Source organism: Allobosea sp. 05T438 (assembly GCF_056396025.1).
Genome location: NZ_JBFTKQ010000008.1, coordinates 111331 through 166727 on the forward strand (window position 1 = coordinate 111331; position 55397 = coordinate 166727).

The following is a 55397-nucleotide window of genomic DNA, read 5'->3' on the forward strand; positions in this document are numbered from 1 at the left end:
CGGCCGGGCTCTTCGTCACGGAAGAGGGGCCGTTCTGGGCGGAACTCACGCCGGATTCGATCAGCTTCATGGGCGGATACGAGCGTTTGGTCGCGGACGGCGCGGGCGGTTTGCGCAGCCTGCCCGCCTATCTCGACATCCGCCTCCGGCAGGATGGGGTGGACAGCTTGTCCGGCCTGATCGGCGGCGTGCAGCGCTCGCTGCGGCGCGTGCCGGCCGATACGGCGCTCGATGAGCGGCTGGTGGGCCGCTGGCACGATCCGCATTTCGGCACTGAGATCGAGATCCGGGCCGACGGCACGGCGCTGATGCCCTGGCCCTCCGGCGGGATGCTCTCGCGACTGACGCCGCTGCCGAACGGCCGGGCGCTGGCCGATCTGCCCCACGGCCCGTGGCGCTCGCGCCCCTGCCTCTGGCTCGATGGCGACGGCGGCTTGCGGGTCGCCGGCCACCGGGCAAGGGTCTTGCAAATGAAACGCGTCGGCTGACATCGCTCCGCGTGGGCGATGCAGCCGGGCCGATGACGATTGAGGAGGATGTTCCGATGCAACTGCCCCGTTTCGCCGCCGCGCTGGTCCTGACGGCGTCCGCCATGCTGCCTTTGCCGGTGGCCGCCCAGGCTCAGCCCGCCGCAAACCGCGTGCTGCGCGTTGCGCCGCATGCCGATCTCAAGACGCTCGATCCGGTCGCCGCCTCGATCGTCATCACCCGCATGCACGGGCTGATGATCTACGAGACGCTCTTCGCCTGGGATTCGAACCTCCAGCCGAAGCCGCAGATGGTCGAGAGCTTCGAGACCTCGCCGGACAAGCTGAGCTGGAGTTTCACGCTGCGCCCCGGCCTGAAGTTCCATGATGGCCAGCCGGTCACCACGAAGGACGTCATCGCCTCGCTCGCCCGCTGGATGAAGCGCGATACCATCGGCGGCAAGCTCGGCGAATATACCGAGGGCATGGAGGCGGTCGACGACAGGACCTTCCGGCTCAAGCTCAAGCGCCCGCTGGCGCTGGTGCCCTTCGCGCTCGGCTCGGCCGTTGGCCAGATCCCGGTGATCATGCGCGAGGCGGACGCCAAGAGCGATCCGATGAAGCCGATCACCGAGACGGTCGGCTCCGGCCCGTTCAGATTCAACCGCGAGGAATGGCGCAGCGGCTCGAAGATCGTCTACGACCGCAACCTCGACTACGTGCCGCGCTCCGAGCCGGCCGACGGCCTCGCAGGCGGCCGCGTCGTCAAGGTCGACAGCGTCGAATGGCTGATCATGCCCGACGCCGCAACGGCCGCCGCCGCGCTCCAGACCGGCGAGATCGACATCTGGGAGCAGCCCAGCCAGGACCTGATTCCGGTCGTCTCGGCGAACAAGCAGGTGAAGGTCGAACGCTATTCCAATCTTGCCAACCAGGTGATGCTGCGGCCGAACCATCTCTACCCGCCCTTCGACAATCCCAAGGCCCGGCTCGCTTTGGCCTATGCCACTGACCAGGCGGACTTCCTTGCGGCCGGCTTCGGCGACGAGGAATGGTGGAAGCGCTGCAACGCCTATTTCGTCTGCGGCGGGCCGAACGGCATCGAGGCCGGTGCGGAAGGCTATGCCAAGCCCGATCTGGAGAAGGCGCGCCAGCTCCTCAAGGAGAGCGGCTACAAGGGCGAGAAGCTGGTTCTCTCGACCAGCAACGACATCGCCCCGATCGGCCGCATGGCCGAGGTTGCGGCGTCGCAGCTCAAGGCCGTCGGCTTCAATGTCGACGTCCAGTTCGCGGATTGGGGTGCCGTCACCACGCGCCAGCAGAACAAGAACCCGCCGGATCAGGGCGGCTGGAACCTCTTCGTCACCTATGCCTCGGGCGCGACCATGCAGTCGCCGCTCACCAATATCGGCACCAATATGGCCTGCGAGCGCGCCTGGGCCGGCTGGCCTTGCGATGCCGAGGCGGAGAAGCTGCGGGGTGCCTTCGTCGATGCGCCCGACGACGCCAGCCGCAAGGTCGCGCTCGAAGCGCTGCACAGGCGCCTTGCCGAGGTGCAGCCCTATCGCGTGCTCGGCCAGTTCGATCAACCTTATGCCCGCCGCACGAACGTCGCCGGCGTGCTGGCGGCGCCGGTCATGCTGTTCTGGAACATCGAGAAGAAGTGAGGCCGCGGCTGCTCATGCCGGAGAAGCCGTCGGGATGAAATGCGGCGTGGCATGCCAGACGAAATCGCGGCTTTCGCCGGGCGCCAGCGTCAGGATGCCCGGCTTCTCCGCGAACTCGCCCTGCCAGCCGACCGGGCTCGCCATGCTGAACCAGGGTTCGATGCACAGGAAGGGGGCGCCGGTCGGCTTCGACCAGATGCCGAGGTCCTTGTAGCCCTCCCAGCTCACGGTGAGGGCGCGGACCTCGCGTCCGGCCGCGTCGAGGGCCGCAAACCGCACCGAGTGGTTGGCAACGTCCGGGATCACGATCGCGTCGTTGACGAACAGCGCCTCCGCAAGCGCCAGCTCCGTGCCCTCGAAGGGCAGGGGAATGGGCGCGCCGAGCAGGCCGCCTTCGACGCTGAGGCCGGGGCCGGGTTCTGCTTGAAGGAAGCTGAGGCGGTGGTCCTCCTTCGCGACGCCCTCCGCCAACGGCCAGAGGAAGGCCGGGTGAGCGCCGGCGCCGCAGATCAGTGTCGTCTCGGCCGGGTTGACGACCCGCGTCGTCACCGAAAGCGTATCGCCTGCGAACTCGTAGATCATCTGCAGCACGAAGCGGAACGGGTAGCGCGCCAGCGTGTCCGCGCTCTCCCGCAGTTCCAGCACGGCGCGTTGGGGCGCCCGCTCGATCCATCGGAACAGGCTGTCGCGGGCGAAGCCGTGCTGCGTGAGATGGTAGGACCGGCCTTCATGGATCAGCGTGTCGTCGGTGAGGCGCCCGACGATCGGGAAGAGCACGGGCGCGTGGCGCGGCCACTCCGGCCCGCCATGCCAGAGCAGCGGCCCATTCGCATCGGACAGCGCGATCAGCTCGCCGCCTTCAGCCCGGATCGTCGCACGCAGCCGGCCGGAGGCAATCTCATATGTGTCGGTCATCTTCGTCTCCGCCGGCTGGCCCTGATCCCGCAAGCCGGTCTGTCCTGCATATCACGCAAGCGTGATCCCGCATTCCCCGGAATCCATGCAAAAGCGGCATCATTCTCCGCCGGCTTCATCCGGCAGGCAACGCATTGTCGAATCCGGTCTTTTTTAGGTTTTTCCTTTCCTTGACCCCTCGTTCGCCCGTGCCGATCCTGCCGGGAGCCTCCGCAGGCGCTCCCGCCGTGACGCATTCCGCGCCGGGTTTCGTTCATGCCGTCAGGATTTCCGATGACCAACACTGCCAATAACCGCTCCGCCGAGCACGACATTGACCCGCTTTTCCTGGAGCGTTGGTCGCCGCGCGCCTTCACCGACGAAATTATCTCGGAGGCCGAGCTGAAGGCGCTGTTCGAGGCGGCGCGCTGGGCACCGTCCTCCTACAACTCCCAGCCCTGGCGCTTCATCTATGCCCGTCGCGGCACGGCGCATTGGCAGACGCTGCTCGGCCTGCTCAACGAGTTCAACCAGTCCTGGGCCAAGAATGCGGCGGCTCTCGTCGTCATCGTCTCGAAGGAGACCATGGCGCTGCCCGGCAAGACCGAGGAAGTGCCGTCCTACAGCCATTCCTTCGATGCCGGCGCTGCCTGGGCCAATCTCGCCCTCCAGGCCGTGCGGCTCGGCTGGCAGGCCCATGGCATGGTCGGCTTCGATCGTGGGCGTGCGCTGTCGGAGCTGAAGGTTCCGACCGGCTATCGCGTCGAGGCGGCCGTCGCCATCGGCAAGCCCGGCGACAAGGCGCAACTGCCGGAAGCCTTGCAGGCGCGCGAGACGCCGAGCCAGCGCAATCCGATCTCGGCCACCGCCTTCGAGGGCGCCTTCCCGGCCTGAGCGGTGTGCCTCTTGCCGCGGGCCGCGATTCGCGCGATCCCGCGGCATGCGCTGAAGGAGGCACGCTCTTGCTGATCACCCGCCGCCAGTTCGCCGCCGGTTCCCTCGCCGCGCCCGCCATCTTGAAGGGCGGGCGAGCCTTCGCCGCCGGCCGGCCGGTCACCGTCGCCTCTCTGCTTGGCGAGGACAAGCCGGAGACGAAGATCTGGCGGCGCGTCGCCGAGATCCTGGCGCGCACCGCGCCCGGACGCTTCGATCTGCGGATCGTGCCCAATGCCGCGCTCGGCGGCGAGAAGGAGGTCGCCGAGGGCTTGCGTTTGGGCTCGATCCAGGCGGCGCTCTCGACCGTTTCGTCCTTGTCCGGCTGGGTGCCGGAGGGCCAGATCCTCGACCTGCCCTTCCTGTTTCGCGACCGCGACCATCTCGGCCGGGTTCTGGCCGGCCCGCTGGGCGCCGAACTCAAGGCGCGCTACGAGGCGCAGGGCTTCGTCGTGCCGGGCTTCATCAACTATGGCGCCCGCCATCTGCTGGCCAAGGAGCCGCTGACGACGCCGGCGTCGGTCAAGGGCAAGCGCATCCGCGTCATCCAGAGCCCGCTCCATACCGCGCTCTGGTCCGGCTTCGGGGCCTATCCGACGCCGATCCCGATCCCCGAGACCTACAACGCGCTGAAGACCGGCGTGGTCGACTGCATGGACCTGACCAAATCCGCCTATGTCGGCTTCAGGTTGCATGAGGTCGTGCCGGTCCTGATCGAGACCGGCCATATCTGGGCGACCGGGGTCGTGATGTTCGCCGCACCGTTCTGGAAGGCTTTGACGCCGGCAGACCGTGAGGCGCTGGCGGCAGCCATGGCCGAGGGAACCGCCTATTTCGACGAATTGATGCTGGCCGACGAGGCGGCCTCGATGGCGAAGGCCGCTTCCGAAGGCGGCAGGACCGTGCCGGCCCAGGACCGTGCCGGCTGGCAGGACGGCGCCCGCAAGGTCTGGGCGAGCTTTGCGCCCCAGATCGGCGGCATGGCAAAGATCGAAGCCATCGCGCAAAGCGCTTGATCACCGCATCGCAGGACGACAGCCATGCCGCTTTCGATTGACCATATCGTCATCGCCGTCACCGATCTCGATGCTGCCGTACGGGACTATGCCGCGCTCGGCTTCACCGTGCTGCCGGGCGGCGAGCACCCGCGCGGCTCGCGCAACGCGCTCGTCGTGTTCGAGGACGGCGCCTATCTCGAGATCATCGCCTTCCCGCGGCCCGTGCCGGGTTTCCGCTGGTGGCAGGTGCTGGACCGTGCCGGTCCGGGCCTCGTCGACTACGCCGTGCTGCCGGATGATTTCGAGGCCGATCTCGCCCGCGCCCGCGCCGCCGGCATCGTCATGGACGGGCCGATCGAGGGCGGCCGGCTCCAGCCGGATGGCGCACGCATCGCCTGGCGTTCGGCACGCCCGCCCGAGCCGGATATCCCCTTCCTCGTCACCGACGTCACGCCGCGCGATCTGCGCGTCCCGGCCGGTGCGGCACGTCGTCACCGCAACGGCGTCACCGGCGTCGCAGGCGTCACGGTAGCGGTTCAGGATCTCGTGAGCTCGACAGCCCGCTACCGGACCTTGCTCGGCCGCGAGCCGCTGGCGATCGGTGGCGTTCCCGGACTCGGCTTCGGCCTCGTCCAGTTCCGCTTGGAACGTCAGACCCTCTCGCTGGTGGAACCGCGCGCTTCCGCCGCAGCCGCTCCGGCAGCCCATCTCATCGCCCGGGGCCAGGGCGCGTATGCGATCTCCTTCTACGGCCCGGACGACGCCGTGCTCGACGACGGCCTGACCCATGGTGCCCGTCTGGAGATCGTCCGCGATCCCTGAGCCGGCGACGTCATTTTCCGGTCACGCTTGCGGGCGACAGTGGCCCGTTACCTTCGAATCGTTCTATTTATGTAGTAATAACAAAGGCTTGCATCGAATCGCCGGTCTGCCTATCTCTCCCTCGCGATCAGTGAATCAACCGACGGAGGGACCGGAATGGGTGGAGTCACGGAGGTCGATGTCGCGGCCGCGATCGGCCGCATCGACGAGATCATCATTCGCGAAATCGTTCGCACGGGTGCAAGCCGGCCGGAGCTGCGCCGGGCGCTCGCCCTCGCGAAAGGGCCGGGCGATCTCGCTGCCGATGCGGCACTGCCGCCGCATATGCAGCGCCTTGTCGATCTGCTTGTCGTCACATTGCCTGAACAGGGGCCGCCGAACCGCCTCCATGCCGCCATGAAGGGCATCGATCGTGCGGCCTGATCAGGGGAGCGTAGAATCGTTGGAAACCGCCCGGGCCGAAATCCGGCAGGCGGTGCTGACGGCTTTTTGCGCGGCGCTCCACGATACTCGGTTGCCGCCTCTCACCCTGATGGAGTTGGCGGCGCAGGCGGTCGGTTCGGTCTACAGAGAGGTGGCGGATGCTCATTGCGGCGATCAGCCATGCCCTTGCGGCTGGCGGCCGCGCCTCCAGGCGGATCTGGAGGCGCTTCAGGCGGCGCTGGCGCTGAGCGCGGTGCCGGGCTCGCAGCCGGACCTCGCCAGCATGGCCGTTCTCGGCCGGGCCTGACCTCGCATTCCGCTGACATGCCATGCTAAGGCGCCGTGGATCGGCGGAGCGGCATGCGCAACATCCTCATCATCGGCATCGGGGCCGGCAATCCCGACCACATGACCATCGAGGCGATCGCGGCGCTGAACCGCGCCGACGTCCTGTTCATCCCCGACAAGGGCGAGGAGAAGGCGGCGCTGCGGGGCCTGCGCGAAGGCATCTGCGCACGCTTCATCCGCAGCCCGGACTACCGCACCGTTCCCGTCGACATCCCGCGCCGCGGCGAGGCCGGCAACGACTATCACGGAGTGGTCGACGATTGGCATGAGCGCATCGCCAAGCGCTACCGCGCCCTGTTCGAGGCGGAGTTGGCCGCGGGGCAGACAGGCGCATTGCTGGTCTGGGGCGACCCGGCGCTCTACGACAGCACCCTGCGCATCATGGAGCGGGTCGTCGCCTCCGGTCTCCCCATCTACTGGCAGGTCTATCCCGGCATCAGCAGCGTCCAGGTGCTGGCCGCGCGCCACCGCATCCCCCTCAATACGATCGGCGCTCCGATCCTGATCACTACGGGCCGGCGATTGGCGGCGGGCTTCCCGGCCGATCAGGACAGCGTCGTCGTCATGCTCGATGGCGAGCAGGCTTTCGCCAGGCTCGATCCTGATCGTCTCGACATCTACTGGGGCGCCTATCTCGGCACGCCCGACGAGATACTCCTCGCCGGGCCGCTATCCGAACTCTCCGCCGAGATCGTGCGCGTGCGTGCTGCGGCCCGCGCCCGCCACGGCTGGATCATGGATACCTATCTGCTGCGCCGGCGCCCTGCGGCTTGACGCACGAGCCCGCATCCGCCATCGCTCCCGCGACCTTCTAAGCGCTGGAGCTGCCCGATGTCCCTCGCCGATCTCGCCGCCACCATCGACGCCGCCTGGGAGAACCGGGCCGAGATCGGCATCTCCACCAAGGGCGCTGTCCGCGAGGCGGTCGAGCAGGCGATCGAGATGCTCGATGCCGGCGAGACCCGCGTCGCCGAGAAGCAGGGCGCGGATTGGATCGTACATCAGTGGCTGAAGAAAGCCGTGCTGCTCTCCTTCCGCCTGACCGACAACATGATCATCGCCAACGGACCGGGCGAGGGCGTGTTCTGGGACAAGGTGCCGTCGAAGTTCGAGGGCTGGGGCGAGAACCGCTTCCGCGCCGCCGGCTTTCGCGTCGTGCCGCCGGCCGCCGCGCGCAAGGGCTCGTTCATCGCGTCCGGCGTCGTGCTGATGCCGTCCTTCGTCAATATCGGCGCCTATGTCGACAGCGGCACCATGGTCGACACCTGGGCGACCGTCGGCTCCTGCGCCCAGATCGGCAAGAACGTGCATCTCTCGGGCGGCGTCGGCATCGGCGGCGTGCTCGAGCCGCTGCAGGCCAACCCGACCATCATCGAGGACAACTGCTTCATCGGCGCCCGCTCCGAGGTCGTCGAGGGCGTGATCGTCGGCGAGGGCTCGGTGCTCTCGATGGGCGTCTTCATCTCGGCCTCGACCAAGATCGTCGATCGCGCCACCGGCCAGGTCCATGTCGGCAAGGTGCCGCCCTATTCGGTGGTCGTGCCGGGGTCGCTGCCGGGCAAGCCCTTCCCGGACGGCACGCCCGGCCCGGCGCTCTCCTGCGCCGTCATCGTCAAGACGGTCGATGCGCAGACGCGCTCCAAGACAGGCATCAACGAGCTGCTCCGGGATTGAGGCAGCGGTCGCCCTGCGTCATGCTCGGGCTTGACCCGAGCATCTCGGAACCCAGTGTCTTCTTGTGACGAGATTCTCAGGTCGAAGTTTGGCTTCGCCTGAGAATGACGCTGCAAGGACCCCTCAACCCACCGGCGAGGGAGCGCCCGTTCCCTGCGGATAAGGCTCGGGCGGCGTGTCGGTCGCTGGCGCCGCGCCATGTGCGTCGGCGAGCGCGTCGCGCAGCTTCTGCTCCTGCGTGTGGTCGAGCGAGGTCTTGAGCACGGTGCCGCCGGTGCCGCGGATCGCCTCCAGCACCTTGTCGCCGGTCACCTTCTTGACCAGCACGAAGAGCGCGGCGTTGCCGGGCCGCAGGCTGCTCGACAGATCCTTCATGAACTTGTCGTCGACGCCGTAGTCGGTGAGGGCGCCGCCGAGCGCGCCGGAGGCCGCGCCGATCGCCGCCCCGAATATCGGCATCAGGAAGATCGCGCCGATCAGCAGGCCCCAGAACGAACCAGAGACCGCACCCATCGCCGTGGTGTTGAGCAGTTGGTTCAGCTTCACCTTGCCGTCTTCATGCATGACCGCAATGGCGGCATCCCCGATCTCGATCAGATATTCCTTCTGCAGGCCGATGAGCTTCTGGCGCATTTCTTCGGCGCGGGCCTCGGTCGGATACACGATGACGACGAGATCGGACATGGCGGGAACTCCTGCTGCTGATGCTGCATGTTGGCCCGTGCGGATGACAGGCACAAGGCAACGCACAGCTGCGCTGTCAGTTCCCCCGATGCGGCGCTACTCGCCGCCGACGGCCTTGGCCGCTTCGATTGCCCGGCCGCGCAGAGGCCGCTGCTCCATGCGGGCGAGCGAGATCAGGGCGCAGCCGAAACCGAGGCTCGCTGCGCCGAAGACATAGCGAAACAGCGTCACCATCGTCTCGCGATCGACCGTGCCGAGCTTCAGCGCTTCGGGCGAAAGCTGCGCTGCGGGGCCGCCGACGCCGCCGAGCACGATCGCGCCGAAGACCGCGACGATCAGCGCCCCGCCAATCTGGCGGAAGAAATTGGCCACTGCGGTTGCCGTGCCGAGCTGATGCGCGCTCACCGCATTCTGGATCGAGACGGTCGCGACCGGCAGCAGCGTGCCGAAGCCGATGCTGACGACCGCGAGGATCGCGGAGAAGGCCAGCAGCGGGAGCTGGCCCGAGAAGGCGGACAGCACGGCGGTGCCGGCAAGGGCGACGAAGAGACCGGCCAGCGGCACGCGCTTGTAGTTCGTGACATGTGACATTGCCCGGCCGGAGCTCGTCGCGCCGACCACGGTGCCGCAGGTGAGCGGCAGGAGGCCGAGGCCGGAATGGGTCGCGCTCATCCCCATCACCGTCTCGAAATAGAGCGGCAGATAGATCGTCAGGCCGATGAAGGTGCCCATGCCGAAGCCGGCTGCGACGGTGCCGCGCCGCACGACACGGTTGCCGAGCAGATCGAGCGGGATGAGCGGCTCGGACGCGGTCCGCAGCCGCCAGGCGAAGAGTGCCCAGAGCGCCAGGGACATGCCGACCAGCCCGGCGATCGGCAGGGAGCGCCAGGGATAGGCGGTGCCGCCCCAGGAAAGCGCCAGCAGCAGCGACACGGTTCCCAGCGTCATCAGCAAGGCGCCGAGCACGTCCAGCCTGTGGGGGCGCTCATGGCGCGGCAGGCGCTTCAGCGCCGAGCTCGTCATCCAGTAGGCCACGAACCCGAGCGGGACATTGATCCAGAAGATCACCGACCAGTGCAGCTGCTCCGCCAACACGCCGCCGAGGACCGGGCCGAGCAGGGAGGACGACATGAAGACGCTGGCGAAATAGACCTGATAGCGTCCGCGCTCCTTGGGCGGCACCATGTCGGCGACGATGGTCTGGGCGAGCGCGATCAGCCCGCCGCCGCCGAGCCCCTGGATGAAGCGTGCCAGCACCAGCAGCCAGAGCGACGGCGCAAGCGCGCAGGCCACCGACCCGACGACGAAGACAGCGATGCCGGAGAGCAGAACCACCCGCCGCCCATGGATATCGGCGAGCTTGCCGTAGAGCGGCGTCACGGCAGTCGAAGCCAGCAGGTAGATTGTGACGACCCAGGACAGATGCGTGACGTCGTTGAGCTCGCGGCCGATCGTCGGCAGCGCGGTCGCGACGATCGTCTGGTCGAGCGCCGCCAGGAACAGCGCCAGCATGACGCCGATCAGGATCGAGCGGATATCGGCAGGGGTCAGCGATGCGGCCTGGGCCGGTGCGTCGAGCCGCTTGTCCATGGAAACCGTGTTTGAACCTGCATTTTCGGAATGACAGAACTTAGTGCCGGCTTGTGCCATGCGCCAGCCGCGTGTTGTCGGGGCGGCCCTGCGATGAGGGCGGAGCGGTTGCTGCGCGCTTCGTCAGGCCAGCTCGCGCAGGGCGGCGCGCAACGTCTCAGGCGCATCCCCGGGCAACGCCGCCTCGATAGCGGCATGGGTGCTCTGCCAGATCGGTACGGCCGCGGCGAGCAGGGCGCGTCCTTCTGGCGTCAGGGACAGAAGCTTGCTGCGACGGTCGGCGGGGTCGGCGGCGACCCGGATGAGGCTGCGCCGTTCGAGCGGTTTCAGCGCCGCCGTCAGCGTCGTGCGGTCCATGGCGAGAAGGTCGGCGACTGGCCTGAGCGATGGCGGGGCCGGACGATTGAGCGCCATCAGCAGCGAGAACTGGCCGTTCGTCAGCCCGACAGGCCGGAGCGCCTCGTCGAAGCGGCGCGCCAGGGTGCGCGCCGCGCGCTGTACATGCAGGCACAGGCAATGGTCGCGCACATGCAGCGTGGTCGCGAAGGGAACGCCGGCATCCTCGTTCATGCCGATTGCATGTGGGGCGCGCCGGAGCGAGTCAAGCGGCTGCACCCGGCGGCTGCTGGCAGGCCGGGTTGACGCCGACAGTGCCAAGGCGCGCTATGACGGGCAACCAGGAAACAGCGTGAGGAGGTTTGCGATGGCGCTGCTGGCCGCCGAGAATGCGATGCTGGTCGTTATCGACTTCCAGGCGCGGTTGATGCCGGCGATCCATGCCGGCGACAGGGTGCTGCTCAATGCGGGCCGGCTCGTCGAGGCCGCGCGCCTGCTCGGCATTCCCGCAGTCCTGACGGAGCAGAATCCGCGCGGTTTGGGCGCGACAGTGCCCGAGCTGGCGGGGGCTGGGCCGGTCGTCGCGAAGATGAGCTTCGACGCCTGTGCCGAGCCGGATTTCCTCGACGCCTTGGCGGGCGACCGCGAGCTGGTGATCTGCGGCTGCGAGGCGCATGTCTGCGTCGGCCAGACCGTGCTCAGCCTGCTCGATCATCGCCGGCGTGTGGTCGTCGTTGCCGATGCGATCGGCTCGCGCGCCCCGGAGTCGCGCGAGATCGCCCTGAACCGCATGGCGAGCCATGGCGCCGAGATCGTCACCACCGAAATGGTGCTGTTCGAATGGCTGCGGACGGCCGATCACCCGCAGTTCAGGACGATCTCGAAGCTGATCCGCTAGAGGCGGCCTCTTACAGCGGCTTCCTGATCGCCTTGGCGATGACGCCGACAATGCCCTCGCGGAAGAGCAGGACGCAGACCACGAAGACGATACCCTGGACGACGGTGACCCAGGCGCCGAGGGTGGCGAGATAGTTCTGCATGGCGACGATGACGAGCGCGCCGACGATCGGGCCGAAGACGGTGCCGAGGCCGCCGACCAGCGTCATCAGCACGACCTCGCCCGACATCGACCAGTAGACGTCGGTCAGCGACGCCAGCTGGAACACGATGGCCTTGGTCGCGCCGGCGAGGCCGGCAAGCGTGGCCGAGAGCACGAAGACCATCAGCTTGTACTGGTTGGCGCGGTAGCCGAGCGAGATGGCGCGGGGCTCGTTGTCGCGGATCGCCTTGCAGACCTGGCCGAAGGGCGAGTGGATGATGCGGTAGATCAGCAGCAGGCCCATCATGAAGATCGCCGCCACCAGCCAGTAGAGCACGCGGTCGTCGGCGAGGCTGATCAGGCCGAGGAACGTGCCGCGCGGCACGGCCTGGATGCCGTCCTCGCCACCGGTGAAGCGCGGCGTCTGCAGCGAGAAGAAGAACACCATCTGTGCCAGCGCCAGCGTGATCATGGCGAAATAGATGCCCTGGCGGCGGATGGCGAGCGCGCCGAAGACGGTGCCGAGCACGGCCGCGATTGCCGTGCCGAGCAGGATCGCGAGCTCCGGCGTCAGGCCCCAGTTCTTGGCGGTGTAAGCGCTGACATAGCTCGCCATGCCGAAATAGGCGGCATGGCCGAAGGAGAGCAGGCCGCCATATCCAAGCAGGAGGTTGAAGGCGAGCGCGAACAGCGCGAAGCACAAAACCTTCATCACGAAGACGGGATAGACGACGAAGGGCGCGACCACGAGCACCGCGGCGATGGCGATGAAAAGGTTGCGGTGGAGGCGCGCCGTGCTGTCGTCGGTCTCGGTGACGACGGCGGCAGCCGGGGTGTCGGTCGAGGCAAGGTCGGTCATGTGATTGTCCCTCGCTTGCGTCAGTGGGCGCGGCCGAACAGGCCGGCAGGCTTCACCAGCAGCACCAGCACCATGATGATGAAGATCACCGTCGCGGCCGCTTCCGGGTAGAACACCTTGGTCAGGCCCTCGACCAGCCCGAGCGAGAAGCCGGTGACGATGGCGCCCATGATCGAGCCCATGCCGCCGATCACCACCACGGCGAAGACGACGATGATCAGGTCCCCGCCCATGTTCGGGTTGACCGAATAGATCGGCGCGGCCAGAACGCCGGCGAAGGCCGCGAGCGCGACGCCGAAGCCGTAGGTCAGCGTCACCAGCAGCGGCACATTGATGCCGAAGGCCTGGGTCAGGGTCGGATTCTCCGTGGCGGCGCGCAGATAGGCGCCGAGCTTGGTCTTCTCGATCAGGAACCAGGTGCCGAGGCAGACCACGAGCGAGGCGAAGATCACCCAGGCGCGGTAATTCGGCAGGAACATGAAGCCCAGATTCTGGCCGCCGGCGAGTTGCGGGGGGATGGCATAGGGCAGGCCCGAGGAGCCGTAGTAGTTGCGGAACACGCCCTGGATGATCAGCGCCAGCCCGAAGGTGAGCAGCAGCCCGTAGAGATGGTCGAGATGGGCGATGCGCTTGAGCAGCAGTCGCTCGATCGCGATGCCGGTCGCACCGACGATGATCGGCGCCAGCAGCAACGCCGCCCAGTAGTTGATGCCGAGATAGTTCAGGCACATCCAGGCGACGAAGGCGCCCATCATGTACTGGGCGCCATGGGTGAAGTTGATGATGTTCAAGAGCCCGAAGATCACCGCCAGCCCGAGGCTGAGGATCGCGTAGAACGAGCCGTTGATCAGGCCGAGAAGGACCTGGCCGAACAGCGCCTGGGGCGGGACGCCAAGAAGTTCGAACATGCGGGACTCAGATCATCTGGACGTCGGAAGGTCTTCATGGAACCCCGTCGTCATTCCGGGCGGAGCGAAGCGGAGACCCGGAATCCATCGAAAGGCGCAACGGCTCTATGATGGATTCCGGATCGGCACGCTTCGCGGCCGGTCCGGAATGACGCCGGAGGGTTTGAAACCCGGCCGAGCCGGGCTTCAGCAACTCACTTCTTGACGAGCGGGCACTCGCTCTCGGCCAGCGGCTGGAAGGCCTGCTCCGCCGGCAGAACCGCGATCTGCTTGTAGTAGTCCCACGGGCCCTTCGACTCGGACGGCTTCTTGACCTCGTAGAGATACATGTCGTGCATCTTGCGCCCGTTCGGACGGATCGTGCCCTTGCCGAAGAGCGGATCGTCCGTCGGCATCTCCTTCATCTTGGCCATGACGGTGGCGCTGTCCTTGCTCTTCGTCGCCTCGACCGCTTTGAGGTAATGCAGCAGCCCGGAATAGACGCCGGCCTGCACCATGGTCGGCTTCTTGCCGCCGTTGAGCTTGGCGAAGCGTTCCGACCAGGCGCGGGTCTGGTCGTCGCGATCCCAGTAGAAGGATTCGGTCAGGACCAGGCCCTGCGCCGCCTGCAGGCCGAGAGCGTTGACGTCGCTGATGAAGACGAGCAGGCCCGCGAGCTTCTGCCCGCCGGCGACGATGCCGAACTCGCCCGCCTGCTTGATCGCGTTGGTGGTGTCGCTGCCGGCATTCGCCAGGCCGATCACCTTGGCCTTGGAGGCCTGCGCCTGCAGCAGGAAGGACGAGAAATCGGTGCCCGGGAACGGCGTCTTCACCGAGCCCACCACCTTGCCGCCGGCCTTCGTGATGGTCGCGGTCGCGTCGCGCTCCAGCGCATGGCCGAAGGCGTAGTCCGCGGTCAGGAAGAACCAGGTGTCGCCGCCGGCCTTCACCATGGCGCCGCCGGTGCCCTGAGCCAGGGCATAGGTGTCGTAAGTCCAGTGGATCGTGTTGGCGTTGCAGGCCTTGCCGGTCAGGTCGGAACTGCCGGCGCCGGAGTTGATGTTGACCTTGTTCTTTTCCTTGGTGATCTGGCTGACAGCCAGCGCCACCGACGAGGTCGGTACGTCGAGGATGAGGTCGACGCCGTCCTGGTCGTACCATTGCCGGGCGATGGTCGAGCCGACATCCGGCTTGTTCTGGTGGTCGGCCGAGACGATCTCGACCTTGATACCCTTGTCGGCCGCCTTGAAGTCCTCGACCGCCATGCGCGCGGCGACGACCGAGCCTTCGCCGGCGAGGTCGGCATAGAGGCCGGAGCGGTCGTTCAGCACGCCGGCCTTGACGGAGATTTGCTGGGCTAGCGCCGGGCTCGCCATCAGGGCGGCGAGCGCGGTCGTTGCAAGAATCGTCTTCAGCTTCATCATTGTTCTCCCTGCTGTGGTTGTCGGCATTTCGCCGTGTTCTTGGCCGCGCAATGCCGGCATCCGGGCGAAGCCCGTCAAACCCCGAGATAGCGGTGCAGCTTGTCGATATTGGCGTCGAGCTCGGAATTGGGGATCATGTCGATGACCTTGCCCTGCTCGACGACATAATGCCGGTCCGCCACGGTCTGCGCGAAGCGGAAGTTCTGCTCCACCAGAATGATGGTGAAGCCCTCCTGCTTCAGTTTTGCGATGGTGCGGCCGATTTGCTCGATGATCACCGGCGCAAGGCCTTCGGTGGGTTCGTCGAGCAGGAGCAGATGCGCGCCGGTCCGCAGGATGCGCCCGATCGCCAGCATCTGCTGCTCGCCGCCGGAGAGCTTGGTGCCCTGGCTCTTCAGCCGCTCCTTGATGTTGGGGAAGAGCGTGAAGATGGCGTCGAGGGAAAGCCCGCCGGGCCGGACCTGCGGCGGCAGCATCAGGTTCTCCTCGACCGAGAGCGAGGCGTAGATGCCGCGCTCTTCCGGCACGAAGCCGATGCCGAGCCGGGCGATCGCGCGCGATGGCAGCCCGATCGTCTCCTTGCCCTCCAGCACGACCGAGCCCTTGCGCTTGCCGATCACGCCCATGATCGACTTCAGCGTCGTGGTCTTGCCGGCGCCGTTGCGCCCGAGCAGCGTTACGACCTCGCCGGGCGCGACGTCGAGATCGATGCCGTGCAGCACATGTGATTCCCCGTACCAGGCCTCGAGCCCGCGCACCTTCAGCAGCGGCGCGCTGCCGGAAGCGGCCATGGGAGCTTTCACAGCCTCAGTGATGGCCATGGCCGCCTCCCGAACCGATATAGGCCTCGACCACGCGCGGGTCCTTCGAGACGGTGGCGTAATCGCCCTCCGCCAGGACCTGCCCGCGCGCCAGCACGGTGATGCGGTCCGACAGCGAGGCGACAACCGAGAGGTTGTGCTCGACCATCAGGATGGTTCGGTTCTGCGAGATCTTGCGGATCAGCGCAGCGATGCGATCGACATCCTCGCGGCCCATGCCGGCCATAGGCTCGTCGAGCAGCAGCATTTCGGGGTCGAGCGCCAGCGTCGTCGCGATCTCCAGCGCGCGCTTGCGGCCGTAGGAGAGCTCGCCGGCGGTCAGTGACAGAAAGGGCGTCAGGCCCACCGCGTCGACGAGGCTCCTCGCTTCGTCGTCCAGGCTCTTCAGCGTGCGCTCCGAACGCCAGAAATCGAAGGAATCTCCGCGCTTGCGCTGCAGGGCGATGCGGACATTGGTCAGCACCGACAGCTGCGGGAACACGGCGGAGATCTGGAAGGAGCGCACCAGCCCGAGCCGCGCGATCTCGGCCGGCTTCTCGCGCGTGATGTCCCGGCCGTTATACGTGATCGTTCCGCGGGTCGGCGGGAGAAACTTGGTCAGCAGGTTGAAGCAGGTCGTTTTGCCGGCGCCATTGGGGCCGATCAAAGCGTGAATCGAGCCGCGCCGGACATTGAGGTTGACGCCGTTCACAGCTGTAAAGCCGGCAAATTCTTTGGTTAGACCTGAGGTCGAAAGAATATTGTCCTCAGACATGCCGACTGCCAGCCTTCATCAGCTTAGTCTTTCTTGCTTGTGCGGTTCCCCTTGCATGGCATGCTGCACCGCGTCGGGAACATAAGTCAACGTTCGCTGAGCGGCTCGCGGAAGCAGGTTCATATACTTTGGTCTTATTCTGAAGATGTCCTGCAAATGAAGGATGTCGCGCCCGGCCGCGTCGCGCGATGTTGCCTGCTTCGGACGCGAATCCGAAAAATCCATTTGAACCTGGGACAAGGTGGGCGCGACCAAGGGGTATTCTGGTTTACCGTCGGGAAGTGTTGCGGTAAAAATGCCCGTTGGCTTTCACTATTGTTGTCCGTCGACCAATCGTGTGGTGTCCCCTGTCGGGAGCTTCGCGGCCAGAAGGTATGTGCCGCTGAATTCGGAGGAGGTTGTCGTGAGCTTCGCGTCTCTGGTTTCGGTGTTCCAAGCCCGCATGGCTTCGGTCCTTGCGTTGGTGCTCTGGGCCGTTGTGCTGTCTTCGCCCGGCTTCGCCGCCGCGCCGGAGCGGCGCGTTGCGCTGGTGATCGGCAACAGCGCCTATACGGCGGTGCCGCCGCTCGCCAACCCGCAGCGGGACGCCAAGGGCATCTCGGCCGCGTTGAAGCGCCTCGGCTTCGACGTCGTCGAAGGCTACGACCTCAAGATGGACGAGATGACGGGCATCGTGCGCGAATTCGCGCAGAAGCTCGACGGCGCCAAGGCCGGCCTCGTCTACTATGCCGGCCATGGCATCGCCGTCGGCGACGAGAATTATCTCATCCCGGTCGACGCCTCGCTGCGTTCTGAGGCGGATCTCGACTTCAAGGCCGTCAACGTGCAGCTGGTCCTGCGACAGATGCAGCGCGACGAGCGCGTCAACATCGTCATCCTCGATGCCTGCCGCGACAACCCCTTCGCGGCCCAGCTCGCCGCGAAGTCCCGTGCCGTCACGCGCGGCCTCACCGCGATCGAGACCCAGTCGGCCTCCGGCATCCTGATCGCCTTCGCCACCGATCCGCGCGCGACCGCGCTCGATGGCGAGCGTGACGGCAACAGCCCGTTCACCTCCGCCCTGCTCAAGCATATCGAGACGCCCGAGGTCTCCATCACCACGGTGATGGACCGCGTGCGCGCCGATGTCTGGGAAACGACGGGCAAGAAGCAGAAGCCCTGGACGAATTCGTCGATCATCGGCGAGTTCAAGATGAACCCGACGCTGAAGCTCGCCTCGGTCGATGCCTCGGCTGCCGCGACCAAGACCATCGACGCGGCCGTGCCGGTTCCGGCCATGCCGGCTGCGCCCTCGCTGGACCGTGCCCAGCTCGACGTGAAGACATGGGAGGTCGCCGAGCGCGGCAATTCCCTAGCCGACTATCGCGCTTATCTCGAAGCCTTCCCGTCCGGCCAGTTCGCCACCTTCGCGCGCAATCGCCTTGCCAGCCTTGAAGCGGCGAAGCCCGCTGCGAGCGCCACGGAAACGCCTCCCGGCGTCACTGACGAGGCGCTCAAGAAGGAGGTCGGCACTGTGCAGACCGAGACGGCGATGAAGCTCCAGCCCAAGGATCGCCGCGAGTTGCAGGTCCGCCTCGGCGTCGCCGGCTTCCAGTCCGGCAAGCCCGCCACCACCTTCGGGCCGGGCCAGCGCAAGGCGATCCAGGAATGGCAGAAGTCGCGCAGCATCCCGGAGACCGGCTTCCTGACGGCCATGCAGGCGACGGCGCTGCGCGCCCAGAGCGAGGTCGCCTATCGGCAGGTGCTGGCTCAGGAAGAGAAGGCGGCCGCCGAGAAGAAGACCCGCAAGGTCGGCGATGCCCAGCAGGGTAGCCGCAGTGCCCGCAAGACCACCGACGAGGGCGAGGAGATGTACCGGCGCGATCTCGCCCGCGAGCGCGGCACGGCCTATGGAGGCTCGGCTACTCCGGCCCGCGGCACGAGCAGCAGCGGCTATCAGGGCCGCGTCCGGACGCGTGAGAGTGATGCCGGGGACAGCACGGGTGCCGCGATCTTCGGCGGCATCGTCGGCGGCGCTCTGGGCGGGGTGATCGGTGGCGGCTTCCGCCGCTGAGGCACCGTCTCCCGCTTATATCATCCGGAAAGCCGGCCCCTCGGGCCGGCTTTTTTCCTGCTGTAGTATGGCGGCCATGGCCTTGCGCGGCGACATCGTGCGGCTGCTGCAGGGCGGCGTCTGATGGGGGAAGTGCCTGAGCCCTCAGCCCTGTTCCCAGCCGGCCCTGACCAGATCCGGCACGTCGCAATCCTGTTCCGGCCAGCCCACGCAGAGATAGGCGATCAGCTTCCAGTCGGGTGATGCGCCGAGAGCCGCCGTGATCTCGGCGGGCTCGAGGATCGAGACCCAGCCGACGCCGAGACCATGAACGCGCGCCGCCAGCCAGAACTGCGTGATGGCCGCGACGACCGAGTAGTCGAGCATCTCCGGCATGGTCCGTCGGCCGAGGCCATGGCCGCGCTCGGTGCCGTGGTCGCAGAACACGGCGAGCTGCACCGGAGCCTCGCGCAAGCCTTCGAGTTTGAGGCGCGCATAGAGCGCGGCGCGCTCGCCCTCATAGGACGCCAGCGCCTCGACATTGCAGCGGCTGAAGCTGGCCTGCGCGGCTTCGCGCTGAGCCGGCTCCTCGACGGCGAGCCAGCGCCAGGGTTGCGAATGCCCGACGGAGGGCGAGAGCTGCGTCTGGGCGATGAGACGTGCGATGAGATCGGCCGGGACGGGATCGCGCCGGAACCGCCGGACATCGCGCCGCCAGCGCAGCAGCTCCTCGAACTGCCGGGCGAAGGCCTCGTCGAAGACGGGGGGCTCGTTCACGCCAGGCCTGCGGTGGCGATGGCATGGAAGAAGGACCCCGTCACCAGCCCGCGCCGGCTCCCGGCTGGGGCAGGCGCCGAGCCATGCGGATCGGTCACCACCGCGAAGGGCGGGTCCTCTCCCTGCGCGACGATGCTGGCATAGTGGAACTCATGCCCGGTCAGCGCTGAACCCGCCGGCCCGAGCGGTCCGCCCGCCTCCAGGACGGCCCGGCGATAGCCGAGGTTCATCTTGCGCCTGGCGAAGGAGGTCTCGACCGAGAGCAGCCCGGCCATGGCATGAGCGACGCCGTCGGCATCGGTCAGGCTGCGCCCGAGAACCATGTAGCCCCCGCACTCGCCATGCACGGGCCGGGTCCCGGCGAAGCTGCGCAAGCCAGCGAGGAAGCGGCCGGCCGCCGCGATGGTGCCGGCATGGAGCTCGGGATAGCCTCCGGGCAGCCAGCAGGCGTCGCAATCCTGCGGCGGCGCCTCGTCCCTGAGTGGTGAGAACGGCACCAGTTCGGCGCCCGCCGCGCGCCACCCCGCTTCGACATGCGGATAGACGAAGGAGAAGGCGGCATCGCGGGCGATCGCGATCCGCCGTCCCGGTGCGGGCAGCGGTGGGGCATTGCCATCGGCTGCGGCCGTGAGAGTGGCGTCGCCGGCCGCTGCGACAATCGCATCGAGATCGACTGCAGCCGCGACGGCCTCGGCCAATGAATCGAGCCGCGCATGCAGGTCGTCGGTCTCGCCGGCCTGGACCAGCCCGAGATGGCGCTCCGGCAGGATCAGGCTCGCCTCGCGCGGCAGCGCTCCGAGGACGGGCAGGCCGATCCGCTCCATGCCCTGCCGCACCAGCCGCTCATGGCGGGCGCTCGCGACCTTGTTGAGGATCACGCCGGCGACGCGGATGCGCGGATCGTAGACCTTGCAGCCGAGCGCGACCGCCGCCGCCGACTGCGCCTGTCCGGAGACGTCGATGACGAGCACGACCGGCCACCCGGTCAGCGCTGCGATGTCGGCACTGGCGCCGGTATGGCCTGCCGGTCCCGGCACTGCGTCGAACAGCCCCATCGAGCCTTCGGCGATGACGATGTCGGCCGCCCGCATTGCCTCGCCCGCGATCTGCCCGAGCAGGCTGTCCGACATCGCGTAGCTGTCGAGATTGGCACTCGGCGCCCCTGTCGCGGCGGCATGGAAGGCGGGGTCGATATAATCGGGCCCGCATTTCAACCCGCGCACGGTCAGCCCGCGGCGTGTCAGCGCGCGCTGCAGCCCGAGCGTGATCGTGGTCTTGCCCGAGCCGGAGCGCGGCGCGGCGATGAGCAGCCCGCGCGCGCTCACAGGCCGCCCCGCGGCCGGAAGCGGCGGTCGTAGTCGATCGAATAGAGCGCGCTTTCGCCGAAATCATCGGCCGCGAGCGCCGGCCCCACCAGGATCAGCGCGGTGCGTTCGAGTTCGCTGGCGCGGACCTGTCCCGCGATGTCGGCGAGCGCCCCTTGCAGCACCGCCTCGTCCGGCCATGTCGCGCGGAACACCACCGCGGCCGGGCAGCCCGCACCATAGAACGGGGTCAGTTCCGCCACGACCTGTTCGATGACGTGGATCGAGAGATGGATGGCGAGCGTCGCGCCGGAGGCGGCGAATGTCGCGAGCTTTTCCTTCGGTGGCATGGCCGAGGCGCGGCCGGAAGTGCGCGTCAGTACCAGCGATTGGGCTACGCCGGGCAGGGTGAGCTCGCGCTTCAGCACCGCGGCGGCGGCGGCGAAGGCCGGCACGCCCGGCGTCACCGTGTAGGGAATGCCGAGCCGGTCGAGCCGGCGCATCTGCTCGCCGCAGGCGCTCCAGATCGAGAGATCGCCGGAATGCAGCCGCGCCACGTCCTGCCCGGCGAGATGCGCAGCCTCCATCTCGGCGATGATCGCGTCGAGAGCGAGCGGGGCGGTGTCGACGATGCGGGCGCCCGGAGGACACCAGTCGAGCATCACCTTGGGGATCAGCGATCCCGCGTAGAGGCAGACCGGGCAGGCCGCGATGAGGTCGCGCCCGCGCAGCGTGATGAGATCGGGCGCGCCGGGGCCGGCGCCGATGAAATGGATGGTCACGACACGCTCCTGGCCAGCGCGCAGGTGACGCGCGCGGTCGCAATCCGCGGCTGCACCAGCTGGCCGCCCGGGCCCGCCCCGGCCAGCGCCGCAGCCTCCGCCACCGAGCCGACGCCGTAGAGCGAGGCGATCCGGGTCGAACGCGTCGCGCAGGCGGCCTCGAAGCCTTTCAGCGCCTCGTCGGGGATGGCGACGAGCTCGGCCGTGCGGTCGGCCGCGGCCGCGACCATGCCGGCTTCCGCGGCTCGGCTCGCGAGCGTGGCGAAGCGCGGTGTCGCGGTGCCGCTGAGCCCCGCGATCGCCAGCGCCTCGTCGAGGCAGGCGAGGATGTCGGCGGCCTCGGTGCCGGGCCGGATGCCGATGCCGGCGACGAGGCGGCCGGCGCTCAAGGCTTCTCGACCCGCCATTGCGTCACCGGCATCGCCGGGCGCCAGCCATGCTTGCCGCCGACGGGTGCGAGCCGGTCGATCGAGATGCGGCGCAGCGAGCCGCCATGTTCGGCGTGGAGCGCCGCGAGCTTCGCCTCGCCCTCGATGGTGACGACATTGGCGACGAGGCGACCGCCGGGCTTCAGAGCCGCCCAGGCGGCGTCGAACAGCCCCTCCTCGGTCAGCCCTCCGCCGATGAAGACGGCGTCCGGCGCCTCGCGCCCGACGAAGCCCTCGGGCGCTGCACCAGCGACAGTTACGTCGAGCCCGCCGAGTTCGAGCTTGTTGCGCGCGATCCGCTCGGCCCGGTCAGCCCGCGCCTCGAACGCGATCGCCCGGTTGCGGACATGGCGCTGGCACCATTCGACGGCGACCGAGCCGGAGCCGGCGCCGACGTCCCAGAGCAGCTCGCCGGCTCGTGGTGCCAGCGCCGAGAGGGTGATGGCGCGGATCTCCGATTTGGTGATCTGCCCGTCATGGGCGAACCACTCCTCGTCGAGCCCGGGCGTCAGCGGCAGGATGCGCGAGTCGTGTGTCGCGGCAACCTCGACCGCGATCAGGTTGAGCGGCACGACATCGTCGAGGGCGAAGGCGTCGGCGCGGGCCTCGCGGATGCGCTCCTGCGGCCCGCCGAGCGATTCCATCACGACGATGCGGCTCGCGCCGAGGCCGCGTGCGGTCATGAGTTCCGCAACGGCGCGCGGCGTGCTCTCATCCCAGGAGAGGGCAAGGATTCGGGCATCGGGCTGGAGATGCGGGACGATGCGGTAGAGCGTGCGGCCGTGCAGCGAAACCAGCGCGCATTCCTCCTGCGGCCAGCGCATCCGCGTGCAGGCCATCGAGAAGGACGAGAGCTGCGGGATGATCCGCATCTCCTCGGCGGGGATCGCGCGGCTCAGGCTGTTGCCGATGCCGTAATGGAACGGGTCGCTGGTCGCGAGCACGCAGACCTTGCGGCCGCGCTCCTTGAGGATCTGCGGCAGCGCGTTGCGGAAGGGCTGCGGCCAGGGCCTGAGCTCGCCCGGCACCGAGCCGACCAGCGCGATATGCCGCTCGCCGCCGAAGACGATCTCGGCCTCGTTCAGTGCCACCAGCGCGTCGCGGCAGAGGCCGGCGGAACCGTCTTCGCCGAGGCCGATCAGCGAGAGCCAGGGCGCGGGCGCCTCGCCGCTCGACAGAACATCCGATTCACGCAAAACTGTCGACATGACCGTCCTCATCCTTGGCGGAACGAGCGAAGCTGCAGCACTCGATCAGCTTCTTGCTGATCAGGCTCCCGATATCCGTGCCATTATCTCGCTGGCGGGCCGCACCGTCGATCCCCGCCCGACCAACCTGCCGGTGCGCGTCGGCGGATTCGGCGGCATCGAGGGCCTGAGGCGCTATCTGGTCGATGAGGGCATCGTCGCCGTCGTCGACGCCACCCACCCCTTCGCCGCGGTGATGCCCTTCAACGCCGAGCATGCCTGCAAGGCCGAAGGCGTGCCGCTGCTCGCCATTCGCCGCGACTCCTGGAAGCCGCGCGACGGCGATCGCTGGAAATCCGTGCCGGACATCGATGCCGCCGTGCAGGCATTGGGCGATGAGCCGCGGCGCGTCTTCCTCACGGTCGGCCGGCTCGAACTGCCGGCTTTCGCTGATGCCCCGCAGCATCGCTATCTCGTGCGCGCCATCGAGCCGATCGGCGATCGGCTGCCGGTACCGCATGTCGACGTCATCCAGCAGCGCGGCCCCTTTGACACCGACGACGAGGAGGACCTGATGCGCCGCGAGGGCGTCGAGGTCCTGGTCAGCAAGAACTCGGGCGGATCGGCGACGATCGGCAAGCTCGTGGCGGCGCGCCGGCTCTCCCTGCCGGTGATCATGGTGGAGCGGCCGCCTAAGCCCGATGTCGAGACCGTCGATCATATCGATCAGGTCCTGCCCTGGCTGGTGACACAGGGGCTCTTCGTCACCGAACGCGGCGTATAGACGTAAGGTGCCGCGCCCGCCCGTGCGATCAGCCGCGTGCTGGAAGCTCCGATCATCACCAGCGTCGCCATGTCGGCCGTGCCTGCGGCCGCGACGGCCTCGGCCAGCGTCAGCACGCGCAAATTCTCATCCGGGCGCCCGACGGCGCGGGCGAAGAGCACGGGCGTTGCCGCGTCGCGCTGCGTTGCCGCCAGTTCCAGCGCCGCGCCGAGCTGCCAGGGCCGCGCTTTCGAGATCGGGTTGTACAGGCAGATCACGAAATCGGCGGCGAGGGCCGCTTCGAGGCGGGTGGTCACGACATCCCACGGCTTGAGGTTGTCCGAGAGCGAGATCGCGCAGAAATCGCCGCCGAGCGGGGCGCCGGCCCGTGCTGCAGCCGCCAGCATCGCGGTGATGCCGGGTTCGACCGTGATCGGGATGACCAGCCACTCCGAAGGCCCGGCTTCCAGCGCCTCGAATACTGCCGCAGCCATGGCGAACACACCGGGGTCACCGCCCGAGACGACTGCGACCTTGCGCCCCTCGGCCGCCAGCCTCAGCGCGTGCGCCGCTCGCTCGACCTCGACGCGGTTGTCCGACGCGTGCTTGGTCCGTCCTTCCCGATCAACTATGCGGTCGACATAGGGGCCGTAGCCCACGAGGTCGCTCGCGGCATCGAGCGCGGCCTGAGCGGCGGGAGTGATCCACTCCGCCGTGCCGGGACCGAGCCCGACGATGGTGAGCGAGCCCGTCACAGCCGCCGCCCCTCGCCGGGCACCAGCACCATCGCGAAATAGGGCGCCTCGTCGTCGGCCTTGTCGGCGAGGCGCGCCACCACCTGCCGCGCCATCGTCGCCCGCTCGACATAGATCGCGCGGCCCTCAAGCCCGGCGGCCATCAGCGCGCGGCGCACCTTCGGCAGGTTGCGGCCGAGCTTCATGATCACGGCGGCGTCGGTATCGGCCAGCCGCCGTGCCAGCTCCGCCTCCGGCAGCGTGCCGGGCAGCACGGTCATCACATCGTCGCCCCAGGTGATCGGCGCGCCGGCTTCGCCCCAGGCGCCGGTCATGCCGGTCACACCGGGCACGATTTCGGTCGGGAAGCGCTGGGAGAGCCGCCGCCACAGATGCATGAAGGAGCCGTAGAAGAACGGGTCGCCGTCGCAGAGCACGGCGAGCGTCCGCCCGGCCTGCAGCTCCGCCGCCAGACGTTCGGCAGCCTCCTCGTAGAAGGCCGCGATCGGCCCGTCATAGTCGGGCTCGCCGACATTGGCCTCGGTCGTGACGGGGAAGGCGAGCTCGATCTCGCGGGCCGGATCGGGCGCGATGATGGCGTCGGCGGTGCTGCGGGCATTGCCGCGCCGACCGCGCTTGCAGAAATGCACCAGCCGGTCCGCCGACAGGATGATCTCGCGGGCGCGCACCGTCATCAGATCCGGTGCGCCCGGTCCGAGGCCGACGCCGTAGAGCAGGGTCTTGGTTGTCCCGCTCACCCGCTTATTCCTTGTCCTGCGCCAGCGCATTGACGGCGGCTGCCGCCATGGCTGAGCCGCCACGTCGCCCATGTACGACGACGCAGGGGACGCGCCCGTCTCGGGCCAGCGCTTCCTTCGATTCCGCCGCGCCGACGAAGCCGACGGGGATGCCGATCACGGCGGCAGGCTTCGGCGCGCCGGCATCGAGCATTTCGAGCAGCCGGAACAGCGAGGTCGGGGCGTTGCCGATGACGACGACGGAGCCTGCGAGCCTGGGCTTCCAGAGTTCCATCGCGGCGGCGGAACGCGTCGTGCCCATCTCGGTTGCGAGCGCTGGGACCTGCGGGTCGTCGAGCGTGCAGATGACCTCGTTGCCGGCCGGCAGGCGCGCGCGCGTCACGCCGTTGGCGACCATCTTGGCATCGCAGAGGATCGGTGCGCCGCTCTTGAGCGCAGCCTGCGCGGCGTCCGCGAAACCGGCGGACATCTCGACGTCATCAGGCAGGTCGGTCATGCCGCAGGCATGGATCATCCGCACCACGACGCGCTCGGCCGCGCCGCTGAAGCGGGCGAGATCGGCTTCCGCGCGGATGATCGCGAAGGAGCGCTCATAGATCGCCGCCCCGTCCTGAATATAATCGTATGCCTTGTTCAACCGCGCGGTCCTGTTGAACGCACGGCCTTGGCCAGCTGTGCGTGAATCTCCTGTCCGGGCTGCAATCGCGCCAGGAGCGTCGAAAGGTCAAGCGTCGCGACCGGCTTGTCCCGCGTCGTGCCGCCGAACACGGCGTCGTAGCGCCCCTCGCGCCCGACCAGCGTGAGGTCGGATTCCGCAGGGTGAGCGCAGGCTTTGACGCAGCCGGAAACGTGCAGCGTCACGCCCTGCGTGAGCAGATCGGCGGCAGCCCCGGCGAGCCTGGCCGCGTCCGCCATGGTCGGGGCCTCGGCGCGGGAGCAGGCGGGGCTGCCGGCACAGGCTTGCACGGAAAGGCGCGGATCGTCGTCGCGTGTGATCAGGCCGAGGCCGTTCGCCAGCGCCATCAGCTTGTCGGCCTCGGCACGGCGAAGATTGCGGAAGGCGAGCCCTCGCCATGGCGAGAGCCGGATGTCGGCTGCGCTTGCCTCGATACCGGCGCCGAGCTTGTCGAGGATGGCTGTGTCGCACCGGCCGAAGGGAAGGCCGATGAGCACCGCGAGCCGGTCCTCGCCCAGAGCGAACAGCCCGGCGCGCCGAGGAGCAGGGCGTGGCGCGGGGGCGGGTATTTCGGGCAGCAGGCTCAGCTCGGCCAACGCTTCGGGCGGCAGATCGCGCAGGCGGCGGATGCACTCGGGATCAGCGCTGCGTAGGATCGCGAAACCGCGCAGGACGGCTTCGACCGCTGCGGCGGCCTCCGCTTCGGGGATAGGGCCCCGCCAGAGATGATCCGCAAGACTCAAGGCGGCGCGCCCGGCGCCGATACCGACGAGCCGGATGTCGCCGGGGAAGCTGTCGAGTGCCTGCGGCCCGCCATCGTCGACGACGACGCTGAGCTTGGCCGGCAGGCCAGGGATGTTTCGCGCCCGCTCCTCGACGGCCGCGGACAACGCCACGGCGTCGAGCAAGCCCTTCCCGTCATTCTCGGGCGGCGCGCCGCGCCGACCCGAGAATATCGTCGAAGAGATGTTCGGGTCAGGCCCGAGCATGACGGCCTCGTTGAAGCCGGCGAGCGGCGAGATCAATGTCAGCCGTTGCGGCCCGTCGCCGGCATGTTCGTCGACGAGGCGCTCCGCCAGGAGGCGCTCGACCAGAGCTGGATGGCTTTCGGCCGTCACGCCGCGAATCTGCAGATTGCCACGGGCGGAGATTTCGATCAGCCCGTTGCCATGCCCGGCGGCCAGGGCCGCGATCCTCCGCAATTGCGCTGGAGTCAGCTTCGCGCCCGGTGGATGCAGGCGCACCAGCCAGCCATCGCCGGTCTCCATCGGCTTCAGCGTGCTCGGACACCAGCCGCGCCGCAGCGCTTCCTTGGTCGGCGCGCTCATTCCGCCGCCTCCCGCGCCAGGAAGGCGCCGACCGAATTGCGCCGGCTGCTCCAGAGCCCGCGCCGCGCGGCCTCCGCCAGCCGCGAACGGATCGAGGCGGCGGCCGGGGCATTGGCGGCTTCCAGCGCCGCCCAGATCTGCGGGTCGGCGCAATAAGCCTGGAACACGGCATCGAACAGCCCGTCGGCAACCGCATCCGTGCTCGCCGCGAAGACGAAGAGCGTATCGACCGCTTCCGCCAGTTCCGCCGCGCCGCGCCAGCCATGGGCGAGCTGGGAGGCGATCCAGCGCGGATGCGCCAGCCGGCCATGGACGATGCGGGCGATGTCCTCGGCCAGCGTGCGCGCCTTCGGCGCTTCCGGATTCGAGCTGTCGAGGCTGTAGAGGGCGGGATCGGCGCCGAGCGCCTTCGCTGCTGCCGCGAGTCCGCCGATCACATCGGCGGCGCTGGTTGCTTCGAGAATGTCGCGCCCGGCCGTGTCGCTGACATGGATGAAGGCATGGGAAGTGCGGATGCGGTCGGCAAAGCCGGCATCGGCCGTGCCCGTACCTTCCGGCCCGCTGTAGGCGTGGTCGGAAGCGGCGAGATAGGCTGCGCCCAACTCGTCGCGCCGCGTCCAGTCGCCGTCCAGCGCCCGGTCGGCCATAGCGGCGCCATAGCGGCCGGGCGCTGCACCGAAAATGCGCGCGCCATGCTCGCCGCGGCGACGGGCGGCGGCGGGCTCGTTCCACTCGTCCGGCTCGTCCAGCGCCGCGACCGCCCGTGCCGCCTGGTCGATCAACGCGACCTGGCCGGGAAACGTGTCGCGGAAGGTGCCGGAGATGCGCTCGGTAACGTCGAGCCGCGGATAGGTGAGCTTTGGCTGCGGGATGATCGTAAAGCCCGTGACACGGGTGGAGGCATTGTCCCAGAGCGGTTCGACGCCCATCAGCGCGAGTGCATGGGCGATATCCTCGCCGCCCGAGCGCAGGGTGGGGGAGGCCCAGAGGTCCATCACGATCCGTCTGGGATAGTCGCCGTGTTCCTGCAGGTGCCGCGATACCACCGCCTGTGCCGCGAGCTTCCCGAGCCTGGCGGCAGCGCGCGTCGGGATTGCGCGGGGATCGAGCGTCGAGAGGTTGCGCCCGGTCGGCAATACGTCGGGTCGGCCGCGATGCGGCGAGCCTGCGGGGCCGGGCGGGACGAACCGGCCATCGAGAGCGGCGAGCAGGTTCTCGCGTTCGTTGCGGGCGGAAGCGGGGTCGATCGCAGACCGGCCGAAGATATGCAGCCCGTCGCGGAAAGGCAGTTCGGCGATATCGCAGAGATGGGCGTCGAGCCGCGTCAGCGCCTCGTTCATCTCGGTATCGGCAGCGACGCCGCAGGAGGCGGCGAGCCCGCTCGTCTCGGCGCGCGAGCGGATTTCGGCAGCGACGATGTCGGCGCGGCGCGGATCGAGCACCTGCGCCTGCGAGAACTCCTCGACGAGGTCGCGCAGCAAAGCAGTCTCGCCGGCGGCATCCGCTTCGGCCAAGGGAGGCGGCAGATGGCCGAGCGTCACCGCCGAGAGCCGCCGCTTGGCCGGCGCCGCCTCGCCGGGATCGTCGACGACATAGGGGTAGATCACCGGCAGCGCGCCGGCCGCGAGGCGCGGCCAGCAGCCGGCCGAGAGCGCCACCGCCTTGCCCGGCAGCCATTCCATGGTGCCGTGCGTGCCCAGATGGATCAGCGCATCGACGGCTTCGCTCTTCCGCAGCGCCAGATAGAAGGCGAGATAGCCATGGCCGGGTGGGGCGTCGGGGTCGTGGTAGCGTGCCTTGCGGTCGGGCGTGGCATCGCGTGGAGGCTGCAGGGCCACGGTGAGCCGGCCATAGCGCACGGTGCGGAAGCGGAAGGCGCCCTCGCTGCAGGTGCGATCGGCTTCGGGCGCACCGTGGCTGGCAAGAAGGGACTCGCGGGCTGCGGCGGGAATGGTGGCGAGCCAGTCGCGATAGGCTGCGAGCGGCATGGAGAGATTGGTTGGCCCGACAGTCAGTGCGGCCATGAGGCCTGCGCCTTCGTCTCCCCACCAGCCGTCATCCCGGACAAGCCGCGTCAGCGGCACGGATCCGGGATCCATGCCTGAACCTTCATCGGAGACGCTCAGGCATGGATCCCGGGTCTCCCTCCGGTCGCCCGGGATGACCGGGGAGGGGAGATCGACGGGGTATCCCACCCCCGCAAGCAGTTCCCGGATCGCCAGCACGCTCGCCGGCGTGTCGAGCCCGACGGCGAAGCCGGCCCGGCCGCCGCGCGCGGGGTAGTCCGACATCACCAGCGCCAGCTTTCGCTTGGCCGCGGGTTTCCGGGCCAGCGCGATCCAGCCCTCCGTCAAATCGGCAAGCGCAGAGATGCCGTCGCGGTCGGGCACGAGCCGGCGGATGCTGAGCCCGGTCGCCGGGTCGCTCGCTTCCGCCTTGAAGGCCACCGGGATGGCGCCGATGCGTCCGTCGAATTCCGGCAGTGCCACCTGCATGGCGAGATCAGCAGCCGAAAGGCCGCGCGGCGAAGCCTCCCAGGCCTCGCGGGGGCTGCCGACGGGCATGGCCTGCAGGATCGGGCAATCGGCGGCGTCGAGCACGAAATCCGCGCTCTCGCGTGCCGAGAAGGCGGTGGTGGTGAGGATCAGCGCGGGTTTGCGCGTCGCGATCAGCGCCGCGAGTTCCGCCGTGACGGCCGGGTCCTTCAGGCTGGTAAACGCGAGTGGCAGCGCCGCGAGGCCACGTGAGGTGAGGGTGGCCGTCAGTGCCTCGCCCATGGCCGTATCGCCCGCCGCGACGCTGGAGCGATAGAGCAGGATCGGGACCAGCGGGATGTTTGCCGGCAGGGCGGCGAGTGCGTCCCGCCAAGGCAGAGGCATACCGCCTCCGCCCAGTGCGAAGAATGGCGGCAACGGAAGCGGAGCGCGATCGGCAGCGTCGCGAGGCCCCTCCAGATAGTCGTCGATCCGCCGCAGCAGCCGCCGCATGTTCTCCGCGCCGCCGCCGGCCTGGAAATAGGCCAGCAGCTCGGCGGCGAACCCGGGCGGCACGGTCGCATGCTCGCCCAATCTTGGATCGTCGCGCTCGTCACCGGGCAGGATCGCGAGCGGAATGCCGCGCGCGCGGCAGGCGATGCCGAGTTGCTCGATGCCGTAGCGCCAGTAGTCGAGCCCGCCGAGGCAGCGCACCAACAGGAAGCGGCATTGCGCCGCCGTCTTCTCGATCAGGAAATCGACCGAGAGCGGGTGTTTCAGCCGCCGGAGCGGAGCGAGGCGGACAGTGAGGCTCTGCCCGTCATGCTCGCCCTTGTGGCGAGCATCCACGTCTTGGACATGGTCTTCGAGCAGCGAAGACGTGGATGGTCGGGGCAAGCCCGACCATGACGACAACGGCTCCACATAAGTACGTGCCGCCACCGCCAGCGCCGAAAGGTCGCTGTCGGTGAAGGACAGGACGAGCACATCTCCCGGCGACAGGGCGAGATCGACAGCGTCCTCGCCGTCGTCGAGCCTGATCTCGCTGGTCGGGAGCAGGTGCATCGGTTGATGTTACGCCCCCGCGAGGGCCGCTTCCACGGCCTTCAGATCGAAGCCCTTGAGGCCGATCACTGTGAGGCGCCCCTCGCGCGGCTCAGCTGCCGCCCACGGCCGGTCGAAATGATGGCCGACGCGCCGGCCGACGCCTTGTACGACAAGCCGCATCGGCTTGCCCGGCACGGCGGTGAAGCCCTTGAGACGCAGCACGCCCTCGGCCTCGGCAGCCCTGGCGACGCGCGCCGTGAGCTCCTCGGGCGACAAACCGGCCGGTAGCGGCACCGCGACGGAGTCGAAATCGTCATGGTCGTGATCGTGCTCGCCCTCGCCGTGATGCGAGGGGCGGGCGGCGAGGTCGTTCTCAGCGGCGGCGCCGAGGCCGACGATCAGCGCCGGCTCGACCTTGCCATGGGCTGTCTCGACGATCTTGATCGCCTTGGGCAGGTGCGCGGCGATCTCGGCCTTGACCCGCGCCCGGCCGGCCTCGTCGACGAGGTCGCTCTTGTTCAGCAGGATCAGGTCGGCACAGAGGATCTGGTCCTCGAACACCTCTTCCAGCGGGTTGTCGTGATCGACGGACGCGTCGGCCGCCTTCTGCGCGGCGAGCGCCTCGGGATCATCGGCGAACAGGCCCTCGGCCACGGCCGGGCCGTCGACCACGGCGATGACGCCGTCGACGGTGACTCGGGCACGGATCGCTGGCCAGTTGAAGGCCTGCACCAGCGGCTTCGGCAGGGCGAGGCCGGAGGTCTCGATCAGGATGTGCTCGGGCGGGTTCGGCCGGTTCAGGAGCTTCTCCAGCGCCGGCACGAAATCGTCGGCGACGGTGCAGCAGATGCAGCCGTTCGGCAGCTCGACCACGTCCTCGTCGCTGCAGATGGCGATGCCGCAGCCTTTCAGGAATTCGCCGTCGAAGCCGAGGTCGCCGAACTCGTTGACGAGCACGGCGAGCTTCTTGCCCTCAGCGTTCTCGAGGAGGTGGCGCACCAGCGTCGTCTTACCGGCGCCGAGGAAGCCGGTGATGATCGTGCACGGCGTCTTGCCGAGATTTGCGGTCTGCGGAGCGTTCATGATGTCATCCTTGCTGGCGCGCCGGCAAAGGCGGCACGCGCGCGACCACGCCCTTGCGGAAGGACTGCGGCCGCTCTTTCCAGGGAACGATGCCGTTGGCGCTGGCGGCATAGGCCTCCGCCGCGCCGACGATCTCGTCGAGATGGGTTTGCGTGTCGAGGTCGCCGATCAGATAGGTCCATTTGCCGTCGGCGCAGAGCGCGATGGTGCAGGGCCGCTTGCAGACGCAGAGGCACTCGACGGGCAGCACGGGGATCGTGCTGCCCTTGGCTTTAAGCTGCGCGGCGAGGCGTTCCGCGAGCGCCAGTCCCGGCTGGTCGTAACCCTCCGGCAGATCGGCGCGGGCGCGGCGGCAGGCCGTGCAGACATGGATCGTAAGGTCGCCCTCGGACATGGCTCGCCTCAGGCTTCAGCGGCCCGGCGGCTCGCCCAGGGCCAGAGCACGCCGACCATGAAGGCGGTCGCGAGCCAGAGTGCGGCCTGGATGCCGAGGGAGAGGGCCGCGAAATGAGCCGCGACCTCGGCCGGCACCTTGCTCTCCGGCGAGGCCGGATGCGGGGCGCCGATGACATGCGGCAGCAGAATCACGACGGCGGCCAGGAGCTTGAGCCAGGGTTGTTCGAAGCGCAGGAACAGGAAGAGGCCGAGCGCCGTCGCGATAGCGGTCGTGAGCCACCAGAACTGCCTCTGTTCCAGCGCTGCGGACGCCGCGCCCGGCAATTCCGGAGCGAGCCCCATCGCCGGTGCGAGACCGAGCGCGAGGAAGCCGCAGGCTCCCCAGACCAGGGCGCTGCGCTGGTCGATCGTGTCGCCGGCCGCGATCATGCCCGCGAGCAGCAGCGCCGCGAAGCCGATGGCCGTCGCGATCGTCACCGCGCTGGTGAAGAGCGTGCGCTGGAGGCCGTCCTGCGGCTTCCACTCGGCATGCTCGTGGCCGGGCGCATCGCCGGCGGGGCCGTGCGCGAGGATGAGTTTCGCCTCGCCGTCGAAAGCGGCGAGCGTCGGCGCCTTCAGCGCGAGCGCCGCCTCATAGGTCTCGGCCTTGAGGATCAGCGGGGTGGTGGTGACATGCTGGAGGGCGGCGACGATCAGCCCAGCCAGAAGCCCGGCCAGAATGCTGACCGTGAGAACACGCGTAACCATGGTTGCTTTCCCTCAGTGGCAGGGAAAGGCGAGGCCGTGACGGGTGTCGTGCGCGGCGTTGTGGACGTCGGTCGAGGCCGCGAAGCCGGTCGTGTAGATCAGCGCGACGCCGATCACGAGCGCGGCGGCGACCGCCTTGACGCGTTCCGAGACGCTGAGCTGGGTAGTGGAAACCGAAGCAGTGTTCATAAGGCTCTCCGTGGCCGCCCCGCCGGCAGCCGGTTGGATCTTTGCGGGTCGACGGCAGGTCTCCTGGCTCACGGATTTGGCGCCCTGTGCCGCCTTCCCGGAGTGAACGCTCCAGTGGCCGATGGCGAAGGACATCCGCTTACAGTTGCGGGGGCAGCCGCGGCATTGGGCAGAGCAAGCCCGCACCGCGTTCCCTTTTCACCTCCTCGCGGAGGCACCGTCAGCGACGATCATTAGCCTTCGTCGGGCGGCTGTGCAATGCAGAGGCTCTACTCCTTGCGAACCTTCATCTCGGAGAGCCGTTTAGCGGCGCTTCGCGCGATGGGGCTCGTGAACATGGCGAATGTTATGCCCACGGAAATGCGTCATCTCACCCTCGTCCTGGGCGGCGCCCGCTCGGGCAAGAGCCGCTATGCCGAAGGGCTGGTCGAAACGCTGCCCGCGCCCTGGGCCTATATTGCCACCGCTCAGGCCTATGACGACGAGATGCGGGAGCGGATCGCCACCCACCGGGCGCGCAGGCCGTCCGGCTGGGAAACGGTCGATGCTCCGCTCGACCTTCCCGAGGCGATCGCCGCGATGCCGGCCGGTCGGCCGGTTCTCGTCGATTGCCTGACGCTCTGGCTGACCAACCTCATCCTGGCCGAGCGCGACACCGTCGCTGCCACGACGGCTCTCATCTCCACCTGCGAGCGGGTTTTTGGCCCGCTCGTGCTGGTCGGCAACGAGGTCGGCCTCGGCATCGTGCCGGATAATGCGCTCGCCCGCCGCTTCCGCGACGAGGCCGGGCGATTGCACCAGGCGCTTGCCGCGCGCGCCGGCCGCGTGGTCTTCATGGTTGCCGGATTGCCGATGCAGGTGAAATGATGACGGACACCGAAGACGCCGCCCGCCACAAGGCGAAGATGGAGAAGCGCAAGGCGGTGCAGGACGCCGAGGTCGCCTCCAAGACGGTCGAGAAGGGGCTGCTCATCGTCAACACCGGCCCCGGCAAGGGCAAGTCGACGGCAGCCTTCGGGCTGATCCTGCGCGCACTCGGCCATGGCTGGCGCATCGGCGTGGTGCAGTTCATCAAGGGCGCCTGGTCGACCGGCGAGCGCAAGGCGCTCGAGGCCTTCGGCGATCAGGTCCGCTGGCACAGCATGGGCGAGGGCTTCACCTGGGAGACGCAGAACAAGGCGCGCGACATCGCCGCCGCCGAGCGCGCCTTCGCCAAGGCTGGGGAGCTGATGGCCGATCCTGAGATCCGGCTGCTCGTGCTCGACGAGCTCAACATCGCCCTGCGCTACGACTACCTGCCGCTCGCCGAGGTGGTGGGGGTGCTCAAGGCCCGCCGGCCCGATCTCCACGTCGTCGTCACCGGCCGCAACGCCAAGCCGGAGCTGATCGAGGCTGCCGACCTCGTCACCGAGATGGCGCTGGTGAAGCACCATTTCGCCGCCGGCGTGAAGGCACAGGAAGGCATCGAGTTCTAGCCTAGGTAATGGACCGAAACGATCCCGGTGCACGGGACTGGTCCTGTCCCGTTTTGTGGGCGGGCTGCCATGCAAGGCTTCGGACCTCGAAAGCCTGGCTTGCAACGGCACGGGCGCGCGCAGCCGCAGCCCGTCCTCGGTGCTAGTGCTGTTCAGATGACCGCTGCAGCGACGAGGTGCTGCCATCATCGAGGAACGCCGCCTTCAGCAGGCACTCCGCGTACTCACTTTGGGCTTCGGAATCGAAAACCAGCCCTGAGCCCGTGTTGTAGGTCGCTGTGCCCGAGGCGCTCAGGGTCAGCGTCCGGATCGCGACGCTGAGCCGCGCCTCTCCCTGCGGCGAGAACATGCCGATACTGCCGCAATAGACGCCTCGCGGATGCTCTTCGAGCTCATGGATCACCTGCATTGCCCGGATCTTGGGCGCACCCGTCACCGAACCGCAGGGGAAGAGAGCGCGGAGCAAATCCGGAAATCGGATATCCTGCCGGAGCTGCGCTTCGATCCCGGACGTCATCTGAAACAGGGTGGGATAGCGCTCGATGGTGAATAGGTCCGTCACTCCGACCGACCCGACTTCGGAGATCCTGCTTAGATCGTTCCGCAGCAGATCGACGATCATCAGGTTCTCGGCCCGGTTCTTCTCGCTCGATTGCAGTTCGCTCGCTGCGCGCAGATCATCAGCCGGTGAGGCATGCCGCGGCGCGGTTCCTTTCATGGGGCGGGCGCGTATCGACGAGCCCCGGGCTTCGAAGAAGAGCTCGGGCGACAAGGACACAATGGTGTCCCCACCGAGCGCGACGAGCGCTCCGTAAGGCGCAGGCTGACGAGAGCGCAGCGCCGCAAACAGCGCAACCGGATCACCGGACCACGTCCCGAGCATGGGAAATGTCAGGTTCACTTGATAGACGTCCCCTGACCGGATGTAGGCGATCACGCTCCTGAAGCGGGCTTCGTAGTCGTCAAGCGTCCATACCGGTGACAAATGTCGGAGGCTCCCGGCGCCGCGCACCGCGCCCCAGTCAAAGCGATCAGGCTCGTCAAAGACTCCGAAATGGAGGAGCGGCCCCTTCAGCTCGGGCGCCCGCGCGGCAAGCCGTGGCTCGAAGATGTAACCCAGCTCGTATGCGGCATATCCCGCCAGATGGTACCCGGCGTTCTGGGCGTCGAGCATGGCCGCCAGCACGGCCGGGACGTCAGCGAATGTCCGCGCTTCGAGAACGCGGTGGCATCGCGTGAACGAGAGGGTGTCGCCCGATCGCCCGTCCTCGATCAGGACGAGCGGAGCATCGAAATTCCGATCAGGGGCGCTCAATCCAGCCTCTCGCAATCGGGCAATTGCGCACCTTCGCCTGCCCGCATCCAGCTTCCAACATCGAAATCTGCTACCCCGGAGAGACGGGTGCAGGAATAACCAATGCCATATCCGCCGGGGCCAGGATCGAGAAGCCGTGCCGGCCCAGCGCATCGCTATCGACCGAACGGCTCAGGCGATCGCGGCTGTCGTCGCCCTGGTCGAAGGTGACGACGCGTGGCTTCAGCGCGGGGTTCTGCTGTTCGTCGACATGGACGGAGTCGCAGATGACAGTCTGGTCGCCGCCCTGGCAGCTACGGGCGGCGCCGTCACCGGCATAGTTCCAGAGGCGCTACCGCAGGAAGGTCAGCCCAGTATCTCGTTGAACGTCACGTTTCGCCGCTCTGCAAGAGAGCGGGTTGCCGCTTCCGCGAGGACGAGCGAGCGGAAGCCGTCCTCGATGCCCGGAACCGCGGATCTCTCACCAAGCGCGAACTCGACGAAGGCCGCGATCGAGGCCGCGTAGCTCGGCGCCATCCGGAGCATCGGGTCCTTCGGCAGTCCCTCGGTCAGCACCTTGTCATCGAATATCCGCATCACGCTGCCATCAGTGATGCGCGACGATTCCAGCAGTCCCCCCGTTCCGAACACCTCGATGCGGTCGTCGTAGCCGTAGACGGCACGCCGGGCATTATCGATCAGGCACAGCGCGCCGCTTTCCATCCGCAGGGTCACGAGCGCCGTATCGACGTCACCGAACTCGGCAAAGACCGGATCGGCGATCACCGAACCCAGCGCCGAGACTTCGATCGCCTCCTCGCGGGTCAACCATCGCGCGAGGTCGAAGAAATGCACCATCTTGTCGTAGAAGAGGTTGCCCGAGACCTTCAGATAGCTTGCCGGCGGAATCGCGTTCGGACCTCTCGACGTCATCTGCACGGTCTGGACACGACCAATCGCTCCGGCTGCGACATCGGCGGCGACACTGGCGTGGTTGCGGTCGAAGCGGCGGTTGAAGCCAAGCATCACCCGTGAGCTCTGCCCGGACAGATCGCGGTGAAGGGAATGAGCCTCGGACAGGCTGCTCGCGAGCGGCTTCTCGCAATAGACAGCCTTCTGCGTCTGTGCGGCATGGCGCAGCACGACCGGATGCGTCTCCGTCGACGACGCGATGACAACTGCGTCGATGTCGTCCGCTTCGACGATGTCACGCCAATCCCGAGCGATCCGTGCGCCGTGCTCGTCCGCGATCCGCTGGGCCCGATCCGCCAGCGGATCGAAAACCGCGACGATTGTTGCCTGGCGGACCGAGGCAAGATGCTTCGCATGGACCGAGCCGATCCTGCCCGCTCCGATGAGGCCGATCCTGAGCATATTCCGTTCCTGTAAGATTGAGTGGCGTCAGCCGGTTTCCATCGGCAGATCGTTCTCGCCCGCCCACTCCGAGAGCGAGGCGTCGTAGAGGCGCACGTCGCGGCGGCCGATCAGCGCGAGAGCGAATGCGTCGGCGCTGGCGGCGATGCCGTGGCCGCAATAGAGGATCACGGGCCGTTCGGCCGGGAGCTGCGAAAATCGCTCGCGCAGCGCCTGTTCTTCGAGAAGGCGACGCGGCTGGGAGGTGAACAGGGAGGCGGCGGGAATGTTCACGCTCCGCGCGATACGCCCCGCGCGGCCATAACTGTTGCCGTCAATTCCKGCAAATTGGCTCGGCAGCCGAGCGTTGACGACAGATGCGCCGTGGTCGTCATGAATCGCGCTGAGCACGTCATCCCGGGTGGCCACGAGTTCGGGACGATGCGCCGCCCGGAAGTCACCGCCGGCACGCGGGCGCGCAGGGCCGCTCTCGACCGGACGACCAGCCTGCAGCCAGCCATCCCAGCCCCCGTCGAGCACATGCGCGCCGTCGAAGCCGAAGACGCGCAGCATCCACCACACCCGCGTCGCCCACCAGGGATCGCCGGTGCTGTAGAGCACGACGCGGCTGTCCTGCCTCAGGCCGAACCGCCGCATCGCCGCCTGGAACGCGTGCCGCGCGGGCAGCATGAACCGCCAGCGGCTCGCCGAGTCCGAGATATCGGCCTGGACGTCGATGAATTGCGCCCCCGGGATATGGCCCACCTCGAAGCGCGCGCGTTCGGGGACGCTCCGATAGATCGTCCTCTCATCGGGCACGATGCTCGTCGTGCAGTCGAAGATGAGCAGGGAGGCGTCGCCGAGCCGCCCGGCCAGCCATTCGCCATCGACGAGCGGCGAGAGTGAGCCTTGTTCCCGGGTACTGGTCCAAGTCTCAATCATGCGACAGCCGCGGATCGAGCGCCTCGCTGAGGCCGTCGCCGATCAGGTTGAGCGAAAGCACGGTCAGCACGATGCAGAGCCCGGGCAGAGCCGAGACATACCAGGCGGAGCGGAGATACTGCCGCCCCTCGCCGATCATCGATCCCCAGCTCACCGCATTCGGGTCCCCCAGGCCCATGAAGGACAAGGCGCTCTCCGACAGGATAGCGGACGCAACCATGATCGAGGCAGTCAGGATGATCGGCGAAAGCGCGTTCGGGAGGATGTGGCGCAGGATGATCCATGTGTCGCGGACGCCCACCGCCTTGGCCGCGATCACATATTCCCGGGCCTTGATGGACCGGAACTCGGCGCGCACGAGCCGTGCGATCGTCGTCCAGCTCACCAGGCCGATCGCCACGATGATCGTCGCGACCGACGGGCCGATGATCGAGATCATCACGACGAGCAGGATGAAATTGGGGATCGTCTGAAAGATCTCGGTCAGCCGCGTGAGCAGGCTGTCGATCCAGCCTCCGAAATATCCCGAAAGAGCCCCGACGAGCACACCGACGCCGGTGCCGATCACCGTCGCGGAAAATCCGACCAGCAGCGAGACGCGCGCGCCGTACAGCAGGCCGGCCAGCATATCCCGCCCCATCGAGTCCGTCCCAAGCGGGAAATCCCGGTGCTGGCCGGGCCATTGAAGCGGCCGCCCAACTGGCGCGAGGGGATCGCCGGGGGCAAGCAAACCGGCGAAGACAGCCAGGAGCAGCGAGGCAGACAGAATGGCGAGGCCGGCGACGCAGAGCGGATTGGCCGTCAGCACCCAGAAAACCGAGCGCCTGCGCTCGCTGGCGAGCACGGCCAGCCCATCGGACGATGCGGTTCCACCCGGCGACGTGGTTTCGACGAACGCCATCAGCCGATCTCCACACGCGGATCGAGCCAGGCTTGCGTCACGTCGGCCAGGACGTTGGCGAAGGTCACGAGAACCGAGGACAGCACGAGGATGCCCAGCATCACGTTGAAGTCCCGCGCCATGACGGATTCGAAGGCGAGGCGGCCCAGGCCGGGCCATGCATAGATCGTCTCGACCACGACGGCTCCGCCGAGGATTCCACCGAAGTGAACGCCTGCGACGGTCGTCACCGGCAGCAGCGCGTTCCGCAGGGCATGGGTGAACAGGACGGTCCGCTGCGGAACGCCCTTGGCCTGTGCTGTGCGCAGATAGTCCTGTCTCGCCACATCGAGCATCGAGGCCCGCATGAGCCGGGCGTAGATCGCGACATAGAACAGCGACAGCGAGAGGCACGGCATCATCATGTACTTCACGCGGTCGAGGGCGAGGCTCACGCCGGAGAGGCCGGAGGCGATGGTTCGATCCCCCCCGGACGGGAGCCAGCCCAGCTTCACCGAGAACAGCACGATCATCATCAGGCCGATCCAGAAGCTCGGCACGGAGTAGAAGAAGATCGAGATCACCGACAGGACACGATCAGGCCAGCTGCCGCGGCGGGCAGCCATTGCCGAACCCAGCACGACGCCGAGACCGACAGCGATGGCGAGCGACACTCCCATGAGCGCGAGGGTGCCGGGCAGGCGTTCGAGAATGAGCTCCGAAACGGGAACCCCGAAGCGCGGCGATGTACCGAGGCTGAACTGCGCGAGATTGCCGAGATAGACTAGGAATTGCGCGAGGAGCGGGAGATCGAGGCCGAATTGCCGCCTCCAGAGCGCCACGCCCTCCTCGGTCGCGGCACCGCTCTCCGCAGTCAGCACGTCCACGAGATCGCCGGGAACCAATTTCAGCAGGAAGAATGACAGGACGACGATCCCCAGCATCGTCGGGACCGCCCTGATCAATGCGCGTCCGAAAACGCCGGCTACTCTCATCTCGGCTTCCTGTTCGGAATAAAGGACGCGGCTTGCTCCGGCGGCCCGCCTATGGCTTAGCGCCAAAAGAGCATCGACGAACTAGAATTCTTTTCCTTTCTTTTATCCATCGAGAGGATTCACGTCTGTTGTTCGGAAACTCACGGCGCTTTCGTGCTGTCTGATGCGGCGAGCGCGGTCGAGCGCCTCTCATAAGTCAGTCACGGTCGAATTTTGATTATCATTTATATGTCAATTACATAATTAGCTCTCACGGTTGCCTGATTTTGGATTTGCCGCGCCGCGTTGCGGCTATCGCAGCTGGTGACAATCCGAGTTCGCGGGAAAGTCCGCGCGGCGGCCGGTCATTGTCCGCGGCTAATTATATATCTATGAGGTAGATTATACATTTTCCAGAGACTTGGTATGCCACCCCGCCCATCGCTTGCCCTTAACGTCCATTTCATCCACTCCGGCACCTACAGTTCGGCCTGGCGGACGCCAGAGGCGAAGCCGACGGATTTCTACGACATCGATTTCTATATCAGGGGTGCCCGGACCGCGGAGCGGGGAACCTTCGACTCGATTTTTTTGGCAGATGTCCCTGCGCTGATCGATCGACCGCAATACCGGCCGAGCTACGCGCTGGAGCCAACGATCGCGCTCGCCGCGATCGCCGCGGCAACCCAGCATATCGGGCTGATCGCCACGCTCTCGACATCCTATAACGAGCCCTACAACGTCGCTCGGCGCATCGCATCGCTCGATCACATCAGCAGAGGCCGCGCCGGCTGGAACATCGTCACGACGTCGAAAGCCGAGGCCTCATCGAATTTCGGCCTGTCCGAGGTCGCGGCGCATGCCGACCGCTACGGCAAGGCGCGCGAGTTCACGCAGATCGTCGCCGCGCTGTGGGACAGCTGGGAGCCGGGTGCTCTGGTGGGCGACAAGGAAACGGCGCGCTTCGTCGACCTGTCGCGCGTCCATCCGATCGACCACAAGGGCAAGCATTTCTCGGTGCGCGGCCCCCTCAACCTGCCGCGATCACCGCAGGGCTGGCCCCTCCTCGTCCAGGCAGGCGGCTCGCCGGACGGAATCGACCTCGCAGCCCGCTTCGCCGATGTCGTCTATTCCGTCTCGCATACGCTTGAGGATGCTGCCGTGTATGCGCGCAAGGTTCGGGAGCGGCTGCTTCATTACGGACGTCAGCCCGACGATGTCGTCATCTGCCCCGGTCTGGTGACGATCATCGGCAGCACCGAGGAGGAGGCACGCCGGCGCGAGCGCGATCTCTGGGAGCTGGTTCCGCTCGAATACGGACTTGGTCGGGTCGCCGATCAGCTCGGGATCGACCCCTCGAAACTCGATCTCGACGCACCGCTGCCGGACGGGTTGAAGCTGCCGGTCAACGGCAACCAGACCTTCTTCAACGTCGCCACGCAGACCGCGCAGCGCGGCCGCCTCACCGTGCGCGACCTGATCCGCGTGCAGGGCGGCGGCACGCTGAGCCCCATCGCGATCGGGACCCCCGAGCAGATCGCAGGCCGCATGGAAGAATGGTTTCGTGCGGGCGTCATCGGCGGCTTCAACATCATGCCGGACGTGTTGCCATCGGGCCTCGAGGACTTCGTCGACACCGTGGTGCCGCTCCTGCGCGACAAGGGCATCTTCCGGCGCGAATACGGCGAGGGAACGGTGCGCGAGCGGCTGGGCCTTTCCCATTCGGCCCACCGTGCGATCGACCCCGTCGCGCCCATCGCCGCGAGCGTCGGCTGACCCCATTCCACCGACATTTCATGACGGAGATCGACACCATGTCGAACAATGATGCTTCTTCTTTTGCCGGCGGTCGTGGCAAGGGCGCGCCTTCACGTCGCGCGGTCGTCGCTGGGCTGGGAACTCTCGGCGTCATGGGCGTGCTGCTGCCCGAGATCGCGCTCGCCCAGGGCAAGGCCGAACTTCCCGAGAAGGAGCGCTTCGGCGGGACCGTCACCTTCAGCTATGGGCGCAACGACCCGACAATGCTGTCCAACATCGACCGCAGCGGGACCGAGGCCATCACGAACAAGATCTTCGAGGGGCTGATCGGCTTCGATTTCGACCTCAAGCCGATCCCTGCCCTGGCCAAATCCTGGGAGATCTCTCCGGACGGCCTGCGCTATACGTTCAAGCTCCATGAGACTGTGAAGTGGCATGACGGCAAGCCCTTCAGCTCCTCCGACGTCGCCTATTCAATCAAGACGCTCAAGGAGCTGCATCCGCGCCGTCGCGCCACCTTCGCCAACATCAGCGAGATCGAGACGCCCGACGACCTGACGGTCACGCTCGTCCTGTCGAAGCCGGCTCCGTATCTGCTCGGCGCGCTCGACGCGACCTCCGCGCCGATCTTCGCCCGCCATCTCTACGAGGGTAAGGACTTCGTCACCAACCCGGCCAATCAGAAACCGGTCGGCACCGGTCCCTTCGTGTTCAAGGAGTGGGTGAAGGGCAGCCACGTCCTGCTGGAGCGCAATCCGGACTACCGTCAAAAAGGCCGGCCGTATGTCGACCGGATCGTTGTCCGCATCATTCCGGACCCCGCGGCGCGCGTCGCCGGTTTCGAGACGGGAGAAATCGATGTCGGCAATGGCAACCCCGTCCCGGCGGCGGATATCGAGCGCCTGAAGGCCATTCCGACGCTGGAATTCGAAGACCGGGGCTACGCACGCGCCGCGCAGCAGAGCCAGATCTTCTTCAACCTGGACAACCCGATCCTCCAGAACCGGCAGGTGCGGTTGGCGATCGCGCATGCACTCGACCCGGTTGCGATCCGCGAGGTCGCCTGGAACGGACAAGCCCGTCTCTCGCCGGCCGCGATCGTGCCTGGCGGCGAATTCAACAATCCGAAGATCGCGTTCTACAAGTACGATCCGGCGCTGGCGCGCAAACTGCTGGACGAGGCCGGCTTTCCCGAGAAGCAGGGAGGCCGCTTCCCGATCCGCATCCTCTGGGCGCCTTGGCTGGACACGCTGAAGCGCGTCGCCGACCAGGTACGCGGCCAGTTGCGCGCCGTCGGCATCGCTGCGGAAGTGCAGACCTACGACTACGCGACCTTCGCCAACAAGGTCTACACGGACCGGGCCTTCGACATCGACGTCGAGGCGTTGCAGAACGGCTACGACCCGCTCGACGGCGTGCACCGCATCTACTGGTCGAAGGCGTTCAAGATCGGCCTGCAGTTCTCGAACCCCTCCCACTACGCGAATCCAGAGGTCGACGCGCTGCTGGAGGCTGCGGCCGGCGAGAACGATTTTGAGAAGCGCCGGCAGCACTATCTCAGGTTCCAGGAGATCGTTCATCACGATCTTCCGGCCGTGAATCTCACCGAGGCGATTACCTACACGGTCGCGAACCGCCGGCTGAAGAACCACACCATCGACGCCGCCGGGGCGACCTACAGCTTCTCGGAAGCCTACCTGCAGAAAGCAGGCTGATGCTCCCGGGTGACGGCCGCCTCATGGCGGCCGTCACGTCGGCATCGATCGATATCATTCCCCTCAGGACGTGTTTCCATGACAGCCTCCGGATCGCAGATGCATCTCGGTGCCTTTCTTCTGGCGACGGGACATCATCAGGCCGGATGGCGCGATCCGGGGGCAGCCGCCGATGCGGGCGCCAACCTGGCCCACTATGTCCAGCTCGCGCGCCTTTGCGAGGAGGCGAGGCTCGACATGGTCTTCCTCGAGGACGTGCTGAGCGTTCGCGATGCCGATCCGACGATCGTCAGCCGGATGGCGCGCGCGACGATCTTCGAGCCGCTGACCCTGCTCTCGGCGCTCGCGATGGCGACGAGCCGGATCGGCCTCGTCGGCACTGCCTCGACGAGTTATCACCACCCGTTCCACGTCGCGCGCCTCTTCGCCTCGCTCGACCTCATCAGCGGCGGCCGGGCGGCCTGGAACCAGGTCACCAGCATCACCGATCTGGAAGCCCGGAACTTCGACCGCGACAAGCATCTCGCCCATGCGGACCGCTACGACCGCGCCCGCGAATTCGCCCATGTCGTCCGCGGTCTCTGGAACAGCTGGGAACCGGATTCCTTTACCCGGGACAAGGAGAGCGGCTGGTTCATCGACGCCGAGAAGATGCATGTGCTCGACCACAAGGGCGCGCATTTCCAGGTGCGCGGCCCGCTGAACGTGGTCCCGTCCCCACAAGGGCATCCGGTGCTGGTGCAGGCCGGCTCCTCCGATGCCGGACGGGAACTCGCTGCGGAGAGCGCGGAAGTCGTCTTCACGGCCCAGACGACGCTCGCGGACGCACAGGAATTCTACGGAGACCTGAAAGACCGCATGGCCAAATATGGCCGGCCGCGCGATGCCCTCAAGATATTGCCCGGGCTGTCGCCAGTCGTCGCGGCGACGCGGCAGGAGGCACAGGACAAGTTCGATCGCCTGCAAAACCTCGTCATTCCCGAAGTGGGCCTGCGCATCCTCGCCGAAAAACTCGATATCGACGATCTCGCCGACTATCCGCTCGATGGACCAATCCCCGAGCTGTCGCAAACGGAACGGGCGATCGGCCGGCAGAACCTGCTGCGGGATCTGGCGCGCCGCGAAAACCTCACCATCCGCCAGCTCTATCTGCGTATTGCCGGGGCCCGCGGTCATCTGCAGCTGGTGGGCACCGCTCAGGATATCGCCGACGTCATGGAGGAGTGGTTCTCGAAAGGCGGGTCGGACGGCTTCAACATCATGCCGCCGGTGCTGCCGACCAGCCTCGAGGATTTCGTCTCGCTCGTGGTGCCGGAGTTGCAGCGCCGCGGCCTGTTCCGCACCGAGTATTCAGGGACGACACTCCGGGATCACCTCGCGCTGGCCAAGCCCACCCATCCAGCCAAACTGGGTGCCGTGGCGCGCGCGAGCCGCAACTGACCGTTCATGACGGAGCAAAGCCCCATACGCCCGCCCGGCGCCCCGTCCAGCCTCGCGGAACTCGAGGCCCGGATCGCCTATGACCTCGCCTGCGCCGACTATCCCCGTTCGTCGTGGCTGCCGGCCCGCACGGATCGACGGGGACGCCATGTCCACGACGTCGTCATTATCGGAGCCGGACAGAGCGGACTGGCGGCTGCCTGGGCCCTGAAGCGGCTAAGAGTAGACGACGTCAGGATCTTCGATCGCGCTCCCAAGGGCTTCGAAGGTCCTTGGGACACCTATGCGCGCATGGAGACGTTGCGGACGCCGAAACACGTCACGGCGCTCGAAAGCGGAATGCCATCCCTATCGTTCCGGGCCTGGTATGACGCGAGCGGCTTTCAGCCGGGCTGGGAGGGATTGCAGCGTGCCCCACGCCGGATCTGGATGGAGTATCTGCGCTGGTTCAGACGGGTGCTCGGACTTGCCGTCGAGAACGAGGCGGAGCTGCTTGGGTTCTCCCCGACCGATGACGGCTTCATCGCGATCGATCTGCGGCGCGGAGCCGCCATTGAAACGGTCGTGGCTCGCAAGCTCGTCATGGCCACCGGCCTCGACGGCTGCGGTCGCTACGAGCCACCGCCGGCGCTCGTAAAGGGCCTGCCTGCGCATCTCCATGCCCATGCCTATCATGACATCGACTTTGCCCGGCTGGCGGGAAAGCGCGTTGCGATCCTCGGGATAGGTTCGGCAGCGACCGACAACGCCGCGGCGGCGCTGGAAGCCGGCTGCGCAAGTGCGGACCTCTTCGCGAGACGATCGCATCCGGTCAGCCTCGACGCGCGCGACTGGGTCGAGCATGCGGGCTTTCTGGGCTCGTTCGCGGACCTTGGCGATGCACTGAGATGGCGGGTGTCGCATCGGCTGGTCGGCGTGAGCTCCCCCGCTCCGCCCTGGAGCCTCGAACGTTGCGAGGCCTTTCCAAACTGCCGCTTTCATTTCGGCGCGGCCTGGCGGAAGCTCGAATGGACGGGAAAAGACATCGTCATCGACACGGCGAGGGGGGCATTCACCGTCGATTTCGTGATCTTCGCGACCGGAACGGACGTCGATCTGTCCAGGCGGCCGGAATTCACGGCACATGCTCCGTTCATCGCCTTGTGGCGGGACCGCTTCCAGCCTGAACCGGCAGAAGCCGTCGAGGACGCGCTTGCCTATCCCTATCTCGGCCAGGGCTACGAGCTGACCGAGAGGCGCGAAGGCACAGCCCCCTACCTGTCCGATGTCCACGTCTTCAATCACGCGGCCGTGGTCAGCATGGGCGTCGGTGCCGCGACCGTGACCGGATTGGCCTTTGCGGTCAGCCGGCTCTCGACCGCAATCGCCCGCGATCTCTATCGCGCGGTCGCTGCCGAGCATGTCGCAGCCATGCCCTGGCCGCCCTACGACACACCCACTCCACCTCATTTCCCGCCTCTGGAGGGCAATAGCGATGCTGACGATATGGGGACGCGCAAGCTCGATGAACGTGCGGAAGGTGCTCTGGTGCGCTGAAGAGCTTGGCCTCGCATACGAGCATATTCCGGCGGGCGCTCACTACGGCGTCGTCGACAGCGCAGACTTCCGAGCCCTCAATCCGAACGGCCTCGTACCCTTGATCCGCGACGGCGATGTCGTCCTGTGGGAGTCGAATACGATCGTGCGCTATCTCGGGGCTGCTTACGGCGACGAGGGCTTTGCGCCGACCGACGCCGCGCGCCGCGCCCAGGCCGAGAAATGGATGGACTGGACCTCGATCGCCTTCGCCCGGCCGTTTCGCGACGTGTTCTGGAACCTCGTGAGGGCCTCTCCGGAACAGCGGAACGACGAGGAGATCGCCAGAGGAACGAAGGAGGGAAACAGGCTGCTCGCCACGGTCGACCATGTCCTGGCGACGCAGCCGTTTCTGTCGGGCGATGATTTCGGGATCGGCGACATCCCGCTGGGCACGCTCTTGCATGGCTGGTTCGGGCTGCCGATCGACCATGCCGAGCTGCCCGCTCTGGCCGCCTGGCAGAAGCGGCTGGAGGAGCGTGTCGCCTATGGGCGGATTGCACTGATCCCGCTGGCCTAGATCTCTGATCCCGCCATCTAGCGTGACGTAGCCGTCACTGTTCGATTCACTCTGTCGGCGTTTGGGACGCGGCGAGCTCCGTTGGCTGGATCGGCAATCGGCTGCGCCTGCCGCCGTCAACGAAAAGTTGGAGGCGACTTGGGGGCTTGGTCCGGGTATGGTTTACCGGCAAGTGAGCGAGTACCGCCTGTTTCAGCGCTGACCGATAGACTATGGGGTGCCGGGCGCTGGGCCATTTGGTCACCCACCTCTGCCATTTCGCGGCTAGCGAACAGGCCCTTGTTCGGGAGCGAGCCGTGACAGGCGTTAGGCAGCGCTGCTCGCTCTGGGCTGATAGGTCATCGTCCTCGCGACGCCCTGTGCGGGGCGCTTTTCGCCGGCCAGCGCCTCGAAATCGAGATGGTTTTCGGGCGGGACCAGCGGGCAGGTGACGAAATTCGTGAAGGCGCATGGCAGCGCCACCGCATAGTTGAAATCGATCCAGTCGATGCGCGTGCAGGCCGCGTCGGCGAACTGCAATTCGATGACCCGCCCGGCGCCGTAGGTGATGGGCCCGCTGGTCTGATCGCGAACATGCGCAACGGGCTGCACGCCGGTCGGCGTGTCCTTGCCGATGAGCACGACGGTATGGGTCTTGCCGCCGTGCTCGAAGGTGAAGGTTCCCATCCGCGGCGTGTTCTCGCGCACGCCGGCCTCCACCGTCTCGGCCTCGAAGGCGACGCGCTCGGCCGGCGTGTAATGGCCGGGAATGCGCCAGGCGGGATCGTAGTCGAAGGCGGTGACGCCGGCATCCTCCAGGCGGGTCGCCTGGCGCGGGTCGCGCACGCGGACGCCATAGAGCTGCTGTCCGTCGTGCTTGGTCCGCACGATGGTCTCGACCTCGTTCACACCGAAATAGACCGGCACGCTATTGCCGTGACCATAGGTCTGGTTGCGCCCGGGAATGATCTCGACCGGCCCGGCGGGATATTCGCCGTTCACCGACAGGGTCGGCCCGGAAGCCGGCGGGGTGAAGATGACCCGGCCGTTCTCGACCGACCAGTTGCCGGGCAGCAGGTCGAACGTGACGTTCCGATCATTCTCCTCCAGCCAGTACTGCGCGACGAGCGAAGTCCAGCCATAGGGGCGGAACATCGTGGCGACATGGGCATAGCGCCATTCGCGCCACTGGCCTGCCAGGTGCTCGTTCGTGGGCATGTCCATGTTCCTTTCAAAAGCCAGTTGTCTGCTTGCGCGCCAGGGCATGGGCGGGCCCGGCTGGATCAGCGCCCGGTGATCTCGGCCAGGAAGGCGAGGACACCGCGCCAGGAGCCGTCATCGGCCCGGGCATTGCCCGAGGGCGTGCCGCCGCTGGTGTAGGGCACCTTCGAGACCGGGTGCTCGCGGCTCAATTGCGTGGTCGGCACGAAGGGCAGGTTGATGGCGTGGCCGGCATCGTCGAAATCGAGATGGCGGACCAGATGCGGATGGCCGTGCCGGTGCAGGGTCGAGACCACCATCCGGGAATAGAGGCTGGAGGGCCAGGCGCGATCGTCGCGGCCGGAGACCAGCAGCACGGGGCCCGCGATCTTCTCGACCGGGATACGCGCGCGCTCGGCCAGGGCGCGATCCTTCAAGCCCTCGAAGAAGACGGAGTGATGCCGGGTGGGCGGGGCATCGCCGGCCCAGGGGTGCCAGTGCACCGCCTTGTTGTCCTGCCAGAGATGCGGCAGCGGTTCGCCGCCCCTGGTCCAGGTCACGCCCTGCCAGCCGCCGCGTGCGGGGTCGCCGGCGCCTTGGGCGCCATGGACCATCGCGCCGGGCACATAGGCGATCACGGCCGAGACGAGATCGGGGAAGGTCGCGCCGAGCAGCAGAGCGAGTTCGCCGCCACGCGATTGGCCGCTGACCGCAACGAAGCCGTCGCGCGGTTGGAGTTCCTGATGGACCCAGCGCAGCCCTGCCTCGAGATATTCGAGCGGCGTTTCGGTGATGAAGGGTGAGAGGCCCGGCGCCTTGAAATAGCCGAGCGCGAAGGCCTGATAGCCATGAGAGGCGTAGAGCGCGCCGCGCGGCTCGTTGATGCCGCCGCCCGAGCCGTTGAGCACCATGACGACCGGATGCGGCCCCGGCCCAGCCGGCGTGAAGAGCGTGCCGACCAGGCCGTCCTCCCGGATTTCCCGCCGCGTCACGCCCGGCGCGGCGAAGCGCTGGAGGAGCTCCGCCTCGGCGCGGACGCCGTTTGCGGTCTCGGCCGTCAGCGTCGTCGATAGAGGGTGCATGACGTCGTCGGCGAAGAGCTCCTGGCTCGTGCCACCTTCCGGGTGCTGGCTCCAGAGCAGGCCCATCGCCGAGACTTCGGCGTAGTCGCCGCCGACCGGCGCGTCGCGGGTCAGATCGACCACGCCCTGTGCGTCGGCCATATAGGTCGCCTGGCTGTCCCAGAGGACGCCGCGCGAGCGCAACGTCCGGGCGGAGATGGCGACGAGTTCGTCGGGAGCGAGGCCGGAGATGGTGATGCGGCGCGGCTCGTCGATCAAACCATCGGCAGGCGTGACCGAAAGGACGGGCCGAGAGGTGAGGCTTGTCGTCATCATCAATCTCCTCGGTCCGTCATCCGGGCGAGATGGGCGTCGAGGCGCTGTGCGAACGCGGCGTCAAGCACCGCCTCGGCCGGCAATCCGCCGCCGCGCGGCCAGTGACCGCCACCGGCGGTCCAATCGCTCTTCAACCCGGCAAGCCTGGATTGCCAGTCGAGGCGCTCTCCGGCCGCAGCCGGATCGAAAGCGAGGACGAACACGCCTCGCCCTTTCGGATCGCCCCGGCCGCCGCCGGCGACCCCGGCCATGAGCTCCACCACGAGCCCGAGCAACGAGCCGATCTGGCCACCGCGCGGCAGGAGCGCCGCGACCTCGGCGGCGATGCTGGTCGGCATTCCCCCGCCATCCAGCGCGATCCCTTCCTGCAGTTCCCTGCCAGTGGCGCGAGCATTCCGGATATCGGCCATGGTGGCGCTGCTGCTGGCGACGTCGATGACCACGCGCTCCGGGCCCTGGCCCATGGCGATGGCGAGCGGGTTGGTGCCGATCACCGGCTGCGTACCGCCATGCGGTGCGACGAAAGGCGGCCCTTCGGCTCCGGCCAAGCCGACGAGGCCCGCATCGGCGATGTGGCGGACAAAGGGCGCGAGCCGGCCGAAGCCCCTGACACCGCGCAGGAAGACGGCCGCGATGCCGAATTGCCGGGCGGCGGCTTCCAGATCGAGCGTGGCGGTGGCGACGGCGAGCGGCGCGAAGCAGGAGGAGCAGTCGAGCCAGCGGATGGCCTGTCGTTGCTCGTTCGCCGGCAGGGGCGCGGTACCGGCCGTCCATTCCTCGAGCATGCCGACGCCGAAGCGCGGCAACCCGAGCACGTCGGCCTCGACCAGCGCCGAAGCGGCGAGCTTGGCTGCCGGGCTGCCACCGAGGGCGGCCGACAGCCGTGTTATCGCATCGGCGGCCGCGATCATTCGCCTGCACTCCGCGCCGCGCTGCCGATCCGGATCTCGCTTTCCGAGAGATAGCCCAGCGTCATCAGCCGTTCGATCAGGAACTCGCGGGCGCTCCGGATATGGGCGGTCTCGATCGCGGCGGCCCGTTCGCCGTCACCTGCTTCGATCGCATCGACGAGCGCGGTGTGCTCGTCGGAATGCTCGCCGGCCTTCACGGAAAAATCGATGGCGAAACGCAGGAGGCGTTCGAGCTCGTCGAACAGGTTCTCGGACAAGGCGATGACGCGCTTGTTGCGGCTGCAGCGGGCGATGGCGACGTGGAAGCGCCGCGCCACCTGCTGCATGGCGCCGACATCGAGCGGCGCGGCATATTCCCGGACGATCTGGCGCAGTTCGGCGATGTCGGCCGCCGTGGCGTAGCGTGCCGCCTGCCGCGCCGCATGCGGGCCGATCGCCGCCCGCAGGTCGAGGATCTCGTGCACGGCCTGGAAGGTGATGGCGGCGACGCGGTAGCCGCTGCGTGGCAGGATCGTCACCAGCCCGTCGGCCGCGAGCTTTTGCATGGCGTCACGCACCGGCGTCTTCGAGACTTCGTAGCGACGGGCGATGGCGGCGGCGTCGAGCGTCGTCCCCGGAGCGATCTCGCAGCGCATGATCTCTTGCCGGAGCGCAAGATAGATGCGCTCCGAAACGGGTGGGTGGTTGGTGGCGGCCGGGCCTGTGCCTACGGTCATGAGCTTCTGCCCCCGCCGCCGTCAGTGCTTCGCCCAGGGCACAAAGCGCCGTTCCAACGCCTCGAGCGCGAGGATGGTGAGGTAGCCCAAGGCCGAGATCACCACGATGCCGACGAACATCCGCGAGACTGCGAAGGTCTGCCACGACGCCCAGATGAAGAAGCCGACGCCACTGCGCGCTCCCAGGAACTCTGCCGCGGCGATGATGATGTAGGATGAGCCGGCGGCGAGCTTCAGCCCGGTGAAGATGCTCGGCAGCGCGGCCGGGAAGGCGATACGCCGGAAGGTCTGGAAGCGGCTCGCGCCGGCATTCTTCGCGACATCCATGTAGATCTGCGGCGTCTGCATCACCCCGCTCATGGTGTTGTAGAACATCAGGAAGAAGACGCCGATGGCGATGACGACGAACTTCGAGGCGTCGCCGACGCCGAAGATCAGCAGGATCAGCGGCAGGATGGCGATCTTCGGCACGGGGTAGAGAGCCGAGAAGATCGGTCCGAGTATCCGGCGGGTTGGCCGCGACAAGCCCAGGATGAGTCCCATGACGATGCCGGGAACGGCACCCATGGCGTATCCGACGCCGACGCGGCGCAGCGTGGCGCCGATATGATCGAACAGTTCGAAGCTCAGCACCATGCGCCAGGCGGTCTGGGCGATCGCGCTCGGGGCTGGGAAGAAGCGCCGGTCGATCAGATTGAGCTGGCTCGACAGCTCCCAGAGCAGCAACAGCAGGAGCGGGCTGAAATAGGAGGCGAGCCGGAAGAGCTGCTCGCGCCGGGCCGGCGCCTTGAGCCGGCGCAGCTCGTCTTCAGTCAGTGTCACGGGAACGGCGCTCATCTCATGCCCCCGCCCGAGAGGCCAGCAGCCGCCAGACCTCGTAGGTCAAATCCCAGAAGCGCTTGTCGCGCCGCATCTCGACAACGTCGCGCGGCCGCTCGAACGGCACATCGAGGTCGGCAACCAGGGTGCCCGGGCGTGGCGACATGACGAGCACGCGGTCGGCCAGCGTCAGCGCCTCGTCGACGCTGTGGGTGATGAAGACCACGGTCTTGCCGGTCGTTTCCCAGATGCGCAGCAACTCCTGCTGCAGGACGAGGCGGGTCTGCTCGTCGAGCGCGCCGAAGGGCTCGTCCATCAGCAGGATATCGCGGTCGTCGACCAGAGCGCGCGCCACCGAGACGCGCTGCTTCATGCCGCCGGAGAGTTGATGGGGGCGAGCCCCGGCAAAGTCGGCGAGCCCGGTGAGTGCCAGGAGGTCCCGGACCCGCGCATCCTGCTCGGCGCGGGAAGCGCCCTTGAGGCTCAGCGGAAAGGCGATGTTCTCCGACACGGTCAGCCAGGGCAGGACCGACGCTTCCTGAAAGACCATGGCCGGCGGGGTCTTGCTATGCAGCGTCACCGTGCCGCTGAGCTTCTGCTCGAGATCGGCCAGGATGCGCAGGACCGTGGTCTTGCCGCAGCCGCTCGGCCCGACGATGCAGACGAACTCGCCGCGTGCCACGGTAAAGCTGACATCGGAGACGGCCACGGTCACGCGGTCGCCTTCGCTGTCGTAGAACGCCTTGGTGAGGTGGCAGACCTCGATCGCCGGCCGGGCCGTTGCCATCGAGGCCGGACGCGCGATCTCGAGCACCGCCGCCGTCACGGCTTGCTCGCGACGAGCTCGTTGGCGCGCTTCAGGAGATCGACACGATAGACGGCATCGATCTTGGCCGGCCCCTTGTATTCGAGCGCGCCGCGCTTGCGGAAGAACTCTTCCTGCTCGCGCACCGAGGCCATGTCGATGGCGCCGTCCTCGGAGCGGACCGTGTAGGGGATGCCGCGCAGCGCATCGCGCTCGGTCCCGGTGTATTTGGCGACGATGTCGAGGATCTTGTCGTCCTTCCAGCCACCCTTGTCGAGCAGACGGGCGGCTTTGAGATAACCCGCCATGAAGCGAACCACCGCATCCTCGTTCTTGGCGACGAAGTCCTGGTTGAAGGCGATCAGGCCGAGCTCGGTGCCGAAGGTGTGGTCCTCGACCAGCCGGCGGCCGAGACCCTGCTTCTCCAGCTGCTGGGCGAAGGGCTCGATGCTCCAGCCCGCCTCGAGCCCGCCATTGGCGAAGGCGGCGGCTGTCGCCGGCGGCGGCAGGTGCACCGGCTCGACGTCCTCGATCGTCAATCCGCCCTTCTCCAGGGCCTTGGCGACGGAAAACATGCCGAAGCCGCTCGGTCCGGGAATCCCGACGCGCTTGCCTTTGAGCCCGGCGACGGTCCGGATGCCTGCGTCCCACGCCTTCTGCGAGACCATGAAGGGAGAGGGCGAGGGGACCGTAGACGGCATCCTGGCCGAAGTGGCGATGATCGCGACCGTGGCGCCGCGGTCGAGCGCATTGAAGAGGCCTGCGCCCCAGGTTGCTGCGCCGGCTTCGACATTGCCGGAAGCGAGCAACTGGATGGTCTCCGCTGTGCCGCCCTTCGGAGAGAGCGTCACCTCGATGCCGAAATCCTTGAAGAAACCGAGCTCTTTGGCGACGAAGAACGGCGCGTAATCGGCGAAGGGCGAATAAAGGAACTCGACCTTGGGCAGCTTCTGTGCCCGGGCGGCCGGGACGACCGAGGAAGCCAGGGCGGCGGCAGCCGCCGCTGCCATGAGATCACGACGACTGACTGACGGCATGCGCGATGCTCCTCTTGCGCCAGTACGGCTTTCCGGCGCCGGTCCCTGACGATCCTCTCACTCACCTGCAGGACGAGTATCCCGCCGATGAGCCGATTGTCAGAACCGGAGACGGTTGCTTACAACTGATGTATCAAACTCGCAATCTGATATTTTCATAGAAGGCCGAACGTCACTGGCGGGGCTGCGGGCTCTCTGGAAGGCATCCCGGCCGCGGATAAGCACGGATTTGCATCTGGTGTTTTCAGGCGAGAACAGGCGCATTAACCGCGGACAAGCTGGCGCAGGATTGGGATGCTCCCAGCGTCACAAGGCCGCCCATGAGCCGTTGCCCGCGAGCAGGCCGCCTGGGTCCGCTGCAGGGAGAGCGGCCCACGCGAAGGCCGCGGCCTGATTTGGCCAAAGGCAAGCCAAGACCAGGCCCAGCGGGGACTGACCGAGATCAAGGCACAGGGACCGAGCTTGTGGCACCAGAGGCGCCCATGCACCTGCCGATATTCGCCTTCGCCTGCGCATCGCTGCTTGCGACACCGGGTCCGACCAACACCTTGTTGGCGACCGCTGGCGCGGAAGCTGGATGGCGGTCCGCCAGATATCTGTTGGCTGCTGAGCTCGCCGGCTATCTGCTGGCCGTGACGATCTTGAGGGTCGTATTGGGTCCGGTGATCGCGGCGCAGCCGGGGTTCGCGTTGGCGCTGCAAGGCGTCGTCGTCGTGTATGTGCTTCATCTCGCCGTCGCGCTTTGGAGGCGCAGCAATGCGCACGTCCTCTCCGGGCAATCGATCACGTTTCGGCGGGTGTTGCTGACCACGCTGCTCAATCCGAAAGGATTGATCTTCGCGTTCGTTCTGCTTCCGGCGGCGGCCGATGGCATGCTGCTTTGGCTCGCTGTGCTTTCGGTCGAGATCGTTGCGATTGGCTTCGGTTGGATATTCCTCGGGAGCGCCTTCCACGCGAGGCTGCAGAATGCAGCCAACGCGAAGATCGGCTACCGTTTGAGCGCTGGAATGCTGGCCTGTCTCGCGAGCGCGGTCGCCACGCGCGTCATTGTGGCACTTTAACCTGTCCCAGCCTCGCCGACCGCAACTCGACGCGCGAATGGCCTCAGCGGCTCGGCAAGATGCGACCTGCCGCCGGGAGCGACGGCCAGTGCTCGCGTTGTAACCGACGGATATGCGATGGGCGGATCATCCACCTAGCGTATAGGCGGTCTTGACGGTTGTGTAGAACTCCTTGGCGTAGGCGCCCTGCTCGCGCGGGCCGTAGCTGGAGCCTTTCCGGC

Annotated in this window: 56 protein-coding genes and 1 riboswitch (2 of these 57 only partly in view); of the genes, 20 read left to right on the plus strand and 36 right to left on the minus strand. The window is 67.4% G+C overall.

Going from position 1 to position 55397, the window contains the following annotated elements; all coding sequences use genetic code 11:
• Positions 1 to 488, plus strand: the 3' portion of a protein-coding gene (locus AC1DIN_RS17495) for a serine hydrolase domain-containing protein (protein WP_476810710.1). Its footprint begins 1021 nt before the window's first position; 488 of the gene's 1509 nt are visible here — the last part of the coding sequence; its start codon lies off the left edge, out of view; its stop codon occupies positions 486 to 488.
• 56 nt (positions 489 to 544) lie between these two features.
• Positions 545 to 2134 carry an ABC transporter substrate-binding protein gene (locus AC1DIN_RS17500; protein WP_476810711.1) on the plus strand — a complete coding sequence of 530 codons (1590 nt, stop codon included), beginning with the start codon at positions 545 to 547 and terminating at the stop codon, positions 2132 to 2134.
• A 12-nt stretch (positions 2135 to 2146) separates the two neighbouring features.
• Here the strand turns inward: AC1DIN_RS17500 and AC1DIN_RS17505 are convergent, their stop codons facing one another.
• The gene (locus AC1DIN_RS17505) at positions 2147 to 3049 is read right to left on the minus strand and encodes an aldose 1-epimerase family protein (protein ID WP_476810712.1); all 903 of its coding nucleotides are present in this window, start codon (positions 3047 to 3049) and stop codon (positions 2147 to 2149) included.
• 273 nt (positions 3050 to 3322) lie between these two features.
• Between AC1DIN_RS17505 and AC1DIN_RS17510 the strand changes: the two genes are divergently transcribed.
• The 7 genes from AC1DIN_RS17510 (at position 3323) to dapD (ending at position 8226) form a co-directional block, all read left to right on the plus strand.
• A complete protein-coding gene (locus AC1DIN_RS17510; protein ID WP_476810713.1) occupies positions 3323 to 3922 on the plus strand; it encodes a nitroreductase family protein in 600 nt (199 codons plus the stop codon).
• Between the two features lie 68 nt (positions 3923 to 3990).
• A complete protein-coding gene (locus AC1DIN_RS17515) occupies positions 3991 to 4977 on the plus strand; it encodes a TRAP transporter substrate-binding protein (RefSeq protein ID WP_476810714.1) in 987 nt (328 codons plus the stop codon).
• Between the two features lie 24 nt (positions 4978 to 5001).
• Complete coding sequence (locus AC1DIN_RS17520) at positions 5002 to 5781, plus strand: VOC family protein (protein WP_476810715.1); 780 nt, start codon at positions 5002 to 5004, stop codon at positions 5779 to 5781.
• Positions 5782 to 5937: 156 nt separating this feature from the next.
• Positions 5938 to 6204, plus strand: a complete 267-nt coding sequence (locus AC1DIN_RS17525) for a hypothetical protein (protein ID WP_441472788.1) — start codon at positions 5938 to 5940, stop codon at positions 6202 to 6204.
• Positions 6205 to 6295: 91 nt separating this feature from the next.
• Positions 6296 to 6511, plus strand: a complete 216-nt coding sequence (locus tag AC1DIN_RS17530) for a hypothetical protein (protein WP_441472789.1) — start codon at positions 6296 to 6298, stop codon at positions 6509 to 6511.
• Positions 6512 to 6564: 53 nt separating this feature from the next.
• Positions 6565 to 7326: a precorrin-6A synthase (deacetylating) gene (gene cobF / locus AC1DIN_RS17535; protein WP_476810716.1), complete on the plus strand. Its 762-nt coding sequence runs from the start codon at positions 6565 to 6567 to the stop codon at positions 7324 to 7326.
• Positions 7327 to 7383: 57 nt separating this feature from the next.
• Positions 7384 to 8226, plus strand: a complete 843-nt coding sequence (dapD, locus tag AC1DIN_RS17540; RefSeq protein WP_441472791.1) for a 2,3,4,5-tetrahydropyridine-2,6-dicarboxylate N-succinyltransferase — start codon at positions 7384 to 7386, stop codon at positions 8224 to 8226.
• Positions 8227 to 8349: 123 nt separating this feature from the next.
• Here dapD and AC1DIN_RS17545 read toward each other — a convergent pair whose 3' ends face one another.
• The 3 genes from AC1DIN_RS17545 to AC1DIN_RS17555 all read right to left on the minus strand — a co-directional run bounded on the left by AC1DIN_RS17545 (position 8350) and on the right by AC1DIN_RS17555 (position 11070).
• On the minus strand, positions 8350 to 8910 hold the full coding sequence (locus AC1DIN_RS17545; protein ID WP_476810717.1) for a DUF1269 domain-containing protein: 561 nt from the start codon (positions 8908 to 8910) through the stop codon (positions 8350 to 8352).
• Between the two features lie 96 nt (positions 8911 to 9006).
• On the minus strand, positions 9007 to 10500 hold the full coding sequence (locus tag AC1DIN_RS17550; protein WP_476810718.1) for an MDR family MFS transporter: 1494 nt from the start codon (positions 10498 to 10500) through the stop codon (positions 9007 to 9009).
• Positions 10501 to 10623: 123 nt separating this feature from the next.
• Positions 10624 to 11070 (minus strand): MarR family winged helix-turn-helix transcriptional regulator, encoded by a 447-nt coding sequence (locus AC1DIN_RS17555; protein ID WP_441472794.1) that lies wholly within the window; start codon positions 11068 to 11070, stop codon positions 10624 to 10626.
• Positions 11071 to 11203: 133 nt separating this feature from the next.
• Between AC1DIN_RS17555 and AC1DIN_RS17560 the strand changes: the two genes are divergently transcribed.
• Positions 11204 to 11734 (plus strand): hydrolase, encoded by a 531-nt coding sequence (locus AC1DIN_RS17560; protein WP_476810719.1) that lies wholly within the window; start codon positions 11204 to 11206, stop codon positions 11732 to 11734.
• A 10-nt stretch (positions 11735 to 11744) separates the two neighbouring features.
• Here the strand turns inward: AC1DIN_RS17560 and AC1DIN_RS17565 are convergent, their stop codons facing one another.
• The 5 genes from AC1DIN_RS17565 to AC1DIN_RS17585 all read right to left on the minus strand — a co-directional run bounded on the left by AC1DIN_RS17565 (position 11745) and on the right by AC1DIN_RS17585 (position 16620).
• Positions 11745 to 12734, minus strand: a complete 990-nt coding sequence (locus AC1DIN_RS17565) for a branched-chain amino acid ABC transporter permease (RefSeq protein WP_476810720.1) — start codon at positions 12732 to 12734, stop codon at positions 11745 to 11747.
• Between the two features lie 20 nt (positions 12735 to 12754).
• On the minus strand, positions 12755 to 13642 hold the full coding sequence (locus AC1DIN_RS17570; RefSeq protein ID WP_441472797.1) for a branched-chain amino acid ABC transporter permease: 888 nt from the start codon (positions 13640 to 13642) through the stop codon (positions 12755 to 12757).
• A gap of 194 nt (positions 13643 to 13836) precedes the next feature.
• Positions 13837 to 15042 carry an ABC transporter substrate-binding protein gene (locus tag AC1DIN_RS17575; RefSeq protein ID WP_441472798.1) on the minus strand — a complete coding sequence of 402 codons (1206 nt, stop codon included), beginning with the start codon at positions 15040 to 15042 and terminating at the stop codon, positions 13837 to 13839.
• Positions 15043 to 15119: 77 nt separating this feature from the next.
• Positions 15120 to 15866, minus strand: coding sequence for an ABC transporter ATP-binding protein (locus AC1DIN_RS17580; RefSeq protein WP_476766524.1), 747 nt, complete (start codon positions 15864 to 15866; stop codon positions 15120 to 15122).
• Entirely contained in the window at positions 15853 to 16620 is a 768-nt protein-coding gene (locus tag AC1DIN_RS17585) for an ABC transporter ATP-binding protein (RefSeq protein ID WP_441472800.1), read from the minus strand. Before AC1DIN_RS17585 ends, AC1DIN_RS17580 begins: the two co-directional genes overlap by 14 nt.
• A 403-nt stretch (positions 16621 to 17023) precedes the next feature.
• On the opposite strand from AC1DIN_RS17585, the gene AC1DIN_RS17590 reads away from it, so the two are divergent.
• Positions 17024 to 18673 carry a caspase family protein gene (locus AC1DIN_RS17590; protein WP_476810721.1) on the plus strand — a complete coding sequence of 550 codons (1650 nt, stop codon included), beginning with the start codon at positions 17024 to 17026 and terminating at the stop codon, positions 18671 to 18673.
• Between the two features lie 144 nt (positions 18674 to 18817).
• On the opposite strand, the gene bluB is transcribed toward AC1DIN_RS17590, so the two are convergent.
• Genes bluB through cbiE form a run of 5 tightly spaced genes read right to left on the minus strand, consistent with a single transcriptional unit; the run spans position 18818 to position 23151 of the window.
• Positions 18818 to 19429, minus strand: a complete 612-nt coding sequence (bluB, locus tag AC1DIN_RS17595; protein WP_476810722.1) for a 5,6-dimethylbenzimidazole synthase — start codon at positions 19427 to 19429, stop codon at positions 18818 to 18820.
• Positions 19426 to 20754 carry a cobyrinate a,c-diamide synthase gene (locus AC1DIN_RS17600; protein WP_476810723.1) on the minus strand — a complete coding sequence of 443 codons (1329 nt, stop codon included), beginning with the start codon at positions 20752 to 20754 and terminating at the stop codon, positions 19426 to 19428. The genes bluB and AC1DIN_RS17600 overlap by 4 nt, the downstream gene beginning before the upstream one ends.
• Entirely contained in the window at positions 20751 to 21515 is a 765-nt protein-coding gene (gene cobM, locus AC1DIN_RS17605; protein ID WP_476810724.1) for a precorrin-4 C(11)-methyltransferase, read from the minus strand. Before cobM ends, AC1DIN_RS17600 begins: the two co-directional genes overlap by 4 nt.
• Positions 21512 to 21904, minus strand: a complete 393-nt coding sequence (locus AC1DIN_RS17610; protein ID WP_441472805.1) for a cobalamin biosynthesis protein — start codon at positions 21902 to 21904, stop codon at positions 21512 to 21514. The genes cobM and AC1DIN_RS17610 overlap by 4 nt, the downstream gene beginning before the upstream one ends.
• A complete protein-coding gene (gene cbiE, locus AC1DIN_RS17615; protein ID WP_441472806.1) occupies positions 21901 to 23151 on the minus strand; it encodes a precorrin-6y C5,15-methyltransferase (decarboxylating) subunit CbiE in 1251 nt (416 codons plus the stop codon). Before cbiE ends, AC1DIN_RS17610 begins: the two co-directional genes overlap by 4 nt.
• Here cbiE and AC1DIN_RS17620 point away from each other — a divergent pair.
• Positions 23150 to 23914: a cobalt-precorrin-6A reductase gene (locus AC1DIN_RS17620; protein ID WP_441472807.1), complete on the plus strand. Its 765-nt coding sequence runs from the start codon at positions 23150 to 23152 to the stop codon at positions 23912 to 23914. The two genes, cbiE and AC1DIN_RS17620, sit on opposite strands and share 2 nt — an antisense overlap.
• On the opposite strand, the gene cobJ is transcribed toward AC1DIN_RS17620, so the two are convergent.
• Genes cobJ through AC1DIN_RS17665 form a run of 9 tightly spaced genes read right to left on the minus strand, consistent with a single transcriptional unit; the run spans position 23857 to position 33325 of the window.
• Complete coding sequence (gene cobJ / locus AC1DIN_RS17625) at positions 23857 to 24648, minus strand: precorrin-3B C(17)-methyltransferase (protein ID WP_476810725.1); 792 nt, start codon at positions 24646 to 24648, stop codon at positions 23857 to 23859. The two genes, AC1DIN_RS17620 and cobJ, sit on opposite strands and share 58 nt — an antisense overlap.
• The gene (locus AC1DIN_RS17630; protein ID WP_476810726.1) at positions 24645 to 25385 is read right to left on the minus strand and encodes a precorrin-2 C(20)-methyltransferase; all 741 of its coding nucleotides are present in this window, start codon (positions 25383 to 25385) and stop codon (positions 24645 to 24647) included. Before AC1DIN_RS17630 ends, cobJ begins: the two co-directional genes overlap by 4 nt.
• A gap of 4 nt (positions 25386 to 25389) precedes the next feature.
• Positions 25390 to 26022: a precorrin-8X methylmutase gene (locus AC1DIN_RS17635; protein ID WP_441472810.1), complete on the minus strand. Its 633-nt coding sequence runs from the start codon at positions 26020 to 26022 to the stop codon at positions 25390 to 25392.
• The gene (locus AC1DIN_RS17640; RefSeq protein WP_476810727.1) at positions 26019 to 27389 is read right to left on the minus strand and encodes a hypothetical protein; all 1371 of its coding nucleotides are present in this window, start codon (positions 27387 to 27389) and stop codon (positions 26019 to 26021) included. The genes AC1DIN_RS17635 and AC1DIN_RS17640 overlap by 4 nt, the downstream gene beginning before the upstream one ends.
• Complete coding sequence (cobN, locus tag AC1DIN_RS17645; RefSeq protein WP_476810728.1) at positions 27386 to 30928, minus strand: cobaltochelatase subunit CobN; 3543 nt, start codon at positions 30926 to 30928, stop codon at positions 27386 to 27388. The genes AC1DIN_RS17640 and cobN overlap by 4 nt, the downstream gene beginning before the upstream one ends.
• Positions 30929 to 30937: 9 nt before the next feature.
• The gene (gene cobW / locus AC1DIN_RS17650) at positions 30938 to 31993 is read right to left on the minus strand and encodes a cobalamin biosynthesis protein CobW (RefSeq protein ID WP_476810729.1); all 1056 of its coding nucleotides are present in this window, start codon (positions 31991 to 31993) and stop codon (positions 30938 to 30940) included.
• A gap of 4 nt (positions 31994 to 31997) precedes the next feature.
• The gene (locus AC1DIN_RS17655; RefSeq protein WP_476810730.1) at positions 31998 to 32387 is read right to left on the minus strand and encodes a DUF1636 family protein; all 390 of its coding nucleotides are present in this window, start codon (positions 32385 to 32387) and stop codon (positions 31998 to 32000) included.
• Positions 32388 to 32395: 8 nt separating this feature from the next.
• A complete protein-coding gene (locus AC1DIN_RS17660) occupies positions 32396 to 33136 on the minus strand; it encodes a CbtA family protein (RefSeq protein ID WP_476810731.1) in 741 nt (246 codons plus the stop codon).
• Positions 33137 to 33148: 12 nt separating this feature from the next.
• The gene (locus AC1DIN_RS17665) at positions 33149 to 33325 is read right to left on the minus strand and encodes a CbtB domain-containing protein (protein WP_441472816.1); all 177 of its coding nucleotides are present in this window, start codon (positions 33323 to 33325) and stop codon (positions 33149 to 33151) included.
• A 36-nt stretch (positions 33326 to 33361) separates the two neighbouring features.
• Positions 33362 to 33561, minus strand: a riboswitch (cobalamin riboswitch).
• Between the two features lie 112 nt (positions 33562 to 33673).
• On the opposite strand from AC1DIN_RS17665, the gene cobU reads away from it, so the two are divergent.
• Complete coding sequence (gene cobU, locus AC1DIN_RS17670) at positions 33674 to 34192, plus strand: bifunctional adenosylcobinamide kinase/adenosylcobinamide-phosphate guanylyltransferase (protein WP_476810732.1); 519 nt, start codon at positions 33674 to 33676, stop codon at positions 34190 to 34192.
• Positions 34192 to 34800, plus strand: coding sequence for a cob(I)yrinic acid a,c-diamide adenosyltransferase (gene cobO / locus AC1DIN_RS17675; protein WP_476810733.1), 609 nt, complete (start codon positions 34192 to 34194; stop codon positions 34798 to 34800). Before cobU ends, cobO begins: the two co-directional genes overlap by 1 nt.
• 142 nt (positions 34801 to 34942) lie before the next feature.
• Here the strand turns inward: cobO and AC1DIN_RS17680 are convergent, their stop codons facing one another.
• The 5 genes from AC1DIN_RS17680 to AC1DIN_RS17700 form a co-directional block, all read right to left on the minus strand.
• Positions 34943 to 36115: an aminodeoxychorismate synthase component I gene (locus tag AC1DIN_RS17680; protein WP_476810734.1), complete on the minus strand. Its 1173-nt coding sequence runs from the start codon at positions 36113 to 36115 to the stop codon at positions 34943 to 34945.
• A 345-nt stretch (positions 36116 to 36460) separates the two neighbouring features.
• A complete protein-coding gene (locus tag AC1DIN_RS17685; RefSeq protein WP_476810788.1) occupies positions 36461 to 37486 on the minus strand; it encodes a Gfo/Idh/MocA family oxidoreductase in 1026 nt (341 codons plus the stop codon).
• Positions 37487 to 37495: 9 nt separating this feature from the next.
• Positions 37496 to 38389, minus strand: coding sequence for a sulfurtransferase (locus AC1DIN_RS17690; RefSeq protein ID WP_476810735.1), 894 nt, complete (start codon positions 38387 to 38389; stop codon positions 37496 to 37498).
• The gene (locus AC1DIN_RS17695) at positions 38382 to 39290 is read right to left on the minus strand and encodes an ABC transporter permease (protein ID WP_476810736.1); all 909 of its coding nucleotides are present in this window, start codon (positions 39288 to 39290) and stop codon (positions 38382 to 38384) included. The genes AC1DIN_RS17690 and AC1DIN_RS17695 overlap by 8 nt, the downstream gene beginning before the upstream one ends.
• Positions 39290 to 40264, minus strand: a complete 975-nt coding sequence (locus AC1DIN_RS17700) for an ABC transporter permease (protein WP_476810737.1) — start codon at positions 40262 to 40264, stop codon at positions 39290 to 39292. Before AC1DIN_RS17700 ends, AC1DIN_RS17695 begins: the two co-directional genes overlap by 1 nt.
• Before the next feature lie 405 nt (positions 40265 to 40669).
• Here AC1DIN_RS17700 and AC1DIN_RS17705 point away from each other — a divergent pair, with 405 nt between their 5' ends.
• The 5 genes from AC1DIN_RS17705 (at position 40670) to AC1DIN_RS17725 (ending at position 47251) form a co-directional block, all read left to right on the plus strand.
• Positions 40670 to 42019 (plus strand): LLM class flavin-dependent oxidoreductase, encoded by a 1350-nt coding sequence (locus AC1DIN_RS17705; RefSeq protein ID WP_476810738.1) that lies wholly within the window; start codon positions 40670 to 40672, stop codon positions 42017 to 42019.
• 38 nt (positions 42020 to 42057) lie between these two features.
• Positions 42058 to 43716, plus strand: a complete 1659-nt coding sequence (locus tag AC1DIN_RS17710; RefSeq protein WP_476810739.1) for an ABC transporter substrate-binding protein — start codon at positions 42058 to 42060, stop codon at positions 43714 to 43716.
• Positions 43717 to 43794: 78 nt separating this feature from the next.
• A complete protein-coding gene (locus AC1DIN_RS17715) occupies positions 43795 to 45156 on the plus strand; it encodes an LLM class flavin-dependent oxidoreductase (RefSeq protein ID WP_476810740.1) in 1362 nt (453 codons plus the stop codon).
• Between the two features lie 6 nt (positions 45157 to 45162).
• On the plus strand, positions 45163 to 46692 hold the full coding sequence (locus AC1DIN_RS17720; RefSeq protein ID WP_476810741.1) for an FAD/NAD(P)-binding protein: 1530 nt from the start codon (positions 45163 to 45165) through the stop codon (positions 46690 to 46692).
• Positions 46661 to 47251 carry a glutathione S-transferase family protein gene (locus AC1DIN_RS17725; RefSeq protein WP_476810742.1) on the plus strand — a complete coding sequence of 197 codons (591 nt, stop codon included), beginning with the start codon at positions 46661 to 46663 and terminating at the stop codon, positions 47249 to 47251. Before AC1DIN_RS17720 ends, AC1DIN_RS17725 begins: the two co-directional genes overlap by 32 nt.
• Before the next feature lie 306 nt (positions 47252 to 47557).
• Here AC1DIN_RS17725 and AC1DIN_RS17730 read toward each other — a convergent pair whose 3' ends face one another.
• The 7 genes from AC1DIN_RS17730 to AC1DIN_RS17760 all read right to left on the minus strand — a co-directional run bounded on the left by AC1DIN_RS17730 (position 47558) and on the right by AC1DIN_RS17760 (position 54115).
• Positions 47558 to 48448, minus strand: a complete 891-nt coding sequence (locus AC1DIN_RS17730; RefSeq protein ID WP_476810743.1) for a DUF1684 domain-containing protein — start codon at positions 48446 to 48448, stop codon at positions 47558 to 47560.
• A gap of 65 nt (positions 48449 to 48513) precedes the next feature.
• Positions 48514 to 49824 carry an acyl-CoA thioesterase/BAAT N-terminal domain-containing protein gene (locus AC1DIN_RS17735; protein ID WP_476810744.1) on the minus strand — a complete coding sequence of 437 codons (1311 nt, stop codon included), beginning with the start codon at positions 49822 to 49824 and terminating at the stop codon, positions 48514 to 48516.
• A gap of 2 nt (positions 49825 to 49826) precedes the next feature.
• Complete coding sequence (locus AC1DIN_RS17740; protein WP_476810745.1) at positions 49827 to 50738, minus strand: Ldh family oxidoreductase; 912 nt, start codon at positions 50736 to 50738, stop codon at positions 49827 to 49829.
• Positions 50735 to 51454, minus strand: coding sequence for a GntR family transcriptional regulator (locus AC1DIN_RS17745; protein ID WP_441472831.1), 720 nt, complete (start codon positions 51452 to 51454; stop codon positions 50735 to 50737). Before AC1DIN_RS17745 ends, AC1DIN_RS17740 begins: the two co-directional genes overlap by 4 nt.
• A gap of 21 nt (positions 51455 to 51475) precedes the next feature.
• On the minus strand, positions 51476 to 52291 hold the full coding sequence (locus tag AC1DIN_RS17750) for an ABC transporter permease (RefSeq protein ID WP_476810746.1): 816 nt from the start codon (positions 52289 to 52291) through the stop codon (positions 51476 to 51478).
• 1 nt (position 52292) lies between these two features.
• Complete coding sequence (locus AC1DIN_RS17755) at positions 52293 to 53099, minus strand: ABC transporter ATP-binding protein (protein ID WP_476810747.1); 807 nt, start codon at positions 53097 to 53099, stop codon at positions 52293 to 52295.
• Positions 53096 to 54115, minus strand: coding sequence for an ABC transporter substrate-binding protein (locus AC1DIN_RS17760; RefSeq protein ID WP_476810748.1), 1020 nt, complete (start codon positions 54113 to 54115; stop codon positions 53096 to 53098). Before AC1DIN_RS17760 ends, AC1DIN_RS17755 begins: the two co-directional genes overlap by 4 nt.
• A gap of 482 nt (positions 54116 to 54597) precedes the next feature.
• Here AC1DIN_RS17760 and AC1DIN_RS17765 point away from each other — a divergent pair, with 482 nt between their 5' ends.
• Positions 54598 to 55176 (plus strand): LysE family translocator, encoded by a 579-nt coding sequence (locus tag AC1DIN_RS17765; RefSeq protein ID WP_476810749.1) that lies wholly within the window; start codon positions 54598 to 54600, stop codon positions 55174 to 55176.
• 126 nt (positions 55177 to 55302) lie between these two features.
• On the opposite strand, the gene AC1DIN_RS17770 is transcribed toward AC1DIN_RS17765, so the two are convergent.
• Positions 55303 to 55397, minus strand: the final stretch of a protein-coding gene (locus AC1DIN_RS17770; protein WP_476810750.1) for an aldehyde dehydrogenase family protein. The gene runs 1354 nt beyond the window's last position; only the last 95 of its 1449 coding nucleotides appear in the window; its start codon lies beyond the right edge, outside the window — the gene reads right to left on this strand; it ends in the stop codon at positions 55303 to 55305.

Coding starts and splice junctions, on each gene's coding strand:
- AC1DIN_RS17740 (WP_476810745.1), bottom strand. CDS start 50,738: ATGATCGCGGCCGCCGATGCGATAACACGGCTGTCGGCCGCCCTCGGT.
- AC1DIN_RS17505 (WP_476810712.1), bottom strand. CDS start 3,049: ATGACCGACACATATGAGATTGCCTCCGGCCGGCTGCGTGCGACGATC.
- AC1DIN_RS17730 (WP_476810743.1), bottom strand. CDS start 48,448: ATGCCCACGAACGAGCACCTGGCAGGCCAGTGGCGCGAATGGCGCTAT.
- AC1DIN_RS17725 (WP_476810742.1), top strand. CDS start 46,661: ATGAACGTGCGGAAGGTGCTCTGGTGCGCTGAAGAGCTTGGCCTCGCA.
- AC1DIN_RS17735 (WP_476810744.1), bottom strand. CDS start 49,824: ATGACGACAAGCCTCACCTCTCGGCCCGTCCTTTCGGTCACGCCTGCC.
- AC1DIN_RS17750 (WP_476810746.1), bottom strand. CDS start 52,291: ATGAGCGCCGTTCCCGTGACACTGACTGAAGACGAGCTGCGCCGGCTC.
- AC1DIN_RS17640 (WP_476810727.1), bottom strand. CDS start 27,389: ATGAGCGCGCCGACCAAGGAAGCGCTGCGGCGCGGCTGGTGTCCGAGC.
- AC1DIN_RS17560 (WP_476810719.1), top strand. CDS start 11,204: ATGGCGCTGCTGGCCGCCGAGAATGCGATGCTGGTCGTTATCGACTTC.
- cobW (WP_476810729.1), bottom strand. CDS start 31,993: ATGAACGCTCCGCAGACCGCAAATCTCGGCAAGACGCCGTGCACGATC.
- AC1DIN_RS17570 (WP_441472797.1), bottom strand. CDS start 13,642: ATGTTCGAACTTCTTGGCGTCCCGCCCCAGGCGCTGTTCGGCCAGGTC.
- AC1DIN_RS17545 (WP_476810717.1), bottom strand. CDS start 8,910: ATGTCCGATCTCGTCGTCATCGTGTATCCGACCGAGGCCCGCGCCGAA.
- AC1DIN_RS17720 (WP_476810741.1), top strand. CDS start 45,163: ATGACGGAGCAAAGCCCCATACGCCCGCCCGGCGCCCCGTCCAGCCTC.
- AC1DIN_RS17620 (WP_441472807.1), top strand. CDS start 23,150: ATGACCGTCCTCATCCTTGGCGGAACGAGCGAAGCTGCAGCACTCGAT.
- AC1DIN_RS17555 (WP_441472794.1), bottom strand. CDS start 11,070: ATGAACGAGGATGCCGGCGTTCCCTTCGCGACCACGCTGCATGTGCGC.
- AC1DIN_RS17695 (WP_476810736.1), bottom strand. CDS start 39,290: ATGGCGTTCGTCGAAACCACGTCGCCGGGTGGAACCGCATCGTCCGAT.
- AC1DIN_RS17715 (WP_476810740.1), top strand. CDS start 43,795: ATGACAGCCTCCGGATCGCAGATGCATCTCGGTGCCTTTCTTCTGGCG.
- AC1DIN_RS17700 (WP_476810737.1), bottom strand. CDS start 40,264: ATGAGAGTAGCCGGCGTTTTCGGACGCGCATTGATCAGGGCGGTCCCG.
- cobU (WP_476810732.1), top strand. CDS start 33,674: ATGCCCACGGAAATGCGTCATCTCACCCTCGTCCTGGGCGGCGCCCGC.
- AC1DIN_RS17705 (WP_476810738.1), top strand. CDS start 40,670: ATGCCACCCCGCCCATCGCTTGCCCTTAACGTCCATTTCATCCACTCC.
- AC1DIN_RS17710 (WP_476810739.1), top strand. CDS start 42,058: ATGTCGAACAATGATGCTTCTTCTTTTGCCGGCGGTCGTGGCAAGGGC.
- AC1DIN_RS17660 (WP_476810731.1), bottom strand. CDS start 33,136: ATGGTTACGCGTGTTCTCACGGTCAGCATTCTGGCCGGGCTTCTGGCT.
- AC1DIN_RS17585 (WP_441472800.1), bottom strand. CDS start 16,620: ATGTCTGAGGACAATATTCTTTCGACCTCAGGTCTAACCAAAGAATTT.
- AC1DIN_RS17575 (WP_441472798.1), bottom strand. CDS start 15,042: ATGAAGCTGAAGACGATTCTTGCAACGACCGCGCTCGCCGCCCTGATG.
- AC1DIN_RS17765 (WP_476810749.1), top strand. CDS start 54,598: ATGCACCTGCCGATATTCGCCTTCGCCTGCGCATCGCTGCTTGCGACA.
- AC1DIN_RS17580 (WP_476766524.1), bottom strand. CDS start 15,866: ATGGCCATCACTGAGGCTGTGAAAGCTCCCATGGCCGCTTCCGGCAGC.
- AC1DIN_RS17510 (WP_476810713.1), top strand. CDS start 3,323: ATGACCAACACTGCCAATAACCGCTCCGCCGAGCACGACATTGACCCG.
- cobO (WP_476810733.1), top strand. CDS start 34,192: ATGACGGACACCGAAGACGCCGCCCGCCACAAGGCGAAGATGGAGAAG.
- AC1DIN_RS17565 (WP_476810720.1), bottom strand. CDS start 12,734: ATGACCGACCTTGCCTCGACCGACACCCCGGCTGCCGCCGTCGTCACC.
- dapD (WP_441472791.1), top strand. CDS start 7,384: ATGTCCCTCGCCGATCTCGCCGCCACCATCGACGCCGCCTGGGAGAAC.
- AC1DIN_RS17520 (WP_476810715.1), top strand. CDS start 5,002: ATGCCGCTTTCGATTGACCATATCGTCATCGCCGTCACCGATCTCGAT.
- AC1DIN_RS17665 (WP_441472816.1), bottom strand. CDS start 33,325: ATGAACACTGCTTCGGTTTCCACTACCCAGCTCAGCGTCTCGGAACGC.
- AC1DIN_RS17760 (WP_476810748.1), bottom strand. CDS start 54,115: ATGCCGTCAGTCAGTCGTCGTGATCTCATGGCAGCGGCGGCTGCCGCC.
- AC1DIN_RS17745 (WP_441472831.1), bottom strand. CDS start 51,454: ATGACCGTAGGCACAGGCCCGGCCGCCACCAACCACCCACCCGTTTCG.
- AC1DIN_RS17655 (WP_476810730.1), bottom strand. CDS start 32,387: ATGTCCGAGGGCGACCTTACGATCCATGTCTGCACGGCCTGCCGCCGC.
- AC1DIN_RS17500 (WP_476810711.1), top strand. CDS start 545: ATGCAACTGCCCCGTTTCGCCGCCGCGCTGGTCCTGACGGCGTCCGCC.
- cbiE (WP_441472806.1), bottom strand. CDS start 23,151: ATGTCGACAGTTTTGCGTGAATCGGATGTTCTGTCGAGCGGCGAGGCG.
- cobF (WP_476810716.1), top strand. CDS start 6,565: ATGCGCAACATCCTCATCATCGGCATCGGGGCCGGCAATCCCGACCAC.
- cobN (WP_476810728.1), bottom strand. CDS start 30,928: ATGCACCTGCTCCCGACCAGCGAGATCAGGCTCGACGACGGCGAGGAC.
- AC1DIN_RS17550 (WP_476810718.1), bottom strand. CDS start 10,500: ATGGACAAGCGGCTCGACGCACCGGCCCAGGCCGCATCGCTGACCCCT.
- AC1DIN_RS17525 (WP_441472788.1), top strand. CDS start 5,938: ATGGGTGGAGTCACGGAGGTCGATGTCGCGGCCGCGATCGGCCGCATC.